Raw genomic sequence first — 54,719 nt, 5'->3', positions numbered from 1 at the left:
CACCGTGTCGCCGCGATCAACCTGCGCCGCCTGATCACCCTGGGACTGAGCACCACCAACAACACCTGGACCCTGGCCACCACCTGACCCCGCCCGGGGCAGGCGCCCCAATGGCACCCGCCCGCGATTCAGCCGACCCAGCATTCGGCGACAGCGCCAGCCGCAAGAGACCACTTCTTCAGCAGCCTCCTAGCGGAGGACCGTCACGAAGGGGCCCTTCGTGACCCTTCGTGACGCTCGCAAGCTCGCTCCTCAGGGCGGCGCGCTCGCAAGCTCGCTCCTCAGGGACCAGGGGTAGGGCTGTCCACAGCGCACACGTCCATCCACAGATCGGCAGAGCAGCGCCGCTTGTCGACCGCATCCACTCGACGAATCCATAGGCTCGACGGGCATGAGCACATCAGCGTCTCGTCGGCGTTCCGGTCTCGACCGGCTCGACACGCGCCCGCCCGCGCGCACCGTGGCGGGCGATGAAACCGTTGCGGGGGAATCTGATTCGGGCCACGTGCCGGCCGACCGCGGCGTGACCGAGGACAGCCCCTGGGGCGTGACTGCGGTACCGACGTGGCTCGAACCAGTCGGCGCACGTGACCGCGCAGCCACCCGGATGACCGTCGGTGATCACTTCGGTCTCCCCGACGAAGACGATGAGGACGAACCCCCGCGCCGGCGACTGCTCGTCGCGCCGCCCGCGGCGATCGCCCTGATCCTCGTCGGCGTCGCCGCCTGTGCAGTTGCCGGCTTCTCGCTGCTGCGCGGAGGGGGAGCGGAATCGGCGACGCCGGTCGCGTTCCCCGCCACCGCGGGACCGACCTCCGCCGTCGACACGACCGCCGAGGCACCCGCGCCATCCGAAGAGCTGGTGGTGAGCGTGGTGGGACTGGTGCACAAGCCCGGCCTGGTGCGACTGTCCGGCGCTGCCCGTGTCGCCGATGCGATCGCGCGGGCGGGCGGTGCGCGCAAGGGGGCAGACATGTTGTCGCTCAATCTCGCCCAACGACTCAACGACGGTGACCAGATCCTCGTCGGCTATGCCGGTGACGGGGGCCGGATGGCGATACGCAGTGCGGTCGTCGGTGCCGGTGGCGCGGCGAGCGTCCCGTCGAGCGGAGCGGGCGCGCCGTCGGGCGGCACCGGATCGAATGGCGCCCAATCGAACGGCACACAGTCGGCGAAGGTCGATCTCAACACCGCCACCGAGGCGCAACTCGACGAACTTCCCGGCGTCGGGCCGGTGACGGCCCAGGCCATCATCGCGTGGCGCGAGGCCAACGGAAGGTTCGGCTCTGTCGAGCAACTCGCCGAGGTGGACGGGATCGGCCCGACACGCCTCTCCCGGTTGCGCGACCTGGTCACCGTGTGAGGACACCCCGAGTGCCGGTGAGCATCCTGCCGCCTGGGGACTATCGGCTGGCGGTACCGGCGGCTGTCACGTGGACGGTCAGTCTGCTGATCCTCCTCGGCCCACCGCTGCCGGCGTGGGCACTGCCGGTCGTCGGTGGTGTCATCGTCGCAGCGGGCGCGATCGCGGTCAGATGTGGGTGGGTCGCGTGGGCGGCGGTGTCACTGGTGGTGGTGGCCGGCGGCATGGTGGCGGTGACCGCCGCCGCGCTCGCCGTGCGAGACGAGGTGCGGTCGTCGCACCCGCTGAGTTCCGTCGATGGGAAGGCGCGCGTCAGCGGGGTGATCCGCGACGATGCGGTGGCGTTGGGTCCGGCCGCCGCGTCCCGTGTGGCAGTCCGGGTGGACGTCGACGATGTCGCCGGGCACGCTGCTGCACCCGGCGCCGCCGAGTTGACGGGGGCATCCGACCATTGGGCGGAACTCGTTCCCGGGCAACGTTTCTCGGTGGTCGTCCGGGTGAGTCCGCCGCGGCGCGGTGAGTTGCTGGTCGCGCGGCTGTCCGCGGTGTCGCAACCCGACCTGCTCGGTCGACCACCGCCGCATCAGCGGATCGCCACCGTCGTCCGTGACCGGTTGCAGTATCTCTCGGCGCGAGGCCTCGGCCCCGACCCCGCGGGTTTGCTCCCTGGTCTGGTGATCGGCGACACGAGTGGGCTGAGTTCGGAGGTCCGCGAGGACTTCCGCGCAGCCGGACTGACACACCTGGTCGCGGTGTCGGGCAGCAATTTCGCCATCGTGTGCGGCGCGGCGGTGATGGCGGTCCGGATGCTGGGGGCGACACCACGGGTGACCGTGGTCGTCGGCATGGTGATGGTGGTGTGTTTCGTGATCCTGGTCCGACCGTCGCCGAGTGTGCTGAGAGCGGCGATGATGGGGATGATCGCCCTGCTGGCACTGTGGGGATCGAGACGCGCACAGGCGCTTCCGGCGCTCGGCGCCGCGACCGTCGTCGGACTGCTGTGGTGGCCGGAGTTGGCCACCGAACCCGGTTTCGCGCTGTCGGTGATCGCTACCGGCGGGTTGGTGCTGTGGTCGGCGGCCCTGCGGGATCGGCTTCGAGGGTGGCGGGTGCCGCCGGGTATCGCCGAGCTGGTCGCCATGGCGCTCACGGCCCAACTCGTCACCGCGCCCGTCGTCGCACTGTTGAGTGGGCGATTCACCGTGGTCGGTGTGTTGGCCAATGTGGCGGTGGCGCCGGTGGTCGGCCTGATCGGGATCGTCGGTACCGCGGCCGCGATCGTCGGGGCGCTGGGGCCGCCGGACGGGGTCGGCGCGATGTGCGCCGAACTCATGATCCGGGCGCTCGCCCCGGAGTTGTGGTGGATGCTGGGCTGCGCGCGTGTGCTCGGCGGGCAGTCATGGTCCACCGTGCCGGTGCCTTCTGGCGTGGCCGGTGCGGCGATGGTGGCCGCGGCGACTGTGTTCGTCTTGCTGGCGGTCACCGTGACCTCGCGTGCGGTCGGCGATGCCCGCGGCGCGGGTGGAGGACGTGTCGCATGGTTCTGGCACCATGGTCGCCGTGACTGATCGCCTGCATCTGCTGCTCGGGGACGACGACTTCCTGACCGGGCGGGTGATCTCCGCCGTCGCGGCGCAGCAATCGTCAGCGTCCGGGGAAGACGTACCGGTGACACGGGTCCGCGCGGGCGACGTGACCGAGCACGAACTGGCGGAGTTGCTGAGTCCTTCGCTGTTCGCCGAGGAGCGGATCGTCGTGGTGGAATCGGCGGCCGACGCGGGCAAGGAACCCGCCGCATTGGTCGCGCAGGCGGCAGGCGAACTGCCCGAGGGCATCACGTTGATGGTGATCCACTCCGGCGGCGGCCGCGCGAAGTCGATGGTCCCCGCATTGAAGAAGGCCGGCGCGACCGAACACGACTGCACGGCCCCGAAATGGCCGTCGGAGCGCATGGATTTCGTGCGCAAGGAGTTCCGCACACTCGGCGCACGGGTGAGCAACGACGTCGTGGAGCAGGTCGTCGAGGGTGTCGGGGCCGAGCTACGGGAACTGGCCGCGGCGTGCGCCCAGCTCATCGCCGACACCGACGGCAAGGTCACCGTCGACGCCGTCCGGCTCTATTACCAGGGCCGCCCAGAGATCACCGGGTTCGAGGTCGCCGACAAGGCGGTGACGGGCGATCGGCCGGGCGCGCTCGAGTCGCTGGCGTGGGCCGAGCACCACGGGGTGCCGCGGGTGTTGCTCGCGGACGCGCTGGCCGAGGCGGTGCATGCCATCGCCCGCGTGCGTGCGATCGGTTCGATGGACCAGTACGCGGCCGCCTCGGAACTGGGAATGCCCCCACGCCGCGTCAAGAAGGTGCAGGCGCAGGCCCGCGCATGGGACTCGGTCTCGATCGCCGCGGCAGTGCAGGTCGTCGCCCGTCTCAACGGTGACGTCAAGGGTCAGGCCGCCGATCCCGACTTCAGCCTGGAGAACGCCGTCGGGACGGTGGCCGACCTACGCCCGGCCCCCGGGCGCAACCGCGCGCACTGACCGCGAGTCCATGCCATACGCCGGAACCGGAGACGCGGTGATCGGCAGAAAGCATGACGCAACCCACCCCGGTGACCGCGTGGAAGTCACCGGGGTGGGTTGTGAAGGCTATGTGAGGTCGCGCTCGGGGAAGATCAGAGCTTGTTGACGGCGAGATCCATCGCCGACTTCTTGTTGGCGGCCTGGTTGGCGTGGATGACGCCCTTCGAGGCGGCCTTGTCGAGCTGACGACCGGCGGAACGGGAGAGCTCGGTGGCCTTGTCCTTGTCGCCGGCCGCGACGGCCTCGCGGAAGTTCCGGATGGCGGTACGCAGCGACGACTTCACCGACTGGTTGCGCTGACGGCGTTCTTCGTTGGTGCGGTTGCGCTTCATCTGCGACTTGATGTTGGCCACGCGTGTATCCCTCTTGCTCTGGTAGGTACTCGTTGTTCTGAGCAGGTCGGATATCGTGAATCGAACTGTTCACGTCGACGCTGCGACAGCGATCGACTTTACCAGCAGGCAACCACCCGGCCCAAATCGCTGCTGCGGGACATTAGGCTTGCCCCCATCATGTCAGTCGTCTTCATTCACATCGGCCTGCCCAAAACCGGAACGACCCATCTCCAGGACCGCCTGTGGCGGAACCGTGACCTGGCCTTACAGTCCTCGGGTCTGTTGTACCCGGGTAACCGGATGACCGATCACTTCCACGCCGCCACCCATCTCCAGCCCGAGCGCTACCTGGACTGGGTGAACCCGGACTTCGCCGATGCCTGGCCGAACCTCGTCGCACAGATGAAGGCGTGGCCGGGGAAGTCGCTGGTGTCGCACGAGCTGCTGGCCACCGCCAAGCCGGAGCACATCGCGACCCTCCTGTCCGATCTCTCCTTCGCCGACGAGATCCACGTCATCGCCACCGTGCGCGACCTCGCGCGGCAGTTGCCGTCGGTGTGGCAGGAGAACATCAAGAATCAGCGCCGCGCCGATTTCGCCGAGTTTCTGGCATCGGTGCGCGACCACGGTCCCGCGGTCCCCGGATTCGTGCCCCCGGTGGGCGGGGATGAGGAAGAACCCTTCTGGGAATTCCAGGACTACGTGCGGATCCTCTCCGACTGGGCCGATGCGGTCGGACCGAAGCGGGTGCACCTGGTGACGGTCTCGCCCACGCGCGACACGCCCGGGGAGTCGATCTGGGAGAGATTCCTGCGGGTGCTCGACGTCGATCCTGCGCCCCTCACGCTGGACGTCCCCACCACGAACTCGTCACTGCCGGCGGCCCAGGCCGAATACCTGCGTCGGCTCAATCATCACCTGCAGCCCTCCGACGTCCACTGGAGCAGGTACGACGGCGTGGTCAAGGGCCAGGTGATCCAGATACTCAAGCGTGCGAAGGGCGCGCCGCTCGGCCTCACCGCCGAACAGCGTGTCTGGGCCGCCGAGGCAGCAGACGACATGGTCGAGGCGATGCGCACGCGGGGCTACCAGGTCACCGGCGACCTCGCCGACCTCGCTGTCAGCACGACCGCCGGGGCTGACGCCGAACCCCCGACAGACGAACAGGTGCTCGACGTCGCAGTCGAGACGATGGCCGAGATGGTCAAACAGGCGCCGATTCGGGACAACCGTCCTCGGCTGCGTACCCGCGGCATGAACGTGGTCCGCCGCGTCCGTCGGCGGGTGCTGGGGTGGCGCCGATCGAAGTGACCGGCGGATCGCGGGCCTGACCGACCGCCATGCCGAATCCCCGATTTTGGGGCAACATGTCAAGTTATGAGTCCCGCGCCGACGACCTCCGCCAGCAAGCGAGCCGCCAGCAAGGCCAGCAAGTCGAAAGCGACGAGTGCCGCCAAGACGACCAAGTCGACATCGAGCCGCAAAACCGAACCGAAGGCCGCGGGCGGCAAGGGACGAACACGGGATCAGGCCAAACGGGCCAAGGCGGTTGTCCGTGAGCCCAAGGCGATCGACAACACGATCTTCGCCGGGTACTCGAAGGGGCCGTACGGCAAGGCCTTCGACGAGATGTTCGACGCCGACGGCGAGGTGCGTGCGCCCTATCGCGGCATCTACAAGGCGATGTCGGAATACGAGCGTGCCGACCTCGACGTCCGCGTGGACGCACTCGGCCGCGCATTCATCGATCAGGGCGTGACCTTCTCCCTCTCCGGCAAAGAGCGACCGTTTCCGCTCGACGTTGTGCCCCGGGTCATCTCGGCGAGCGAGTGGAGCAAACTCGAAGCCGGTATCACTCAACGGGTACAGGCGCTCGAACTGTTCCTCGACGACATCTACGGCGAGCAGGAGATCCTGCGCGACGGTGTGCTCCCGAAGCGACTTGTCCACTCCTGTGAGCACTTTCACCGGCAAGCCGCAAACATCCGCCCTCCCAACGGGGTTCGTATCCACGTAGCGGGCATCGACCTCATCCGGGACGAGAACGGCGACTTCCGCGTCCTCGAGGACAACCTGCGTTCGCCGTCTGGTGTGTCGTACGTGATGGAGAACCGCCGAACGATGGCGCGCGTCTTCCCCGACCTGTTCTCGTCGCACCGGGTCCGGGCGGTCGGCGACTATCCGAGTCACCTCCTCCGCGCATTGCGTGCGTCGGCGGCCTTCAACGAGGCAGACCCCAACATCGTCGTCTTGACGCCGGGTGTCGCCAACTCGGCGTACTTCGAGCACTCCCTGTTGGCCCGGTTGATGGGTGTCGAACTCGTCGAGGGCCGAGATCTCTTCTGCCGCGACAACATCGTGTACATGCGCACGACGGAGGGGGAGCAGCGCGTCGATGTGATCTACCGCCGCATCGATGACGACTTCCTCGATCCCATGCAGTTCCGGCCGGACTCGATGCTCGGCGTGGCCGGCCTCCTCAACGCCGCCCGGGCCGGCAACGTCGTCATCTCCAGCGCCGTCGGCAACGGCGTCGGAGACGACAAACTCATCTACACCTACGTACCGGACATCATCGAGTACTACCTCGGTGAGAAGCCGTCGTTGATGAACGTCGACACACTCCGGTGCTGGCTCGACGACGAACGTGAAGAAGTCCTCGACCGGATCGACGAACTCGTCGTCAAACCCGTTGAGGGGTCCGGTGGTTACGGCATCGTCTTCGGTCCCGACGCGACTAAGGCGGAACTGAACACGTTGGCGCGCAAGGTCCGCAACGACCCGCGCGGATGGATCGCCCAGCCCGTCGTCCAACTGTCGACGGTGCCGACCAAGATCGACGGTGAGGTCCGGCCGCGGCACGTCGACCTGCGGCCGTTCGCGGTCAACGACGGCGATTCGGTGTGGGTGCTGCCCGGTGGTCTGACCAGGGTCGCCCTGCCCGAAGGGTCGCTGGTGGTGAACTCGAGTCAGGGCGGCGGCTCGAAGGACACCTGGGTGCTCGCATCCGCGCGGTCGTCGGAGGACCGCGAACTGTCCGGCGCCAAGGTCGTCAACGCGAGCAGTGTCGCGGCGGCGCGGCCCGCGGAGAGCGCGCCCGACCCGCTGCACGCCCAGACCCAGCAACAGCAGCAGGGCTGCGACGAGCAAGGCGGTGAGAGTCGATGATGCTGGCCCGCAACGCCGAATCGCTCTACTGGATCGGCCGCTACGTGGAACGCGCCGACGACATGGCACGCATCCTCGACGTCGCCATCCACCAGCTGCTCGAGGACGCGACCGTCGACGTGGACCGGCAGGCGCGTCTGGTGATCCAGGTCCTGGGGCTCGAGCCGCCGAGCAGTGCCGAGCCGATCGACGTCTGGGCACTGACCGAGCGGGTCGCCTACGACAAGGATGCGATCGGATCCATCGTCGATCTGATCCGTTCGGCTCGCGAGAACGCGCGCGGTGCCCGCGAGGTCACGTCCAGCGAGATGTGGGAGTGCCTCAACACCACCTACAACGGGCTGAGCGACGCAGAGCGCCGGGCCCGACGCCTCGGCCCGCACGAGTTCCTCTCCTATGTGAAGAATCGCGCCGCGATGTTCTCCGGCCTCGCCGACGCCACCCTCAGCCACGACGACGGCTACCGGTATCTGGTGCTGGGTCGATCGGTGGAACGCGTCGACATGACCATCCGAATGCTGTTGTCACGGGCCGGGGATCGGGTGACCTCGCCGTCGTGGGTCAGCGTGCTGGTGTCCGCCGGCGCACACGACACGTTTCTCCGCACCTACCGCGGCCGCCTCGACGCGGAGAACATCGTGGAGTTCATGTTGGTGGACCGGTTGTTCCCGCGATCGGTGTTCCACGCGCTGCGGGTGGCCGAGCACAACCTGACCGAGCTGGAGAAGCGGCCCAGCCGTGTCGGTACCCAGGCGGCCGCGCTGCTGTTGCTCGGCCGGGCGCGCAGCTCGCTGGAATTCGCCGAACCCGGCAATCTCCTCGACGATCTGCAGGACCGTCTGCTCGACCTCCAGGACACCTGCCGGTCGATCAACGAGGCCGTGACCGCGGAGTATTTCCATGTGTCGCCGTATGTGTCGTGGGCCGATGCCCGGGTGAGCGATTCCGAGGACCACGTCATCGAGGAGAGTGAACTGTGAGCTGGCGTCTGCGCGTCGTCCATTCCACCGGGTTCGCCTACAAGAGTCCGGTGACGTCGTCGTACAACGAGGCCCGGCTCACCCCGCGCAGCGACAACCGGCAGAACGTCATCGTCAACCGGGTGGAGACGGTCCCGGCGACGAGGTCATACCGCTACACCGACTACTGGGGCACCGCGGTCACCGCCTTCGACCTGCACGCACCGCATGAGGAACTCGAGGTCTCCGGGATGTCGGTGGTGGAGACCGAGCGAGGCGGGCGGGTACCCCTCGACGAGCAGGTCGGATGGGACGAGGTGCGCAGCGCCTACGTCGACGACCGCTACGACGAGATGCTTTCCTACACCGACTACGTACCGAAGAACCGGCAGCTGGCCTCGACCGCGACACGGCTGGCCAAGGGGCTGGAGCCGGACTTCGCCGTCGAGGCGATCTGTCGGTTCGTGCACGAGGAGATGAAGTACGTGCCCGGCACCACCGGGGTCCACACCACCGCGGTGGACGCCTGGAACGAACGCAAAGGTGTCTGCCAGGACTACGCACATCTGTCGCTGCTGATGCTGCGCAGTCTCGGTATCCCCGCCCGCTACGTCTCCGGCTACCTGCATCCCAACTCGGACGCGAAGATCGACGAGACGGTCGAAGGCCAGAGCCACGCCTGGATCGAGGTGTGGACCGGAGGCTGGTGGGGCTACGACCCGACCAACGACACCAGGATCACCGAACAACACGTGTCGGTTGGCGTCGGGCGCGACTACTCGGACGTGTCGCCCCTCAAGGGTATCTACACCGGGGGTGGCGCAACGGATCTCGATGTGGTGGTGGAGATTACGCGGTTGGCGTGAGGTTCGGGCCACTCAACCGGCCCCCTTTCGCCGATCGAGTAGGCGGCGAGCCGCTAGGCGAGACGCCGTATCGAGATCACGGCCGAACGAGCAGGAAATCCATCACCGCCTCGGCGGTCAGTTCCGCGGTCGGCTTCCGATCGGGGTTCAGGTTGTGCCCGACCTTGTCGATCTCGACGATCCTCGTCGGGGCCGGGATCAGCTCGACCGCGTCGGCGAGTTCGGCCGTCGTGGCGAAGGGGTCGGTGCTGCCGTGCACGATCACGGTCGGAATGCGCACCGACGGGAGGTGTTCGGTACGTAGCCGGTCCGGCTTACCCGGCGGATGCAGCGGGTACGAGGTCAAAAGCAGCCCGTCGGCGAGCTCCGGGTCCTCGGCCACGGCCATCGATGCCTGTCGGCCGCCGTACGAGTGACCGCCGACGATGAGCGGACCGCCGCCGGCCTCGTCGCGGAAGGTGGCGCAGGCGGCGACGATGCCCGCACGATCGGCGGCAGCGGTCGACGGACTCGGCGGCCCCTTCGGCCGGCGACGACGATAAGGCAGGTCGATCCGGGCGACGACCACACCCTGAGCGCAGAGTGCCTCGGCCACCGACCGGAGGATCACCGCATGGCGGTTTCCGCCCGCTCCGTGGGCGAGGACCACCACCCCGCGCGGATCGGTGGTGGGTCGGGAGACCTCGGCAAGCACCGTCTCGTCCTCATGGGTGGTGGTCTCACATGACGTGTTCGCGGGCTCGGCAGCCATGGGTCAACCGTAGCGGCGAGCGTCGGCGACGACGTCGGGTCCGGACATGAGAAACTGGAAGGACCGACGCGGCCCGACCGGCCGCGTCACCATGCCGCACGCCCGAGGAGCAGTTCGATTCCCACCTTCGCCGACACCACCTTCACCGACCCCGCGCGGATCCGGAACTTCTGCATCATCGCCCACATCGACCACGGGAAGTCCACCCTGGCCGACCGGATGCTGCAGCTCACCGGCGTGGTCGAGGAGCGACAGATGCGCGCGCAGTACCTCGACCGGATGGACATCGAACGCGAACGCGGCATCACCATCAAGGCGCAGAACGTGCGGCTGCCCTGGCAGGTCACCGACGACGACGGCACCACCGACTACGTCATCCACCTCATCGACACCCCTGGCCACGTCGACTTCACCTATGAGGTCTCCCGGGCACTCGAGGCGTGCGAGGGTGCCGTGTTGCTGGTCGACGCCGCCCAAGGCATCGAGGCGCAGACTCTGGCGAACCTCTACCTGGCGATGGACAAGGACCTGACGATCATCCCGGTCCTCAACAAGATCGACCTGCCGGCGGCCGATCCGGATCGGTACGCCGCGGAGATCGCGCACATCATCGGCTGCGAACCCGAAGAGGTGCTGCGGGTGTCCGGCAAGACCGGTGAGGGCGTCGCCGAGCTGCTCGACGAGGTGATCAAGCTGGTTCCCGCGCCGGTGGGCGACCAGGACGCGCCGGCCCGGGCGATGATCTTCGACTCCGTCTACGACACCTACCGCGGGGTGGTCACCTATGTGCGTGTGGTGGACGGACGCGTCCTGCCGCGCGAGAAGGTGCTGATGATGTCCACCGGGGCGACGCACGAACTGCTGGAGGTCGGCATCGTGTCGCCCGAGCCGAAGTCGTCGAGAGGACTCGGCGTCGGCGAGGTCGGATACCTGATCACCGGCGTCAAAGATGTGCGTCAGTCGAAGGTCGGTGACACCGTCACGACCGCGAAGAACGGGGCCGCCGAGCCACTCACCGGCTACCGGGAGCCGCGTCCGATGGTCTATTCGGGTCTGTATCCGGTGGACGGCTCGGACTACCCGGTGCTGCGCGACGCGCTGGACAAACTCCAGCTCAACGATGCCGCGCTCACCTACGAGCCGGAGACGTCGGTCGCATTGGGATTCGGCTTCCGCTGCGGCTTCCTGGGGTTGCTGCACATGGAGATCACCCGCGAGCGCCTCGAGCGCGAGTTCAACCTCAACCTGATCTCCACTGCGCCGAACGTCGTCTACGAGGTCGTCATGGAGGACGGCACCGAGATCACCGTCACGAACCCGTCGGACTGGCCGGCCGGCAAGGCCCGAAGCATCCATGAGCCGATCGTCAAGATGACCATCATCGCGCCAAGCGAGTTCGTCGGCGCGATCATGGAGCTCTGCCAGAGTCGTCGCGGCGATCTCGGCGGAATGGACTACCTGTCCGAGACCCGCGTCGAACTGCGTTACACCTTGCCGATGGCCGAGATCATCTTCGACTTCTTCGACGCGCTCAAGTCCAAGACGCGCGGGTACGCCAGCCTCGACTACGAGGAAGCCGGCGAGCAGGAGGCCGATCTGGTCAAGGTCGACATCCTGCTGCAGGGCGAGGCTGTCGACGCGTTCAGTGCCATCGTCCACCGGGACGCCGCCTACACGTACGGCAACAAGATGGCGACCAAGCTCAAGGAGCTGATCCCGCGGCAGCAGTTCGAGGTTCCGGTCCAGGCCGCGATCGGCTCCAAGATCATTGCGCGCGAGAACATCCGCGCCATCCGCAAGGACGTGCTCGCCAAATGCTACGGCGGTGACATCAGCCGTAAGCGCAAACTGCTCGAGAAGCAGAAGGAAGGCAAGAAGCGGATGAAGACGATCGGACGTGTCGACGTCCCGCAGGAAGCATTCGTCGCCGCTCTCTCCACCGACGCCGTCGGAGACAAACCGAAGGGGAAGTAGTCCGTTGGACAATCGCGCCGCCGCCAATCCGGTGCTCGCGCAGAGCACCCTGCCGCATGGCCTACCGGACTTCGCGTCGATCGACGACGACGATTTCCTTCCCGCATTCACCGCGGCGATGGAAACGCATCTCGCAGAGGTGGAGTCGATCGCATCCGACTCCCGGCCGGCGACCTTCGCCAACACCGTGGAGGCGCTGGAGCTGTCGGGCCGCGACCTGGCCAGGGCGAGTGGGATCTTCTTCAACCTCGTCGGCCCGGACACGAATCCGAAGCGCAACGAGATCTCCCAGCAGTTGTCGACTATGCTGACCGACCACGCGAACACGATCTCGATGGATCAGCGACTGTTCGCGCGGATCGCGTCATTGCATGAGCACAAGGCTGAACTCGACCTGACCGAGGCGCAGGATCGACTGCTGACCAAGCGGTATCGCGATGCCGTGCGGTCGGGTGCCGGTCTGGCAGCCGACGATCAGGAGCAGATGCGCCAGATCTCGTCGCGGCTGGCGTACCTCACCACCACCTTCTCGCAGAAGATCCTCGACGACACCAACGCATCGGCCGTCTTCGTCGCCGATGTGGCGGAACTCGACGGACTGTCGCCCGGCGAGATCGCAGCCGCGCGCCGGGCTGCGGCAGACGCCGGCCACGACTCGGGCCACCTGATCGCGTTGGAGCTCCCCACGAGTCAGTCGGTGCTTACATCCCTGACCGATCGCGATGTGCGGCAACGGGTTTTCGACGCATCGACCGCCCGGTGTACTCGGGGAAACGAACACGACACCCGCGAACTGGTTCTCGAGATCGTGCGGCTGCGAGCCCGCCGCGCGCGGCTGCTGGGGTACACCGATCACGCCGAGTACGTGATCGCCGAAGAGACCGCCCCGAATCCGGCCGCGGTCGTCGAACTGTTGACGGACCTCGCCGCGTCGGCGCTGCGCGCCGGTGGACGTGAGTTGACCCGGTTGACCCGGCTGGCCGACGAGGAGATCGGTCCCGCCGACCTCACCTTCTGGCTCGAACGCGAACGACGGGCGTCGGCGGAGATCCCGCTCGACGACTTCGCCGACTATTGCGAGTTGGACAGAGTCCTCACCGACGGCGTCTTCCACGCGGCCGGCAAGCTGTACGGCCTGCGCTTCGTGGAGCGGTCCGACCTCGTCGGCTACCACCCGGATGTCCGTGTGTGGGACGTCATCAACGAGGCCGGCCGCAGTATCGGGTTGTTCCTCGGTGACTACTACGCGCGCCCGTCCAAGCGCGGTGGGGCCTGGATGAACAACATCGTCGATCAGTCTCTGGCGTTGTCGGCCCAGCCGGTCGTGGTGAACGTTCTCAACCTGACCAAACCCGATGACGGCGAGCCGTGCCTGCTCACCATGGATCAGCTCACCACGCTGTTCCACGAGTTCGGGCACGCCCTACACGGCCTGTTGTCGGCGGTCGACTATCCGTCGCAGTCGGGGACCTCGGTGCCGCGCGACTTCGTCGAGTTCCCCTCGCAGGTCAACGAGATGTGGGCGTTGCACCCGGATGTGTTGTCGCAGTACGCCCGTCACCATGAGACCGGCGAGCCGATCCCGCCGGCGCTGGCGGATGCCGCGCGGGCGGCGGCGACCACGGAGAGCGCACACGCGACCATCGAATACCTCGCAGCCGCGCTGCTCGACCTCGCCTGGCATCGCATCACGGCCGACGATGTCGTCGACGACGTCGAGCGGTTCGAGCGGGATGCGTTGGCAGCTGCCGGCTTCACTGGCGACCTCATCCCGCCGCGGTACCGCAGCGCCTATTTCAACCACATCTTCGGCGGCGGATACTCCGCCGGCTACTATTCCTACATCTGGTCGGAGGTCCTCGACGCCGAGACCGAGCAGTGGTTCCTCGCCGAGGGCGGACTGCTGCGAGCCAATGGTCGGCGTTTCGCCGAGGCGACACTCTCCCGCGGCGACAGCGTCGATCCACTTGTGGCACACCGGGAGTTGATCGGGAAGACGGCCGAGATCGGACCGTTGCTGACTAGGCGTGGATTGGCGGCGGCCCCTTCGTGACGCTCGCTCGTCCCTCGCTCGCTCCTCAGGGGTCGGGGTGACGCTCGCTCGTCCCCTTTCGTTGGTCGAGTAGTCGCGAGCCGCTAGGCGAGTGGCGTATCGAGACTTGGTGTGCGGGATCTCGATACGCTTCCTCGCTGCCGCTCGTCAGCTACTCGATCAGCGGTTGGGGTGTGGCTCGCTCGGCCCCTTTCGCTGGTCGAGTAGTCGCGAGCCGCTAGGCGAGTGGCGTATCGAGACCTGGTGTGGGGGATCTCGATACGCTTCCTCGCTGCCGCTCGTCAGCTACTCGATCAGCGGTTGGGGAGTTGCTCGTCAGCTACTCGATCAGCGGATGGAGGGCGGCTCAGTGGTGCGCCGGCTGGAACGTGCCGTGGCTGGCCGCCTCCTCGGCCCGGATCACATGCATGACCGCATTGATCAGCGCCAGGTGGGTGAACGCCTGCGGAAAGTTCCCGAGGTGCTGCCCGGTTTTCGCGTCGATCTCCTCCGCATACAGCTTCAGGGGGCTGGAGTACGACAACAGCCGCTCGCACAACGCCTTTGCGCGCGGCAGCTCGCCGATCTCCACCAGTGCGGACACGAGCCAGAACGAGCAGATCGTGAAGGTACCCTCCTCGCCGGACAGGCCATCGTCGGTCTCCTCCACCCGATACCGCAGAACGAGGCCGTTCTCGGTCAACTCGTCCGCGATGGCGAGGACGGTGTTGCGGACGCGGTAGTCGTCGGACGGTAGGAAACGTAGCAGCGGGATGAGCAGCGCGGAGGCGTCCAACGCCGGGTCGCCGTAGCGCTGGGTGAAGACACCGCGCTCGTCGACCCCGTACTCGAGGATGTCCGCCCGGATCTCGTTCGCGATCTCGGCCCACGTCTTCGCGTACGACTTCTCGCCATGCAACGCAGCGAGACGCGCGCCGCGATCGAGCGCCACCCAGCACATCACCTTCGACGACGTGAAGTGCTGCGGTTCGCCGCGGACCTCCCAGATGCCGCGATCGGGCTTGCGCCAGTTCTTGACGGCCTCCTCGACCTGTGCCTTGAGTACCGGCCACAGCGTCTCGGGCACCGCCTCGGTCGACTTGGTGTTGAGGTACACCGAGTCGAGCATCGTGCCCCAGATGTCATGCTGCGCCTGGTTGTACGCGCCGTTGCCGATACGAACCGGGCGTGCCCCGTCGTAGCCGGAGAGATGATGCAGTTCCTCTTCTTCGAGGGTGCGTTCGCCGCCGACCCCGTACATGACCTGCAGTGGATGGTGTTCGCCGTTCGTCGCGCCGGAGACGTCGGCGATGAAGGAGAAGAAGTCGTCGGCCTCGCGGTCGAGACCCAGCGTGTACAGCCCCCACAGGGCGAACGTCGAGTCACGCACCCAGGCGTAGCGATAGTCCCAGTTACGTTCGCCACCAGGCGTTTCCGGAAGAGAAGTGGTCGCCGCGGCGAGCAGCGCGCCGGTCGGGGAGTAGGTGAGACCCTTCAGCGTGAGGGCCGATCGCTGCAGGTGCGTCCGCCACGGGTGATCGGGGAACGTGCCGACGTTGATCCACTGGCGCCAGCATTCCGACGTCGACCACATCTTCTGCGCGGCCTCTTCGAAGTTCTGCGGCGCCGGTTGACGCGACCACGACAGCGCGACGAAGCGGTTGTCGCCCTCGACCAGTCGCGTCCGAGCCCGGGCTTCGCGCCCTTCCAGGCCGAGCCGCAGATCCGTCGTCAGCTTGAGCGTCGGACCGGGCGACGTGGTTCCGGTGCCTGTTGCGATCGCCTCGCCGTACGCGGGTCCCGAGTACTCCCAGACCGTGTTCCCGCGGTGATAGTCGAATGCCGGCTCACAACTCAGCGACAGCTCCACGGTGCCCGACACACACCGGACCGTCCGCAGCAGGATGTGCTCGGCGTCCCAGTCGGTGGGGGTGCGGCGATGTGTCGTGGATCGACGTTCGTTGTCGTGCCACGGCCCCATCACCAGGGCGTCGCGGACCACGATCCATCCGGTGTCGGTCTGCCACGTCGTCTCGACCATGAGGCTGCCCGGCAGGTACCGGCGGTCCACCGGGACGTTGACACCGTACGGCGCCAGCCGGAAATGGCCTGCGCTGCGGTCGAGGATGGCGCCGAACACACTCGGCGAATCGGGTCGGGGAACACACATCCACTCGATCGAACCGTTGCGGGCGATCAGACAGTTGGTCTCGGTGTCCGAGAGGAACGCGTAGTCGCCGATCGGGGGAAAGGTGTTGTGACTCGGGGTCGCAGGCGAGAAGGCCTTGGCCTCGGGGTCGACCGGGGCGTCGGAGTTGGTGCTGCTGTCGACCGAGGCGTCGCGCTCGGCGGAGTCGATCGGCAGTGCAGTGACGGCAGCGTCTTCCGGTGGAGTCATGGCTATATCATTGCGAGCAGCCCCGGGAGACGCCACTCGGCCGTCGCCCGGGACTCGACGTGACCGGTGGACGAACGAGATGAGGTGAACGTGACGTCGGTGCTCTCCTGGTGGGACAGTGTTGAGGAGTGGCTGACCGGCCTCTCCTTCGTCCCGCAACTGCTGGTGACGCTCGTGGTCGTGGTCCCGCTCGCCGTCGCGGTGGCCGCCGTTCTCAACGTGCTGGTTGACACCGTCTCCGCGGTGTTCGACCGCCGACGATTCGCCGACGACGACGGAAAGGGGCTGTAGTCGATGTTCCGTTCGCGCGTGACGTGGGCCCTGGTGGCGCTCATCGTGTTGGTGATCCTCGCGTGGCTGCTGACCCGATAGCCGGTGGCCGGACCGTGCAGTCGCGGGTGCGCCGCGACTAGGTGCGCGTGACGAAGGCCGCCGCGCCGAGCGGTTCCTGATCGGCTGCTGCGCTGCTGGTGGCGCCCAGCCAGTACTGGTGGCACACCGCCTCGACGACGTCACGATGGGCGCCGAGCGGACCCGCCACCGTGACAGGTTCCGCGTGCGAGTCCAGAGCCGCTTCGACACGTTCGGTCAGCAGGCCCGCGGACAGGAAGTACGGACTGACGACGATGCGCTGGGCGCCCGCGGAGCGTAGCCGCCGGATGGCGTTGCGGAGACGATGCTCGCGCGCGCCCAACTTCGTCGCGAACACCACCTCGACGGGGCGGTTGATCAGCATCGACAGCTCGATCGCCCGTCGCCGGACATGGGAGTCGGCCGCCCGATCCGACGACCCGACGGCCGTGAGGATCACGCCGACCCGATCTTCGGCGGGGTCGGCGACCCCGGCCTCGGCGATCCGTTCGGCCAGCGCAGCTGCCAAGGGGAAGGTGCCGATGACATCGGTCTGGGTCACTTCTCGATGTCCACTCGCATGCTCGGCAATGATCGCCGGCAGGTCCACCTTGCTGTGGTAGCCCGCCGCGAACAACAGGGGCACCACGACGCAGTCACCGACGATCTCGTCGAGCGCGGGACCGACCAAAGGCTCGTTCAGGTCGAGGTAGGCCAACCGGGTGTCAACACCGGGCAGTGCGGCACCCACTGCGTCGCGTAGGCGTGCGGCGGTCGCGGCGAACCGCGGGTCGCGGCTGCCGTGCGCCACGAGCAGGAGAGTGGGGAGCATCAACCTGTGTCAGACGAGTTCCGGCGTCGTCGACAGGTGTAGATGCGCGAGCGCATCGCCCACCAGTCCGGCGCCGAGGGTGTTGCCGCCCTGCGGATCGATCAGGAGGAAGCTACCCGATTCGCGGTTGACCTGATAGTCGTCGGCGGCGATCGGCTCGGCGGTCTGGATGGAGATGCGGCCGATCTGGTTGAGTTCCACGGTGTCCGGGGCGTCGATCAGCGACAGGTGCTGTTCATCGAAGAGCACCTCGAGGCTGCCGACGATCGCCTGCGTGGTGCGGGTGCCGTGCTTGAGCAGCAGGCGGGCACCGGGGCGCAGCGGCTTCTCCGCCAACCAGCAGACCGTCGCGCTGAACTGCTGCAGCGGCTCGGGGGCGTCGGCGACGGCGGCGATGAGGTCGCCGCGCGAGATGTCGACGTCGTCGTCGAGCAGCAGCGTGACACTGCGGCCGGTGTGTGCGGTGGCGAGTTGCCCGTCGGCGGTGTCGATCTGTCGGACGGTGCTGCGGGTGCCCGCGGGCAGGATCACGACCTCGTCGCCCACGGAGACCCGGCCGGCGGCGATCTGTCCGGCGTATCCGCGATAGTCGGGGAATTCCGGTGTGCGCGGGCGGATCACGTACTGCACCGGGAAGCGCAGTCCCACCGGACGGGGGTCGGCGACATTCGGCACCGTTTCGAGATGCTCGATGAGTGCCGGACCGTCGTAGTACGGGGTGGACTCGGACCGGGTGGCGATGTTGTCGCCGTGCAGGGCCGAGACCGGGATCGCGGTGACCTGCTCGGCCGACCAGCCCAGCGAACGGGTCAGCTCGGCGAACTCGGCCGAGATCTGCGCGAAGGCGGTGGCCGGATCGTCGACGAGGTCGATCTTGTTGACCGCCAGAACCAGCTGCGGCACACCGAGCAACGCCATCACTGCGGCATGGCGCCGGGTCTGTGCGACGACACCGTTGCGGGCGTCGACCAACAGGATGACCAACTGGGCGGTGGACGCACCGGACACCGTGTTGCGGGTGTACTGGACGTGGCCGGGGGTGTCGGCGAGCACGAAAGAGCGTGCCGGCGTGGCGAAGTAGCGGTAGGCGACGTCGATCGTGATGCCCTGTTCACGCTCGGCGCGCAGCCCGTCGACGAGCAACGAGAGGTCGGGACCCTCCAGGCCGCGGTCGACCGACGCCTTGGTGACGGCGTCGATCTGGTCGGCGAGAACCGATTTCGTGTCGTAGAGCAGGCGGCCGACGAGGGTGGACTTGCCGTCGTCGACGCTGCCCGCCGTCGCAATACGCAGGAGGTCGGGGGCGTGCTTCATCTCAGAAATATCCTTCGCGCTTGCGGTCTTCCATGGCGGCCTCGGAGACGCGGTCGTCGCCGCGGGTTGCGCCGCGTTCGGTGAGTCGGGAGGCGGCGACCTCGGCGAGCACGGCCTCGTTGTCGGCGGCATCGGAGAGCACGGCGCCGGTGGTCGAGCCGTCGCCGACGGTGCGGTAACGCACCACGCGCTTCTCGACGACCTCACCCTCGCGGGGTCCGCCCCACGGGCCCGTGGTCATCCACATGCCGTCGCGCGAGTAGACCTCACGCTCGTGGGCGTAATACAGCGGTGCCAGCAGGACCTGTTCGCGGGCGATGTAGCGCCAGATGTCCAACTCGGTCCAGTTGCTCAGCGGGAACACGCGCACGTGCTCGCCTGGTGCGTGGCGGCCGTTGTAGAGGTTCCAGAGTTCCGGGCGCTGACGCTTGGGGTCCCACTGCCCGAAGGCATTGCGCAGCGAGAAGATCCGCTCCTTGGCCCGCGAGCGCTCCTCGTCGCGTCGGCCGCCGCCGAACACCGCGTCGAAGCGGTTCTCGGTGATGGCGTCGAGGAGCGGGATGGTCTGCAGTGGGTTGCGGATGCCGTCCGGCCGTTCGGTGAGGCGGCCGTCCTCGATGTACTCCTCCACCGACGCGACGTGCAGGCGCAGGTTGTACCGCTCGACGATCTCGTCGCGGAACGTGATGATCTCCGGCAGGTTGTGTCCGGTGTCCACGTGCAGCAGCGAGAACGGCAGTGGCGCAGGCCAGAACGCCTTGATCGCCAGGTGCAGCAGCACGGTGGAGTCCTTGCCGCCGGAGAACAGGATCACCGGGCGTTCGAACTCGCCGGCGACCTCACGGAAGATGTGGATCGCCTCGGATTCGAGGGCGTCGAGGGTGGTGAAGTCGTCGGCGGAGTCGACCACTGCCCGCGCGGTGTCGGGAGTGGTGGTGGACGAGGTGTCGGCGATGGTCATGATGCGTGCAGCCCACATTCTGTCTTGGCGCGACCGGCCCAACGGCCACTGCGCGGATCGGATCCGGGTTCGGGTTTGGCAGTGCAGGGTGCGCAGCCGATCGACGGGTAGCCGTCGTCGACGAGCGGGTTGACCAGCACGCCGTTGGAGTCGATGTAGTCCTGCATGGTCTCGTCCGACCAGGCGGCGATCGGGTTGATCTTGACCAGCCCGAAGCCCTCGTCGAAGGAGATCAGCGGGGCGTTGGCGCGCGTCGGTGCCTCCACGCGGCGGATGCCGGTGATCCAGGCGTCGTAGCCGGCGAGCCCGTTCTTGAGCGGCACCACTTTGCGCAGCCGGCAGCATTCGCCTGGGTCGCGGGCGAACAGGTTGCGGCCCAACAGTTCATCCTGCTCGGCGACGGTGTGCTCGGGGGTCAGGTTCACCATCTCGACGCCGTACACCTGCTCGACCGCGTCACGCGTGCCGATGGTCTCGGCGAAGTGGTAGCCGGTGTCCAGGAACAGCACCTTGAGCTTGCTGCCGTGCAGCGCTTCGTCGTCGATGTTCTTGGCGGCCAGGTCGACCAGCGCGGCGTCCTGCATGTTGGACGCGACCACGAAGTTGTCGCCGAAGGTCTCGGCGGTCCAGCGCAGCAAGTCTGCGGGGGTGGCGTCGGGGCCGAGATCGGCCGCGCCCTTCTCGGCGATCGCGCGCAGCTCGTCTTCGCTGAACCGTCGGCCGGTTGCTGTCGTGTCGGTGGACGTACTCATCGCAGTGCCTCCTCGTCAGCCCGAACGGCCCACTGGGCGAACCGTTCTCCGTCGTGTCGCTGCTCCACGTACTGGCGGACCACTCGGTCGATGTAGTCGCCGAGTTCGGTGGAGAGCACCTTGTGTTGCCGCAGCTTGCGGCCGAATCCGGCGTCCTGGCCGAGGCTTCCGCCGAGGTGGACCTGGAATCCCTCGGTCTGTCCGCCGTTGCCGTCCTCGACGAGTTGGCCCTTGAAGCCGATGTCGGCGACCTGCGAACGGGCGCAGGAGTTGGGGCAGCCGTTGATGTTCACGGTGATCGGGGTGTCGAGGTCGGCATTGATGTCGGCGAGGCGCTCCTCGAGCTCCGGGACCAGGCGCTGCGAACGCTTGCGGGTCTCGGTGAAGGAGAGCTTGCAGAACTCGATGCCGCTGCACGCCATCAGGTTCCGGCGCCAGTTGGATGCCCGGGCACTGAGGCCGAGCTTCGCCAGGTCGGCGATGAGCTCGTCGACCTTGTCGTCGGCGACGTCGAGCACCACGAGCTTCTGGTACGGGGTGAAGCGGATGCGGTCGGACCCGACTCGTTCGGCTGCCTCGGCCACCTTGGTCAGGATGGTGCCGGAGACGCGGCCCGCCATCGCGGCGAAACCGACCGAGTTGAGGCCGTTCTTGAGCTTCTGCACGCCGACGTGGTCGCGCGGTGCGGTCAGCGGCTCGGGTGCCGGACCGTCGATCAGCTTGCGGCCGAGGTATTCGTCCTCGAGGACCTGGCGGAACTTCTCGATGCCCCAGTCCTTGATGAGGAACTTCAGGCGTGCCTTGGTGCGCAGTCGGCGGTAGCCGTAGTCGCGGAAGATGGAGACCACGCCCTCCCACACGTCGGGCACCTCGTCGAGCGGAATCCAGGCGCCCACCCGCTGCGCCAGCATCGGGTTGGTGGACAGCCCGCCGCCGACCCAGAGGTCCAGGCCCGGGCCGTGTTCGGGATGGTTCACGCCGATGAAGGCGACGTCGTTGGTCTCATGCGAGACGTCCTGCAGGCCGGAGATGGCGGTCTTGAACTTGCGCGGCAGGTTCGAGTACTGCGGGTCACCGATGTAGCGGCGGACGATCTCGTCAATCGCCGGGGTGGGGTCGAGCACCTCGTCGACGGCCTCACCGGCGAGCGGGGAACCCAGGATGATGCGCGGGCAGTCGCCGCACGCCTCGGTGGTGTAGAGCCCGACGCTCTCCAGCCGCTCCCAGATGGTGGGGACGTCCTCGATGCGAATCCAGTGGTACTGGACGTTCTCGCGGTCGGACAGGTCGGCGGTGTCGCGGGCGAACTCGGTGGACAGTTCGCCGAGGGTGCGCAGCTGGGCGACGTTGAGTGCGCCCGCGTCGCAGCGCACTCGCATCATGAAGTGGCTGTCCTCGAGGATGTCGATGTTCTCGTCACCGGTCCAGGTGCCGTCGTAGCCTTCGGCGCGCTGGGTGTATAGGCCCCACCAGCGCATCCGACCGCGCAGGTCCTGCTTGTCGATCGACTCGAAGCCCTGCTTGGCGTAGATGTTCTCGATGCGGGCCCGGACGTTGAGCGGGTTGTCGTCCTTCTTGACCTGCTCGTTGGGATTCAGCGGCTCGCGGTAACCGAGCTTCCACTGGCCCTCGGCGCGGCGCTTGGCCGGGCGCTTCTTCCGGGCGGGCCGCTCACCGTTGGGGGCCGGCGTCGGGGGTGTGTCACGAGTGGTCACGGACACATCGTCGGTGGTGGACGTCATGGAGTCTCCTGGGCTGACGCGCGCACACGCCAGCGGTCACGAAAAGGTGGGCTGGAAACGTGTCGGCATTCCCGCTGCGCGGGAACTTCTCAGGGCCGTGTCGTCCTGGCGGGACGACTGGAGCACGTGGCTACAGGCGACAGAATGCGCTGCACACGCGCTTGAGATCGATGTGGCGTCGAGCTGCGAGCCACACCCCTGGAGAAGTCACGCCGTTCATAGTGCCACGATCACCCTTGCGTCGTCTACTTGGGGTTTTTTTCCCTCACCGTGAGGCAAAGCCCCAACCGGCGGCCTGCTGCGAGGTCCGGACATAGGTGTCAAGGCGTAGGGGCCGGGGTCTATTCCGCGGTCGGCACCGATTCGGCAGCGCCGCGGGCGGCGCGCATGATGGACATATGAAGGTCGAAAGCGAGCGGGCCGTCGACGACGTCGTCGCGGCCGCCTGTGGCGACGTCGAACCGGCGACGCCGCTCGGCCTGTACCTCCACGTTCCGTTCTGCGCGACGCGATGCGGGTACTGCGATTTCAACACCTACACCGCGGGCGAGCTGGGTAGCTCGTCGTCGCCGGAGTCGTGGCAGCAGGCCGTCGACATCGAGCTGGCGAGCGCGGCGCGGCTGCTGAACCCGGACCGGCCGGTGTCGACGATCTTCGTCGGAGGTGGGACACCCTCGCTGCTCGGGGCCGCGGGCCTTGGGCGGCTGCTCGACGCGGTCCGCGCGCATTTCACGGTGACCGACGACGCCGAGATCACCACCGAATCGAATCCCGAGTCGACCTCGCCGGAGTTCTTCGGCGGTCTTCGCGCCGCGGGATACAACCGGATCTCGCTGGGCATGCAGTCCGCATCGGCGCACGTGCTCGCGACCCTCGACCGGACGCACACCCCGGGACGCGCGGTCGCTGCCGCCCACGAAGCCGCCGCGGCGGGATTCGAGCACGTGAATCTCGATCTGATCTACGGGACGCCGGGGGAGAGCGACGCCGATCTGCACGCGAGTGTCGACGCCGTGCTGTCCGCCCCCGTCGACCACGTCTCCGCCTACGCGCTCATCGTCGAGGACGGCACCGCGCTGGCGCGTCGGATTCGCCGCGGGGAACTTCCGGCGCCGGACGACGACGTTCTCGCCGATCGCTATCAGATCCTCGACGACCGGCTGTGCGCGGACGGCTTCGACTGGTACGAGGTGTCGAACTGGGCGCGCGACGACTCCGGATGGTGTCGGCACAATCTCGCGTACTGGCACAGTCACGACTGGTGGGGTATCGGACCGGGAGCCCACTCGCACGTCAACGGTGTGCGCTGGTGGAATCACAAGCATCCCGCCCGATACGCGCAGACGCTCGAAGCGGGGGCGCTGCCCGTCGGCGGACATGAGGTGCTCACCGACGAGGACCGGCACGTCGAATCCGTGATGCTGACCGCCCGGTGTCGTGACGGGTTGCCGGTGGAGAAACTCACTGCGGAGGAATACCGTCGCGCCGCCGCATTCATCGACGAGGGCCTGCTCCGGCACGTCGGTTCGGTCGGCGCCCGGCTCGTGCTGACCGACGCCGGGCGGTTGCTCGCCGACCGCGTCGTACGGGAGATCCTGGTCGCGGGGTGATGGCCCTTCGTGACGGTCCTCCGCAGGCTCCGGACCTCCTCAGGGGTCGGTGGGGTGACGGACTTCCGCAGAGGGGAGCGTCCAGCCGGTACTGCGGGTGGTACGTCGGTGGACGCCCGGCGCGGTCGGCGCGCGCCCCGGGGACGGGAGGCGCTCGGTGTCGACCTGGTCGGCGACCGAGTCCGCCTGCGGGTCGAGGTCGAGCGCATCGAGATCCAGCATCCGAGCGTGGATGATGTGGCGATTGCGCAGTGCGGATCGCACCGCTCGATGCAGGCCGTCCTCCAGATACAGGGCGCCTTGCCATCGGACGACATGGGAGAAGAGATCGCCGTAGAACGTCGAGTCCTCGCTGAGCAGCTTGTCGAGCGCCAGAACGGTCGTCACCGTCGTCAGTTCGTCGAGTCGGAACTGCCGAGGCGGGATCTTGGCCCATGCACTCGCGGACAGACCGTGGTCGGGATAGGGCCTCCCCTCCCGCACCCCCTTGAAGATCATCGAGCACTTCCTGAGTCCTGCGTGCGCACAACCGGCCGGACACGCCGCATCCGGCGGCGATCGCGCAGCGGTTCGTAAGATGTACGTCACCCACTGTATGGCAGAGTCCACGTTCGGGAGGTGTCTCGCATGTCGACCACGGACGATCGCCGTTTCGAGATCTTGCGTGCGATCGTGACCGATTTCGTCTCCACGCAGGAGCCCATCGGGTCGAAGGCGCTCGTCGAGCGCCACCAGCTCGGCGTCTCCAGTGCGACGGTCCGCAACGACATGGCGGTCCTCGAGGCCGAGGGCTACATCGCGCAGCCGCACACGAGCTCCGGGCGGGTGCCGACCGACAAGGGCTACCGGATGTTCGTCGACCGGATCAGCGAGGTCAAACCGCTGTCGGCGGCCGAACGCCGGGCGATCCTGTCGGTCCTCGACTCCGGCGTCGACCTCGACGACGTGCTGCGGCGGTCGGTCAAACTGCTCGCCCAGCTCACCCGACAGGTCGCGGTGATCCAGTACCCGGTGCTCTCGACCGCCACCGTGCGCCACCTCGAGGTGGTGTCCCTGTCGCCGTCGCGGCTGCTGCTGGTGGTGATCACCGACACCGGCCGGGTCGAGCAGCGCATGGTCGCCCTCGCCGACGACATCGACGAGGACGACTACATCCGCCTCCGCGACATGTTCTCCGCGGCTCTGCACGGCAAGCGTCTGGAGGAGGCCTCGGCGGCGGTCGCCGAACTGGCCAACGACGCCCCGGTCGACATCCGCGATGCGGCGATCGCGGTGGCCACCATCCTGGTGGAGACCCTGGTCGAGCGCGGTGACGATCGTCTCGTTCTCGGCGGCACCTCGAATCTGGCTCGTTCGGCAGCCGACTTCGCGCCCGTCGTGGGCGGCATGGACACCGTGCTCGACGCCCTCGAAGAGCAGGTCGTGGTGCTGAAACTGCTCGCGACCAGTCAGCGGATGGGGCGGGTGACCGTCCAGATCGGCGAGGAGACGCAGACCGAGAACCTGCGTGGCACCTCGGTGGTGTCGACAGGGTACGGTGCTTCGGGCACGGTGTTCGGCGGTGTCGGCGTGGTCGGGCCCACCCGCATGGACTACCCGGGAACAATCGCGTCGGTCGCAGCCGTTGCCAAGTATGTCGGCGAGGTGTTGTCCGATCGCTGAAGCGTGCTCCGGCCCCCGGGGCGGCTCCGCAGCGACGCCATCGACGCCACAGCCCGTGTGACCAAGTGTGAGACGACAGGACCGAGACGACCGTGGCACGTGACTACTACGGAATCCTTGGTGTGGCCAAGGGGGCCAGCGACCAGGAGATCAAGCGCGCATATCGCAAGAAAGCGCGCGAGCTGCACCCCGATGTCAACCCGGGCGAAGAAGAACGCTTCAAGGAGGTCAGCACCGCCTACGAGGTGCTGACCGACCCGGAGAAGCGCCGCATCGTCGACGCCGGTGGCGACCCGCTCGCGGGTCCCGGCGCGGGCGGGTTCTCCGGCGGCGGCTTCGCCGGTGGTGGCCTCGGCGACGTGTTCGAAGCCTTCTTCGGTTCCGGCGGCGGAGGGTTCGGCGGCGGATTCGGTTCCGGCCGCGGCCCGCGCAGCCGAGTGCAGCCGGGTGAACCGGCCCTCGTCGCGGTCGAGCTCGACCTCGAGGAATGCGCGGCGGGGATCAACAAGGAGATCACCGTCGACACCGCCATCCTCTGCGACCTGTGCAAGGGGTCGGGCACCCACGGCGATTCGAAACCGACGAGCTGCGACACCTGCAAGGGGCAGGGCGAGATCCAGGCCGTGCAGCGCTCCTTCCTCGGCCAGGTCATGACCGTCCGCGAATGCCCCACCTGTCACGGCGTGGGCGAAGTGATTCCCGACCCGTGCCGCAAGTGTGGCGGCGACGGACGAGTCCGGTCGCGCCGCACGATGACCGTCAAGATCCCGGCAGGCATCGAGAGCGGAATGCGCGTCCGACTGTCCGGTCAAGGTGAGATCGGCCCCGGCGGCGGGCCGGCCGGCGACCTCTACGTCGAGGTCACCGAGCGGCAGCACGAGGTCTTCGTCCGCGACAAGGATGATCTGCACTGCACCATCCGGGTTCCGATCGCCGACGCCGCCCTCGGCAACGAGATCGACGTGGACACCATCCTCGACGGCACCGCGCGCGTCACCATCGCGCCGGGAACGCAGCCCGGACACGTCGTGAAGGTCAGGGGACAGGGCATGCCGCACCTCAACACCGGTGTCCGCGGAACGTTGCACGCCCACCTCGAGGTCGTGGTCCCGAGCAAGCTCGACGCAGCGCAGACCGACGCGTTGACCCGGTTCCGTGAGGCGTCGGCCGAACAGCCGGAGATCGTGACATCCGCGACCGGCGCTGCGTCCGGGGGATTGTTCTCGCGCCTGCGCAACGCGTTCGCCGGGCGCTGAGGTCCCCGGGGCGAGCGCGTGAGTCCACCGCTGTTCTGGGTCGATGAGGTACCGCGCGCTGGTTCTGAGATCACCATCAAGGGGTCCGAGGGCCGCCACGCGGTCACCGTCACCCGGCTCGCCGTCGGTGAGGAACTGACCGTCGGTGACGGCCGCGGTTCCACCGCGCAGTGCGAGATCGTCGCGGTCACCGGCAAGGACGCGCTGATCGTCCGGGCCCACGAGTACACCTACCGCGAACCGCCGCGACCGCGGGTGACCGTGGTGCAGGCGCTGCCGAAGTCCGAGCGGTCGGAACTCGCCGTCGACCTGGCCACCGAGGCCGGTGCCGACGAGATCGTGCCGTGGCAGGCGGCGCGCTGCGTCGCCCGCTGGACGGGCAAGGCGGAGAAGGGTCGCGACAAGTGGCGTGTCGCCGCGTCGGCCGCCGCCAAGCAGAGCCGACGACCGTGGGTTCCCGAGATCGGGCCGTTGGCATCGACCACCGATGTACGCAGCCGCTGTGCCGAGACCATTGCCCGCGGCGGCGTCGTCGCGGTGCTGCACGAACACGGAGCGGTGGGACTTCGTGAGCTCGCCGTCGCCGACGCCCCCGAGGTCGTCGTTGTTGTCGGCCCCGAAGGTGGCCTCGACGACTCCGAGATCTCGGATCTCACCGCACTCGGCGCGTCGCCGGTGCTCCTGGGGCCGGAGGTCCTGCGGACGTCGACGGCCGCCGCCGTCGCGCTCGGCGCGCTCGGCGTGCTGACGGACCGGTGGGCAACCCGGTGAAGCGGTGTGCGGTCCACCGCGAGAAAGTCGAATACGGCAGTGCGCCATCGCAATTCGGTCACGTCTATCTACCGTCTGACGGGGTCGCGGCCGGTGTGACGGTGCGGCCGGTGGTGCTGATCCACGGCGGCTACTGGACCACCGAGTTCGGGCTGACGATCGAGACAGCCGTTGCCCGGTTGTTCGCCGAGCGTCGCGCCCTGGTGTGGAACGTGGAGTACCGGCGCGTCGGGGAGGACGGCGGCGGTTGGCCCGGGACCGGGCGCGACGTCGTCGCCGCTCTGCGGGCACTCGACGGTCCGGTCCGTGACGCCGTGCCCGACGAGGTCGCCGCGCAAGTCGACTGGTCGTCGGTCGCCGTCGTCGGACATTCGGCCGGTGGCCAACTGGCCGTGTGGTCAGTCGCGCAACTCGGCGCCCGGACCGACACGTGCCAGATCGATCAGGTCATTGCGCAGTCCGCGGCACTCGATCTCGAACGTGCAGGGCAGCGGCCGTCGGTACGCGGACTGATGGGTCGACCCCTCGACGAGATCCCACACCGCTATCGGGAGGCATCCCCGATCCGTCAACCACCCTTCGACGCGCACGTCGTGGCATTGCACGCCGAGCTCGACACGGCGATCCCCGTCGAGGTGAGCCGGCACTACGTGCAGACCGTGTCGGCCGCCGGCCAATCCGCGGAGCTCGTGGTGGTGCCAGGAGAAGGGCACGACGCGTTCGTCGACCCGCTCAGCGCGTCGACGCGTCAGACGATCCGCCTGCTCGGCATCTGAGCGTGGCGACGGGGTGGACCACCGGAATAATGCCTGCTGATGCGCCGTTCAATCGCGTTAGACTGGCAGCACCTCGGCGACACGAACGCGCCGCGAACCCCCTGAGGAGTGATTTCATACGTGAGTGACGACAACCCCGACGTGAGCACGCCGACGAGCAGAACTCCAGCGGGCAGATCTGTCACCTCCAATGTGGAAATCTCTCCCGAGGTGGTGTTCGGCCTGCTCGGGACCAGCGACGTCAATCTCCGCACCCTCGAACAGTTGTTGCCCGCTGACATCCACGTCCGCGGCAACCAGGTGACATTGACCGGCCCGTCGGCCGACGTCGCCGCCTCCGAACGCGTCATCGCCGAGCTCGTCGACCTCGTGGGCCGCGGCACGCCGCTGACCCCCGACCTCGTCCGCCACAGTGTGTCCATGCTGTCCGAGGGGTCGACTGAATCGCCGGCCGACGTGCTGTCGCTCGACATCATCTCGCGCCGCGGCAAGACCATCCGGCCCAAGACCCTGAACCAGAAGCGATATGTCGACGCCATCGACAACAACACGATCGTCTTCGGTCTCGGGCCCGCGGGTACGGGCAAGACCTACCTCGGGATGGCCAAGGCCGTGCAGGCTTTGCAGTCCAAGTCGGTGAACCGCATCATCCTGACCCGCCCGGCGGTGGAGGCGGGGGAGCGGCTCGGCTTCCTGCCCGGCACCCTGAGCGAGAAGATCGATCCCTACCTGCGGCCGCTGTACGACGCGCTGCACGACATGATGGACCCCGAGGCGATCCCGAAGCTGATGGCCGCGGGGGTGATCGAGGTGGCGCCGCTGGCGTATATGCGTGGCCGCGCCCAGCCGCTGTCGACCAGGGTGCTGACCCCGAGCGGGTTCCGCCCGATCGGCGACCTGAAGGTCGGAGATCAGGTCATCGGCTCCAACGGCGAGCCCACCGAGGTGGAGGGCGTGTTCCCGCAGGGCTTCAAGGACATCGTGCGGGTCACCGCACAGGACGGTGCCTCCACGCTGTGCACCACCGACCACCTGTGGTCGGTGTACACCCGCAGCGACCGACGTCGCGGCAAGGGGCCCCGGGTGCTCGCCGCCAAGGAGATGATCGGAAATCTCCGCGCTGCCCACTACCACCGCTACGAACTGCCGATGCTGGCCGCACCGGTGGAATTTCCCGCCCAACCCGTGCCGTCTGACCCCTACGCCGTGGGCCGGACGCTCGGCGACGGTTCCATGGCCGACATGACGACGCCCTCGTCCACGAAGTTCGTGCCCGCCGAGTACATGCAGAACTCCGCCGACGTCCGACTGGCCGTGCTGCAAGGACTGCTCGACACCGACGGCGGGCCCGTCGGCCAGTCGGGACGCACCTGCCGCGTCCAGTACACGACGGTGTCCGACCGCCTGCGAGACGACGTCATCTTCCTCGTGCGCTCTCTCGGGGGCGTGGTGTACTCACGCACCCGGAAAGCGGCCGGTCGCGCTCCGGGCAAGGCGCGTGGACGTGAGGTGCCCTACCGCCATGATGCGCACGTGCTCGACATCCGGCTGCCGGCCGGCCTGGCGCCGTTCCGGCTCGGCCGCAAGGTCGAGAAGTACGCCGCGGGTGAATGCAAAGAGCCCAAGCGATACATCGAGAGCATCGATGAGGTGGGCACCGAAGAGGCGGTCTGCATCAAGGTGGCGGCCGAGGACTCGCTGTATGTGACGGAGGACTTCCTGCTCACGCACAACACGCTCAACGACGCCTTCATCATCCTCGACGAGGCGCAGAACACCACCGGTGAGCAGATGAAGATGTTCCTCACCCGCCTCGGATTCGGCTCCAAGGTCGTCGTCACCGGTGACACCACCCAGGTGGACCTGCCGGGCGGGGCGCAGAGCGGCCTGATGGCGGCGACGCGGATTCTCGACGGGATCGACGACATCCACTTCTCGACGCTGACCAGTCAGGATGTGGTGCGGCACCGCCTCGTCGCCGACATCGTCGACGCCTACGGGCGTGCCGAAGAGACCGATCGGACGGGCGGCCGACTCCGCGACGCCGACCGACTGCCCGGCAACCGGGCGTCGCGCCGCTCCGCAAGCCATGGGCGCCGCTCATGAGCATCGAACTGGCCAACGAATCCGGCGTCGAGGTGCCCGCCGAGATGATCATCTCGGCGGCTCGTTTCGCGGTCGCGGAGATGGATGTGCACCCGGCCGCAGAGTTGTCGATCCTGTGCGTGGACCAGGAAACGATGGCGGACATGCACATGCAGTGGATGGACCTGCCTGGCCCGACCGACGTGATGAGCTTTCCGATGGACGAGCTCGCGCCGGGCGGCCGGCCGGACGCTGCGGAACCCGGACCCGCGATTCTCGGTGACATCGTGCTCTGCCCGGAATTCGCGGCGCAGCAGGCGAAATCGGCTCGGCGGTCCTTTGAGCACGAGTTGTCGATGCTCACCGTCCACGGGGTCCTGCACCTGCTCGGTTACGACCACGCCGACGCCGACGAGGAGAAGGAGATGTTCGGCCTGCAGAACCGGATCCTCGAGGACTTCTACGACGAGCGTCATCGACAGGCACAACAGCAGCGACAGTCCGACCGCGACACCCGCCTGCTGACCAACATCGGCTTCACCGACACGGAGCGCCCGAACGCCTCCGCCGAGGACGGCTGACGTGGCCGACGACGTCTGGTTCGTCGTTGCCGCGCTCGTTCTCATCCTGCTCGGCGGCATCTTCGCCGCCATGGACGCCGCGCTGTCCACGGTATCCATGGCCCGCGTCGAGGACCTGATGAAGGAACAGCGCGCCGGTGCGAAGCGGCTGGCCACGGTCCTGGAGAGTCGCGGCACCTACGTCGGTCTCGCCGTCCTGCTGCGCGTCACCTGTGAGACCGCGTCAGTGGCTCTCGTCGCCCTCGCCCTCGCCGACTTCCTCGGCACCGGATGGGGATTGTTCGCGGCGATCGTCGGGATGGCGGTCGTGTCCTATGTGGCGATCGGCGTCGGCCCGCGCACGTTGGGACGCCAGCACGCCTACACGATCTCGTTGGCGTCCGCTGTCGTCCTCCAGACGATCGGCTTGCTGCTCAAACCCGTGACCCGCCTGCTCATCCTGATCGGTAACGCGGTGACGCCCGGCAAGGGATTCCGCAACGGTCCGTTCGCCACCGAAGTGGAACTGCGCGAAGTCGTCGACCTCGCCGAGGCGAGTGGTGTGGTGGCGGCCGGTGAACGCAGGATGATCCAGTCGGTGTTCGATCTGGGTGACACCAGCGCCCGCGAGGTGATGGTCCCGCGGCCGGAGATGATCTGGATCGAGCAGGACAAGTCGGCCTCGCAGGCGATGAATCTCGCGGTGCGGTCCGGGCATTCACGTATCCCGGTGATCGGGGAGAACCCCGACGACATCGTCGGTGTGGTGTACCTGAAAGACCTCATCGCCGGGGGAGGCGCGGCGATGGGTTCCCGTGTCCACGAGGTGATGCGCGAAGCGGAGTTCATCCCGGACTCCAAGCCGCTGGACAAGGTCCTCGCGGACATGCAGCGCACTCGTAACCACATGGCGCTGCTCGTCGACGAGTACGGCGGTATCGCCGGACTCGTCACCATCGAGGACGTTCTCGAGGAGATCGTCGGCGAGATCACCGACGAATACGACACCGACGAGGTGGCGCCGATCGAGGAGCTCGACGACGGCTCCTATCGTGTGTCGGCGCGGCTGCCGGTCGAAGATCTCGGTGATCTGTTCGACGACATCGACATCGACGACGACGAGGTGGAGACCGTCGGCGGCCTGCTCGGACTCGAACTCGGACGCGTGCCGCTCCCCGGGGCGAGGATCGAGTCGCACGGGCTGCGGCTGGTCGCCGAGGGCGGACCCGACCGACGCGGTCGCCAGCGCATCATCACCGTCGTGGTGAACCGGGTCGACGACCCGGAGGATGACGACGCCCAGCCGGTTCGAGACCGTGGCGAGAGCGACATGCCCGACGACGATGCAGGCGATGTCAACGGCCATGCGGAATACTCCATGTCCGGACGCGGGCAGCGGCACGACGCCCGCGGCACGGACCGGGACCACTCCAACGGCAGCAAGGACCGATCGTGACCACCTCTCAGAGCGGACCCGTCGAACTGTCCGACGAAGACCAGAAGCTCGTCGTCCTCGCGCGCGGTGCGCTCGCCCGTGCCGAGACCACGAACGCGGCAGCGGTCCGCGACGGTGACGGTCGCACCTACGCCGGGGCACCCGTCGCGACCCGGTCGCTCGAGTTGTCCGGTCTTCAGGTCGCCATCGCGAGCGCGTTGTCGTCGGGGGCCCGCGCGTTCGAGGCGGCGGTGCTCGTCAACGGGTCCGCCGATGACCCCGGGATCGAGACCCTGGCCGAGGTCAGCGCCGACGCATACACGGTCGTGACCGACCTGTCGGGCGCGCCGACCGAGCGGGTGGGTACCGCCTGATGGCCGAATTCCGGTCGGGTTTCGTCTGTTTCGTCGGCCGGCCGAACACCGGCAAGTCGACGCTCACCAACGCGCTCGTCGGCGAGAAGATCGCCATCACCTCCAACCGCCCGCAGACCACCCGCCATACGATCCGTGGCATCGTCAACCGCGACGACGCGCAGCTGATCCTGGTCGACACCCCTGGTCTGCACCGCCCGCGGACCCTGCTCGGCCAACGGCTCAACGACCTGGTCCGTGACACGTACTCCGAGGTCGACGTCATCGGGGTCTGCGTCCCAGCCGATGAGGCGATCGGTCCCGGTGACCGCTGGATCGTGTCGCAGGTGCGGCAGATGGCCCCACGTACCACGGTGCTCGGTGTGGTCACCAAGATCGATCGGGTGACCCCGGACAGGGTCGCTGCCCAGCTCGTGGCACTCGCCGAGTTACTCGGACCGGACTCCGAGGTCGTACCGGTCTCGGCGAAGTCGGGCAAGCAACTCGATGTGCTGACCGATGTGTTGGTGAGCCTGATGGAGCCGGGGCCGGCGTTCTACCCGGACGGCGAACTCACCGACGAACCCGAGGAAGTCCTGATGGCGGAGTTCATCCGCGAGGCCGCCCTCGAAGGTGTTCGCGACGAACTCCCGCATTCACTGGCCGTGGTGATCGAGGAGATCATCCCACGTGACGGCGACGGCAACAGCGACGGTGGGGCCCCGTCGATGGTCGACGTCCACGCTCTGCTGTACGTCGAACGGGACAGCCAGAAAGGCATCATCATCGGCCACCGCGGCGCCAGACTGAAGGAAGTCGGCACCGTGGCACGCGCCCAGATCGAGAAACTGCTGGGGACGAAGGTCTATCTCGATCTGCACGTCAAGGTCGCCAAGGATTGGCAGCGTGACCCCAAACAGTTGGGACGCATGGGTTTCTGATCGTATGACGCCAGGCTCGCTCGGGTGACCACCCGGACGTCGGACGAGGAGGGGACGGAACGGATGGGGCGCCACGAGAGTCACGAGGGCACCGAGCAGGACGCGAACCGGCGCGAGGCGCCGACCCCCGTTGCCCACGACGCAGAGGCGGGCACCACGATCGCCGGGGTTCTTCGGTCCCCACGATTCTGGTTGGCGCCGCTGATCCTGGTCGTCGTCATCATGTCGCTGATGGCGGCCTTGTACATGGGTGCCGTCGCCGACCCGCAGAAGAACCTGCACGACTTCCCGATCGCCCTGGTCAACGAGGACCGCGGGGGAGAGGTCGACAATCCCGACGGCGGCACCACCACGCAGAACTTCGGCAACGAGGTCGCCGACGGTGTCGTCTCGGCCGCAGCGGAGAACGGGATCGCGGTTGCGCGCACCGACCGGGTCACGGCACTCGACGACCTCAACTCCGGTAAGACATACGGTGTCGTCGTCATCGGTCCGAACTTCACCAATCGTGCGGTGAGCCTGGGTCGAGCTGCGGTGCTGGAGGCCAAACCGGCTCCGATGGCCATCGACGTGTACATCAACCGCGGCTCCGGGACGTTCGCGTCCGCGGTCACCACCACCTTTGCCGACGAACTGTCCGAACAGGTCAACGCGCAAGTCGGCGAGCGCCTGGTGGCGACCGTCCGGCAGACCCTGACCGAGGCCGACGTCGCGTTCTCCGGCGCCGCGCAACTGGCCCTGTCGAACCCGGTCGATGTCCGGATCATCGAACCGACGCAGCTTCCCGCCGGCTCCGGGAACGGCTTGTCCGCGTTTTACTACACCCTGCTGCTCATCCTCGCCGGCTTCACCGGCGCGATGATGGTCAGCGTCGTCGTCGACGCAATCCTGGGGCAGACCCCGATCGAGTACGGGCCGTTCTATCAGCTTCGGCAGCGGTTGGCGATCTCGCGGTGGGCCACCCTCGCGACGAAGTGGACGATCATGGTGTTCGTCGCGGTCATTCAGTCGGCGCTCTACATCGCGGTGTGCGCCGCGGTCGGCACGTCGCTGCCGAATGCGTTCTCGCTCTGGATGTTCTCTGTGCTGGCGATCTCTGCCGTCGGCATCTCCGCGAGTTCGATGATGGCGGTGTTCGGCAATCCCGGCCTCATCCTCAACCTGATCTTCTTCGTGATCCTCGGGCTGCCGTCCTCGGGAGGTACCGTTCCGCTCGAGGCGAGTCCACGGTTGTTCGCCTGGATCGCCGCGGTGGAGCCGATGCACCTGGTGTATCTGGGCAGCCGCGCGATCCTCTACTTCGACGCCGACTTCGGTGCCGGACTCGGCCGATCGGTGATCCAGTGCGCGGTCGGACTGCTCGTCGGGATCGCGCTCGGCCTGGGTGGGACGAAGCTCTACGACCACAAGGGTTGGCACCGGTTCCCCGGCGGGATGACCCTTCCGCCGCGACTGGCGCGCTTCGTCGACGGCGGCGGTCCGGCGACGATCACCACGCCGTCGCCGGCGCATGTCGCTGCGGTGACACCCGACCGAGGCTCGGACGAGAAATAGACGCAGGTCTGGGGTCACCCTCGCGGCGCATGTCGTGCCGACCGTTGTCGGTGGGCGGTGGAAGAATGAGCCGGTGAGGTTCTATCGGGATGAGGCCGTCGTGCTTCGCCAGCACAAGCTGGGGGAGGCCGACCGCATCATCACGTTGCTCACCCAAGAACACGGCCTGGTGCGTGCGGTGGCCAAGGGGGTGCGCCGCACCCGCTCCAAGTTCGGGGCCCGGCTCGAACCCTTCGCACATGTCGACATCCACCTGTATCCCGGACGCAGCCTCGATGTGGTGACACAGGTGCATACCCTGCATGCGTTCGCCGACGCGCTGGTCGCCGACTACGGCCGCTACACCACGGCATGCGCGGTGCTGGAGACCGCGGAGCGTCTGGCCGGCGAGGAGCGCGCACCCGCCGCGCAACTGCACCGGCTCACCGTCGGCGCCCTGGACGCGTTGGCCGCGCATCGCCGCCCCAACCAACTCATCCTGGACGCCTACCTGTTGCGGGCCATGCACTGCGCGGGCTGGATGCCGGCCCTCGACGTCTGTGCGCGGTGTGCGCAGCCCGGTCCGCATCGGGCTTTCCACGTGGCCGCCGGCGGTGCGGTGTGCATCCATTGCCGCCCGCCCGGTGCCGCGACTCCGTCGCCGGGCGTGCTCGATCTGATGGACGCGCTCTTCCGCGGCCAGTGGGAGCACACCGCCGACGTCGGCTCGTCGCTGCAACGCCAGGCCAGCGGACTGACCGCGGCGCACCTGCAGTGGCATCTCGAACGGCAGTTGCGAACCCTGCCCCTCATCGAACGCGAAGCACCCCATAGGCTGGTGGACACCGCGTGAGAGGAGACGGGCGATGGCGTTACGACCCGGTTCGCGATCCGGGAAGGCCCGATCGGGCCTGACCCGATCATCGGACACCGAGGTCCGGCCGCCAGACCCGCACCCCAGTGGGGCGACGCCACCCAAACTGCCCGCCGAGCTGATCCCTCGACATGTCGCTCTGGTGATGGACGGCAACGGGAGATGGGCCCAGGACCGCGGATTGCCCCGCACCGAGGGACACAAACGCGGCGAGGCCGTGCTCATGGACACGGTGTGCGGCTGCATCGAACTCGGAGTGTCATGGCTCTCGGCATACGCGTTCTCCACCGAGAACTGGTCGCGCAGCCCCGACGAGGTCCGCTTCCTGATGGGCTTCAACCGCGACGTCATCCGCCGACGCCGTGACGAGATGAACGAGATGGGTGTTCGCGTGCGGTGGGCAGGTCGGCGACCACGCCTGTGGCGCAGCGTCATTCGGGAACTCGAGGTCGCCGAGGAGATGACTCGCGACAACACCGTCATGACCCTGACGATGTGCGTCAATTATGGTGGCCGCGCCGAGATCGCCGACGCCGCCAAGGAGATAGCCCGCCGGGCTGCGGCGGGTGAGATCGATCCGGAACGCATCACCGAGGCGTCGTTCGCCAAGTATCTCGACGAGCCGGATATGCCGGACGTCGACCTGTTCCTTCGTCCGTCTGGTGAACAACGCACCTCCAACTTCCTGCTGTGGCAGTCGGCGTATGCGGAGATGGTGTACCAGGAGAAGCTGTTTCCCGATTTCGACCGACGCGACCTCTGGGCGGCATGTCTCGAGTACGCCAAGCGTGATCGCCGGTTCGGTGGGGTGATGCCGACATGACCGAGCCGTCGGCGGGCGGGTCCGTCTGGCCGGCCCGGCTGGCTGCGCTGCTCGCGGAGTTCGGCGAGGTCTCCGATGTCGACGCGGATTCGGTTGTCGTGCGGGTCGGTTCCACCCGCGCGTCGATCCGTGCCCTGGATCTCGCGGCCGGGCTGGACGTCCTGACGGTGACCCAGTTGGTGGCCGTGGATCTGCCGAACACCGATGTTCTGCGCGACGACGTTGAATCCTGCGACGCCCAGCTGAGTTTCGGCGCGCTACGTCGTTCCGATCCGACCGGCGTCACGACAGATGTGTTGCAGTACTACACCTTCCCGGCCGGTTCGCTCGACGACATCCCGCTGCTCACCGTCCTGCACATGGTGTTGTCGGCGGGAGCGGATGCGGCGCAGCAGTTGTCGGGGACGTGACCTCGCCCTTCGTGACGGTCCTCCGCTAGCGCTCCGGACCTCCTCAGGGAACGAGGCGTGGCGACGGTGCGCTGCGCTCACCCCGCGGTCCCTGAGTAGCGAGCTTGCGAGTGTATCGAAGGGTCACGAAGGGCGGCGACTCACCGATCGGCGTGGCACGCACCGCATTCACCGAAGACCTCCACGGTGTGGTTGATGTCGGTGAAGCCGTGTTGGGCTGCGACCTTGGCCGCCCACTTCTCGACGGGTTCGGCCTGAACCTCGACGGTGGTGCCACATCGCCGGCACACCAGGTGGTGGTGATGGCCGGAGGAGCAGTGTCGGTACCGCGTCTCGCCCGTCCCGTCCCACAGCACGTCGATCTGGCCTGCCTGACTGAGTGCCTGCAGGTTGCGGTACACCGTGGTCAGTCCGATCGATTCTCCGCGCGCCTTGAGTTGCTCGTGGAGTTCCTGAGCGGAGACGAAGTCGTCGCCTGCCGCGAGTGCGTCGGCGATGGCGGCTCGCTGTCTCGTCGAACGGACGCCGGTGACGGGTCGATCGGTACGGGCGGTCATCGGCGTCGTCCTTCGGTGCGCCGGTCGGTCGGGGCCGCCCCGGACGGGGATTCCATCGAGTGCGTGAGCGCGTCGGTGACGATGTGCGCGAGGTGGTCGTCGACGAGTTCGTAGACGATCTCCCTGCCGTTGCGCTGCCCACGAACGACTCCGGCGTCCTTGAGCACCCGAAGGTGCTGACTGATGAGCGGCTGGCTCAGCGACAACGCCCCGACCACCTCATGGACGCATTGCGGCCGTTCCCGTAGGAGCAGCACGATGGCGATACGGGTCGGCGAGGCCAGCGCGCGCAGCAGATCGCTGGCGGCCTCCCACTCGACCGGCCCCGCTACTGGTGGTTCGGCGCCGGCTGCGCAGTCTCGTTCTGGTGCACCCATCTCGCCCATTCTAAAGGAAGTGGTTTTCAATTGGTCCTGGAGCGGATTCCGACTATGGACACCGGTGTGGCTACCCTGTAAGGGCTGCCGTTCGACCTCGTGCCGATCCGGCGGCATCACCGTGAGAACACCGACTCGTTGGAGAACAGTTAACCGTGGCCGCCCAGTCCAACCGCGTTGAAGCCGTCGTCAACCTCGCCAAGCGTCGAGGTCTGGTCTACCCCTGCGGCGAGATCTACGGCGGAACGCGCTCCGCGTGGGACTACGGGCCGCTCGGCGTCGAGATCAAGGACAACATCAAACGCCAGTGGTGGCGCACGATGGTGACCGGTCGCGAGGACGTGGTGGGTCTGGACTCGTCGGTCATCCTGCCCCGCCAGGTGTGGGAGGCCTCCGGCCACGTCGAGGTGTTCACCGATCCGCTGGTCGAATCGCTGCACACCCACAAGCGCTACCGCGCCGATCATCTGCTCGAGGCCTACGAGATCAAGCACGGCCACCCACCGGCCAACGGTCTGGCCGACATCAACGATCCCGACACCGGCCAGCCGGGCAAGTGGACCGAGCCGCGCGCGTTCAGCGGCCTGCTCAAGACGTTCCTCGGCCCGGTCGACGACGAAGAGGGCCTGCACTACCTGCGTCCGGAGACCGCGCAGGGCATCTTCGTGAACTTCAAGAACGTGATGACCACGGCGCGTAAGAAGCCCCCGTTCGGCATCGCGCAGATCGGCAAGAGTTTCCGCAACGAGATCACACCGGGCAACTTCATCTTCCGTACCCGTGAATTCGAGCAGATGGAGATGGAGTTCTTCGTCAAGCCGGGCGAGGACGAGGACTGGCATCAGTACTGGATCGACCACCGGTTCAACTGGTACGTCGACCTCGGGATCGACCCGGAGAACCTGCGCCTGTTCGAGCACCCGAAGGACAAGCTGTCGCACTACTCCAAGCGCACCGTCGACGTGGAGTACAAGTTCGGCTTCTCGGGCAACCCGTGGGGTGAGCTGGAGGGTGTCGCCAACCGGACCGACTTCGACCTGTCGACCCACAGCAAGCACTCGGGTGAGGATCTGTCGTTCTACGACCAGGCGTCGGGGGAGCGGTACACGCCGTTCGTCATCGAACCCGCAGCAGGCCTCACGCGTTCGCTGATGGCCTTCCTGTGTGACGCGTACACCGAGGAAGAGGTGCCGAACGCCAAGGGCGGCACCGACACCCGGACCGTGCTCAAGCTCGATCGTCGTCTGGCGCCGGTCAAGGTCGCGGTGCTGCCGTTGTCCCGTAACGAGAAGCTGTCGCCCAAGGCGAAGGATCTCGCCGCCGAGTTGCGCAAGCACTGGAATGTCGAGTTCGACGACGCGCAGGGCATCGGCAAGCGCTATCGCCGCCAGGACGAGATCGGTACGCCGTTCTGTGTGACGGTGGACTTCGACACCCTCGACGACCAGGCGGTCACCGTGCGTGAGCGCGACACGATGAGTCAGGAACGGGTGGCACTCGACAAGGTGGTCGAGTATCTCGGTGGCAAGTTGCTGGGGTCCTGACCCTTCGTGACCCTTCGATACGCTCGCAAGCTCGCTACTCAGGGCGGCGCGCTCGCAAGCTCGCTCCTCAGGGATCGGGGTGACGGGCTGGTGTCACAAACGGATCCCTGAGGAGACCCGGAGCCTGCGGAGGGTCGTCACGAAGGGTTGCGCCGGTGCTACCTGCGGATATCTGTCATAGTTGTGAGTGGAGTTGTCGTCGGCCCGGGCACGGGGTCCGGTGTGCCGTGCGGCGAGGAGAGCGAGTGAAACGGTGACCGTCAGCGGCAAGGTCGTGCATTACGACGCAAATCGGGGATTCGGATTTCTCGCGCCGGAGTCGGGTGGCGCCGACGTCTTCCTGCACATCAACGACATCGACATCGACGAGAACGCGTTGAAACCGGGCGCGAAGGTCGAGTTCGATGTCGAGGAGACCGAGCGCGGCAGCAAGGCGGTCAACGTGGCTGTCACCGAGGCGGCACCTGCCGAGGAGGCACCGAGCGGCCGCCCGCACCGCCGCGACAATCATGACCATGGCCGGTCCCACGGCGGTGACCGTCCCCGCCGGTCGCGGGGTTCGGGTTCACTGGACTCGTCGGCGTTCATCGAGGAGATCACCGAACTGCTCCTCGACTCGTCCGACGACCTGACCGCCGGACAGATCATCGCGATCCGCCAGCGCATCACCGATTTCGCGGTGGCCCGAGGCTGGGTGCTTGACTAGCGCCACCGGCGTGTCCGCCATTCCGCTGACGGCTCAGTACGGCGACGAGGCCGTCGAGCGGATCGTGCCGGAGGCCCCGAAGGTGGCCAGCCTGCCCGGCACCCGGACCGACCATCGCAGCGACTACGCGCGTGACCGGGCCCGTGTGCTGCATTCGGCGGCGTTGCGTCGTCTCGCCGACAAGACACAGGTCGTCGGCCCGCGTGAAGGCGACACCCCACGCACCCGGCTCACGCACTCGCTGGAGGTCGGCCAGATCGGTCGCGGCATCGCGATCGGGTTGGGCTGTGAACCGGACCTCGTCGAGCTCGCCGGGTTGGCGCACGACATCGGGCACCCGCCGTACGGGCACAACGGTGAGCGCGCATTGAACGAGGTCGCGGCCGATATCGGTGGATTCGAGGGCAATGCGCAGAACCTGCGGATCCTCACCCGTCTCGAACCCAAGCTGCTCGACGCCCGTGGGCGGAGCGCGGGACTGAACCTCACGCGTGCCTCCCTCGACGCCACCCTCAAGTACCCGTGGACGCGTCGACTGCCCGCGGTGAAGTTCGGTGCATACGACGACGACGCGTCGGCGCTCGCCTGGATCCGGCGGGACGCCCCGCCGGGACGACAGTGCATCGAGGCACAGGTGATGGACTGGTCCGACGACGTCGCCTACTCGGTCCACGACCTCGAGGACGGTGTGATCGCGAACCGGATCGACCTGCGATCGCTGGGCGATGCGACCGATCAGCGCGGCCTCGCCGACATCGGTGTCAAGGAGTTCGATGGCCTCGAGGCCAACGCACTTATCGACGCCGCGCAGCGACTGTCGCGGATGGACATCGTCGCAGCAGCCGGCGGTCACGACGGCAGCCTCGACAGCGCCGTGACGCTGAAGCGGCTGACCAGTGAACTGATCGGCCGGTTCGCGTCGGCTGCGATCACTGGCACCCGAGCGGTGGTGGGGGATCGGTCGGTGGCGCGGTACGACGCGGATCTGAATGTGTCACCGCTGGTGGCGGCCGAGGTCGCGATCCTCAAGACGCTGGCGTTGCGCTACATCTTCTCCAACGAACGTCACCGGGCGATCCAGCAACGACAGCGCGAACGCATCCATCGCGTCGCGGTCTGGTTGACCGCTGCGGCGCCCGGAGGGCTGGACCCGATCTTCGTCCCGTTCTGGCAGGAGGCCGCCGACGACGGTGCGCGACTGCGCGTCATCGTCGATCAGATCGCGTCGATGACCGAGGGACGGCTGGAGCGCACCGACCGCCAGAACTCGGGTGCGCAGGCACACCTCGGTTGAGCACGGCCATGGGTGCGGCGTAGGGGCGGGCACTCACTACACTGGTCGGCGTGCCAGGCCGAATCCCCGATCGCGACATCACGGCGATCCGTGAGCAGACGCGCATCGAGGAGATCGTCGGCGACTACGTGGCACTGCGACGGGCCGGAGCCGACAGCCTCAAGGGGCTGTGCCCGTTCCACGACGAGAAGACCCCGTCGTTCCACGTCCGGCCCAACCACGGACATTTCCACTGCTTCGGCTGCGGTGAGGGCGGCGATGTCTACAGCTTCCTGCAGAAACAGGAGCATGTCAGCTTCGTCGAAGCCGTGCAGCAACTCGCCGACCGGATCGGCTATCAGATCCACTACGAGGGTGGCGGTACGGCCATCGTCCGCGATCGCGGTACCCGCGCTCGCCTGGTCGCCGCCAACGCCGCCGCGCAGAAGTTCTACGCCCAACAGTTGCAGTCGCCCGAAGCCCAACCGGCCCGCGACTACCTGACCGAGCGGAACTTCGACGCCACGGCGGCAGCCACCTTCGGCTGCGGCTACGCACCCGCGGGGTGGGACGTGATGACCAAAACCCTGCTGTCGCAGGGATTCGAGTTCAGTGAACTCGAGGCGGCCGGATTGTCCAAGCAAGGACGCAAAGGTCCGATCGACCGATTCCATCGGCGGCTGCTGTGGCCGATCCGCAACCTCGGCAACGACATTATCGGTTTCGGCGCGCGCAAACTGTTCGACGACGACAACCTCGGCAAGTACATGAACACGCCGGAGACGATGCTGTACAAGAAGTCTCAGGTCCTGTTCGGACTCGACCACGCGAAGAAGAACATCGCCAAGGGTCACCAGGTGGTGGTGGTCGAGGGATACACCGACGTGATGGCCATGCACCTGGCCGGGGTGACCACGGCGGTCGCATCGTGTGGCACGGCGTTCGGCGAGGATCATCTGGCGCTGCTGCGGCGGCTGATGATGGACGACTCGTACTTCCGCGGCGAGGTCATCTACACCTTCGACGGTGACGACGCCGGAAAAGCGGCCGCCCTCAAGGCTTTCGAGGGTGAGCAGAGTATCGCGGGCCAGACGTTCGTCGCGATCGCCCCGGACGGGATGGATCCGTGTGAATTGCGTCAGGGTCGCGGCGACGGTGCGGTCCGCGACCTCGTCGCCCGACGCGTCCCGATGTTCGAGTTCGCCATCAAGGCATTGCTCGGGGGCCACGATCTCGACACCGCCGAGGGGCGGGTGCATGCGTTGCGGGACACCGTGCCCGTGGTCGGCCGGATCAAGGATGTCGCCCTGCGCGACGAGTACGCCCGACAGCTCGCCGGCTGGGTCGGCTGGGAAGACGTCGCGCAGGTGCTCGGCCGGGTCCGGGAGGAAGGTGCGCGGTTCGCCCGCGCCACGGGCGGTGCACCTCCGGTCAACGGCTCCCGTCCCGACCGGGTGACCTCGATCCGCCGCCAGCGGCCCGAAGCGGCGTCCGCGCCACCCACGGCCCGGCCGCTGCCGGGTGACCCCAGACTGTGGCCGCAGCGTGAGGCGCTCAAGGCGGCACTGCAGTATCCGGCGATCGCCGGCACGGTCTTCGACTCGCTGCCCGTCCAATGCTTCACGGACCCGGCGTATGCCTCCATTCGCACCGCGATGTCGGCCGTCGGTGGCACCTCCAGCGGCATGGGCGGGGCCGAATGGGTGGACGCCGTGCACCATGCCGTCGACGACGCCGTCATCGGTCCGCTCGTGACCGAACTCGCGGTCGAATCGATGCCGGTCGGCGAGAACAACATCTCGCGCTACATCACCAGCGTGCTCGCCCGACTCCAGGAGGTGTGGGTGGGCGCGCAGATCGCCGACATCAAGTCCCGTCTGCGGCGCATGGCGCCCGGCGAGGACCCCGACGCCTACAACGCGGTGTTCGGGGACCTCGTGGCATTGGAGGCCTACCGCCGCAGTCTGCTCGAGCAGGCGGTGGACCCGGATGTGGGTGTCGGGTGACTGCGTCGCATCACTAACCCGGATTTCTCCGTTGATCGAGTAGCCGGCGAGCTGACGCCACCAGCCCGCCGGTCGAGTAGCCCGAGCCGCCTTTTCCGTTGATCGAGTAGCCGACGAGCCGCTAGGCGAGTCGGTGTATCGAGATCCTTTCTGGCGCAAGTGGTCTCGATACAGCCCTCGCCTAGCGGCTCGGGCCTACTCGACCGGCGGTTGGGGGGCTCGCCGGCGGTGGGGGCTTACTCGACCGGCGGTGGGGACTCGACCGGCGGTGGGGGCTTACTCGACTGGCGGTGGGGCTCGACCGTGGGTGACCCAATCAGCTCCGGGAGATGCTCGTCGACAACCACGACCCCAGCCAGTCGATGGCATCGTGCCCGGCGGCATCGACGACGAACGACTGGTAGCGGACGTGACTCTCCGACCGGTAGAAGCTCCCCGCGCTGATCGCGTCGGTGATCAGGGTGGCGGGGTCGGCGATCGCGTACTTGGTGACGATCCGGGTCACGGCCACCGCGGAACTCCGGAAGTCCTCCGAGACCGCCTCGACGCCGTTGCCCGACTGTGCTTTCGCGGTCACGATGCCGCGGGATACCGCGACGAGTTCGCGACCGAGACGTCGCAGCTCGGCGCGCGGTTCCGCGGTGATGGGCACCGACTTGGCGCCCGCACGTCGGCCGACCTCCGCCGCGGCGACCCAGGTCAGCTCCTGGATGCGGCCGACGACGTCGGCGACGCGTTCGATGTCGATGTGGGCGAGGCCGGCCGCCACCAGGGCCATCGCCTTGGTGAACCCGGTCTCGTCCGGAATCAGCGCGAGCGTCGCCGACACCTCGGTGAAGTCGACCGACGCGGCGAGGGTGACGAGTGGACGCAGATCGCTGTTCAGCGCGGTCGCTGTCTCGTGAGCGGCGGCGAGGTCACCGTCTGCGATGAGGGTGGGGAGTCGTCCCAGTCCGTCCGCGATGCCGGTCAGGTCGAGGGAGGCGAGCGTGGTGGCTGCTCCCGCAGCGCGACGCACCGCGGCCGCAGCCTGGTCCGGTGACTTGCCGAGTACCGAACCCAGCTGACCCAGGAACGGGTTGTGCTTCTTGTCGATCGAGCAGTACAGGTCGGCGGGCGCGCAGATCGAGGACACCCGGCCGGCCAGGCTGCCCATCCCGTCCGGTCTGGGGTCGGCGATACCGATGCCGTCGGCCCGCGGGCCGACGATGGTCGCGCCGTGGGTGCCTGCGCGCGGGTCGGCGAGCAGCGCGACCGCCAGCACCCTGTCCGGGCTCACCGGACCTAGCCGGTTCCCGATGGCCGACGCGAGATCGCCCGCAGCGTCGGCGCCCTGGCTGTAGCCCGTGATCGTGACCTTCACAGCCGGGTGATTTTCAATGACGTCGCGAAGGACCTGCGCCGCATTGTCGAGCGCAGACGCCTTGCTGGCGCCGTAACTCTCACCGTTGTCGAAGGCGCGGGCGATGTAGGGCAGGAAGTAGATCTGGGCCGCGTCCCCGTGGTCGCGGCGGATCCGGTCGGCGATCGGGCGCAGGGCACCGGTGGCACGGTGCGGATCGGCTGATTCGTCGGTCTCCCACGTTCCGGGGATGAACAGGTTGAAGGTCGTGACGGAACTGCTCGGCGACGGCTCCGCGAGGGCGACGCCGGGCGCAGCGATCAGCGACACTGCCGCAGCTCCGACAGTGAGAAGACTCATCGATCGGGCGACCGTGGGCCCTGGCAGGCGGTCGTGGTCGGCCGGGCGTGAGGAGGGCAGCGTTCGAACTGCAGGGAACAATCGCATCGGTGTGTCCGCACGGGTTGTGTGTGGGAGATGGATCGGGTCGCCGATCCGGCAGCTGCGACATGGGCGACGGTCGATGTGATGATGTCGAACAGTACCGCGCGGACGTTCGGATTCGCGCGACATTCACCCCTTCATGCGACACCCTGCGTGTCCGGATGGTGAACGGTTGTGAACAAGTCTGGCGGACAGACGAATTGATGTTCCTGCCGTCTACTGCTGGGACTGGTGGTGCCGATGTTTCCCGGTGATCATCGTCATCCTCGATGCTGAAGAGTCTTGTGCCGCGGTGGGATTCGCGGGGCGCCGTTCGTTAGCGGAACGAAGAAGCTGTCGCTGCAACCGGTCTCGCGTTCGGACGTGTGGAGAGTTGCCTGCGGAGTGGTCGAGGACTACCCGCGGGGATCGGGGAGTGGGGCGGGCGGGGCTCGAACCCGCGACCTACGGATTATGAGTCCGCGGCTCTAACCGACTGAGCTACCGCCCCCGGCCGGGCACTGCGCGCGCCCGACGCTGCACATTACCGCACGTCTCCCGCCGTCGGTCGAACGCCGCGGTCATCCCGCGGCCGACGCTAGACTGCAGAGAAATCAGCACGTGAGGGCACGAGTCGACGAACGAGGAGCGCATGACGGGGGCCGACGAGGCGAGTGTGGACAGCGACCTCCCCGAGAGCCTTGTCGATGTCGCGGGACGTCGGATCCGCGACGCCATCCTGTCCGGCAGTCTCACGCCCGGCCAGAAGATCGTCGAAGAGACGCTGTGCGCAGACCTGGGGATCAGTCGCGCACCCGTGCGCGAGGCCCTGCGGTTGTTGGCCCAGCAGGGGCTGGTCGAACACCAGCCGCGGCGGGGGACGCGCGTGGCCGAATGGTCGCCGCGCGACATCGTGCAGTTGTTCGAGCTGCGGCAGGTGCTCGAACGGTTCGCCGTCGAGTCGGCTCTGCCGCTCGCGGACCCGAAGCGGCAGCTCGAGCCCGTCCGCGCGGCCGTCGAGGAGATGAAGCGAGCGACGGATGAGCTCTCCAAGGACGACGCGCATCGGCGCTTCCATACGGCAGTCGTCGGCCTGGCCGGGAACCGTCAACTCGACATCGCGCTCGAGCCGATCCTGCTCAAACTGCAGCTCCCGATGGCGGTCAACCTACGCGCGGAGACCGCAGATCACCACGGACCGGACGACGGGGTGAAGCGTCATCTCGCGATCCTGGAAGCGTTGGAGACCAACGATCCGATCGCCGCGGTGTCGGCCCTTCGTGACCACAAGCATCTGCAGTACCTCGATCTGGCGGCTCCGCCGGTCAACGATCTGGCGGCTCCGCCGGTCAACGGCACGGATACCGCCGGCGCGCGCTAACACAACCGACACACAACGGATCCGCAGGCGCCACAATTCTGTCGACAATCGACGGTATGGCAGATGCGCATCCGCCCGCCGGACCGGTCCTCGGTCCCTCGGTCGCGGAGATCCTCGACGACCATGTGAGCGGCAGCGGGTCACCGATACGAACGGCGCGTACCGTCGCCGACGCGATCGAGGCCCGCGGCGACGACGGGACCTGGCTGTCGACGGTCGGGAGAAGTGAGTTGCTCGCGGCGGCCGCGGAACTCGAGCGTCGCCCCGGCGCGCGGGCGCTGCCGCTGTACGGCGTGCCGTTCGGTGTCAAGGACAGCATCGATGTCGCCGGCGCTCCGACCACCCTGTCCTGTCCGGACTTCGCCTACGTCGCGGACACCACCGCGCCGGCGGTGCAACGACTCCTCGACGCCGGCGCCCTTTATGTGGGCAAGACGAACCTCGACCAGTTCGCCACCGGCCTCAACGGGACGCGTACGCCGTACACCGTGCCGAGAAGCGTGTACGGCGGCGACATGATCTCGGGTGGGTCGAGTTCGGGCTCCGCCCTCGCGGTTGCCCTCGGCGAGGTGCCGTTCGCGGTCGCGACGGACACCGCCGGATCGGGCCGGGTGCCCGCCGCGCTCAACGGCATCGTCGGCTACAAGCCGTCTCGGGGACTGATCAGTACCACCGGACTGGTACCGGCGTGCAAATCCCTCGACTGCATCACGATGATGTCCGGCCGCATCGACGACGTCGACCGGGTGATGGCGGTGATGGCCGGTCCCGACGACGCCGATCCGTGGTCGCGCCCCCACGGGCCGGGAGTCACCGGCGCTCCGATACGGGTCGGGTTGCCGCCAGAGACCGAACTCGAGTTCTTCGGTGACGATGCGATGCGGGCAGCCCATCACGCGTTTCGGAACCGACTCGCACACCAGGGATTCGCCGTCGACATCGAGATCGTCGAGGTGTCGCTGGAGCCGTTCCTCGCGGCCGGCGAACTCCTCTACGCCGGTCCGTGGGTGGCCGAACGCCTGGTGGTGTTCGCGGACTTCCTCGCCGCACATCCGGACTCCATCCACCCGGTCGTCCGTGACATCCTGCGCAGCGGCGAAAAGTACACGGCCGTCGACGCGTTCGCGGCGATGCAGACCCTCCAGGAGCTGCGTGCCGTCGTCGGCCGGATCTGGCGGGACATCGATGTGCTGGCCCTACCGACGATCGGCCGCACCTTCACGGTCGAAGAGGTTCTCGACCAACCGATCGAGGCGAACACCATGCTCGGTCACTACACGCACTTCGGCAACCTCCTCGACCTGCTCGGAGTCGCGATCCCGCAGGGCCACACCGCCGACGGCCGTCCCCACAGCGCCATGTTGCTCGGCAACGCGCTCTCCGACGACACGGTGCTGCATCTCGCAGCAGCCCTTCTCGACGAGCCCCGCACAAGCGCGGCCCAACACGACACCCACAGCACAGAAAGGCTCGCCCCGTGGCCGACATCGTGACAATCGCCGCCGAACCGGCCCCCTTCGACCTCGAGCCGTCCCGCGCGGCCCTGGTTCTCATCGACATGCAGCGTGACTTCCTGCTGCCCGGCGGCTTCGGGGAAACCCTCGGCAACGACGTGAGCCAACTGCAGAAGGTGGTGCCCCCGCTCGCGGAACTCCTCGACGCGGCACGCGCCGCGGGGATGTTGGTCATCCACACGCGCGAAGGCCACAAGCCCGACCTGTCGGATTGCCCACCCGCAAAGCTCAATCGCGGGGAACCGTCGAAACGGATCGGCGACCCGGGGGCGTTCGGGCGCATCCTGATCCGCGGCGAGTACGGCCACGACATCATCGACGAACTCGCACCCGCGGCGGGTGAGGTCGTGATCGACAAGCCCGGCAAAGGGGCGTTCTACGCAACGGATCTGCACACCGTGCTCGACGAACACGGCATCACCCAGTTGCTCGTCACCGGTGTCACCACCGAGGTCTGTGTGCACACCACCACTCGTGAGGCCAACGACCGCGGATTCGACTGTGTTGTCGTATCCGACTGCGTCGGTTCGTATTTCCCGGAGTTCCAACGGGTGGGTCTGGAGATGATCGCCGCGCAGGGCGGAATCTTCGGCTGGACCGCGCCGAGTGCTGCGCTGATCGCCGCCCTCACCGACCACACGGCAGCGTCGCCGTCGACCGCAGTGTCCTGAGCCAGTCACTTCACCTGTTGCCGAGAGGATTCGACGCGCATGAGCACGACCACCGATCCCGCCCCGCCCACCGGACCGTCATCACCGCCGGCCCCGCTGACCATTCCGTGGTGGACCCGCGGAGACACCAACGCCTTCTTCGGGCTCGGTTTCAACATCCTCGTCAACGTGCTGACGCTGACCGGTCTGATGATCGCCGTGGTGCAGGTCCCGGCCGGAGCAGTCCTGGGCACGGTCCTACCGGCGCTCGGCGTCGCGCTGATCCTGGGCAACCTGTACTACACATTCCTCGCGCGGCGACTGGCCAAACGGGAGAACCGAACCGACGTGACCGCCCTGCCCTACGGGCCGAGCGTGCCGCACATGTTCATCGTCGTCTTCGTCGTCATGCTCCCGGTCTTCCTGGCCAGTGGCGACGCGATGCAGGCGTGGGAGGCCGGCCTGGCCTGGGCGTTCATGATCGGCGTGATCGTCATGATCGGTGCCTTCATCGGCCCGTATGTCCGCAAGCTGACCCCGCGCGCGGCGATGCTGGGAACGCTCGCGGGCATCTCCATCACCTTCATCTCCATGCGTCCGGCCGCACAGATGTGGGAGGTCGCGTGGATCGGTCTACCGGTACTGGCGATCATCCTGATCGGATTCTTCACCGACGTGAAGCTGCCGGGGAACATTCCCGTCGGACTCGCCGCACTGCTCGTCGGCACCGCGATCGGCTGGATCGGTGGCTACATGTCGGTGCCCGACCTCGAACAGGCGGTCTCCGACATCGCGATCGGAATTCCCGACCAACGTTTCGACATGCTGTTCTCCGGACTCGGTGACCTGGCGCCACTGCTCGGTACGGCCATCCCGCTCGGCGTCTACAACTTCACCGAGGCGATGAGCAACGTCGAGAGCGCCGCGGCCGCCGGGGACAACTACAACCTGCGCAGTGTGCTGCTGGCCGACGGTGCCGGTGCGTGCGTCGGTGCGGCGTTCGGTTCGCCGTTCCCGCCCGCCGTGTACATCGGACACCCGGGGTGGAAGGACGCAGGCGGCCGCGCGAGCTACTCGCTGGCGAGTGGGGCGGTCATCGGCGTGCTCTGCTTCGTCGGACTCTTCGGCGTCCTCGAGGCCCTGCTGCCGGTTCCGGCGATCGTGCCCATCCTGCTCTACATCGGCCTGCTGATCGGCGCACAGGCGTTCCAGGCGGTGCCCCGTATCCACGCCATCGCCGTGGTCGCCGCCATCCTGCCCAACCTGGCGGAGTGGGGTAGAGGCATGATCGACAACGCGCTGAGTGCGGCCGGCACCACCGCCGAGGAAGTCGGCGCCGAGGCCCTCGGCAACGCCGGCCTCGTGTACGAGGGACTGAAGACGTTGGGTGAGGGCGCGGTCCTCGTGGGACTCGTCCTGGGCACCATCGTCACGTTCATCCTGGACAAGAAGTTCCACTTCGCCGCCATCGCCTGCGGGGTCGGTGCGGTCATGTCGTTCATCGGGCTGATCCACGCGCCGGAGGTGAGTTGGGCCGCCAGCCCGGAGGTGTCGCTGGGCTACGTGCTCTTCGGCGTCGTGTGCATCGCCTACTGGTTCCTGCCGAACGCCCGCACCCCGCGCACCGTCGACGAAGCGGACGTCGTGGCGGGACACTGAGTTACAGATCGACGCAGGTAGGACGCACCGGAGAACACTCGCGCAGGCGTTTTGTTCTCCGGTGCGTCCATGCGCTAGAGTCATCATTCGGTTCGAGAGCATTCCCCCATAGCTCAATTGGCAGAGCATTCGACTGTTAATCGAACGGTTACTGGTTCGAGTCCAGTTGGGGGAGCCAAACGTCAGCGCCCGTCACCGCAGGTGACGGGCGTTTGTCGTATCCGTTGTCGGACCATCGGTCTACCGTGTGTGACATGGCTCTCTCCACCTCGGAACGCGAAGAGTTCTTGTCGCAACCGCACATCGCGGCGCTGGCGGTCGAGGCGGCGCCCGACCGTGCGCCGCTCGTCGTGCCGATCTGGTACCAGTACGAACCCGGCGGCCGGCCCTGGTTTCTCACCGGCACCACGTCGCGCAAGATCGAACTGATCCGGGCCGCGGGTCGATGCACACTGATGGTCGAGACCCTCGAGCCGACGATCCGCTACGTCGCCGTGTCGGGGGAGGTCGTTGACTACGCCGAGGGCACTCGCGAGCACCTCACCGAAATGGCGGCCCGATACCTTCCCGCGGACAAGGTCGCCGCCTACGTCGACTTCGCCGTCGAGGACCACGGAGACCAGACGAAAGTCGTACTGCGGCCACAGCAATGGGTGTCGTCCGATCTGGGCAGCATCTGAGCCACACTCCGACCACACCGCACCGGGTCAGACCTCGGCGGCCTCCCGATGGCGTGCGAGGTCCTTTCGGAGATCTGCGACCTCGGCACGCAGCAACTGGAGTTCGGCGGAGGTGGCCGCCGAGTTCGCCTCGTCGTCGTCGGCGACACGCTGGACGATCCAGGACGCGATGGTCGCGGTGACGACACCGATCACACTGATCCCGCCCAGCATCAGAAACCCGGCGATGACGCGACCGGTGAGGGTGATGGGGTAGTAGTCGCCGTAGCCGACCGTGGTGACGGTGGTCATCGACCACCACACCGCGTCGCCGAACGAGGTGATGGTGGCGTCCGGTAGTTGCCCCTCGGTCTCGTAGATGGCCAGGGACGCCACATAGATGAGCAACATCGCACTGGCCGCGGTGTAGAGCACCACCCGACCGCGGATCGCGCTGCCGAGCGCCTTCTGCAGCACGCCGACGAGGATGAGCAGTCTCAGGAGTCGTAGTGGCCGCAGCATCGGCAAGACCACGATGGCCAGATCGGCGAGGTGGCGGATGAACCACGATCCGCGGTGTGGCGCCACCGAGAGGCGGACGACGTAGTCGATGGCGAAGCAGAGCCACGAGGCGTAGATGACGACATCCAGAATCGTGTCGACGGTGTCGCTCGGATCGGCGAGGACCTGCACCGAGTACGCGGCGAGGAACAGCAGTGCCATCGCGACGAGCGGCCATTCGGTGCGGCTTTCCCACCAGGCGAGGCGCTCGCCGCCGTCACGTCGGTCGACGGCCGAATCGTCGCGGCGATTCGCGTCGGTGTCGGCGGAATACATCTCGAGTGCACCTTTCAGCTCGTGGGGCACCGCGACGTCATCTGGCCGCGGCGGGTCGGAGACCTCTCAAACGGCCGGCGCCGCCCAGGGCGGGGCAGGTCGTCGGGGGTGACCTGCCCCGCCCTGGGCGGCGCACATGACGAGAGTACCCGACACTCGTCGGAACGCTCAGCCGACGCTCCGGCGACGGCGATCGCCTGGCTGTTCGGCCGGGGGCGCGACCGGCGCGTCACTCGTCGTCGGCGGTGTCCTCCCAGATCCCGGTCGACTCGAGGTGTCGGGTCAGGCGTGCCGCGCCGTCGAGGAACTGACGCCGGGTCTGCTCGACGACCTGCTCGCGGTCGCCGGTCCGGTAGGCCTCGATCAGCTTCGCGTGTGAATCCACGGCGACCTCGCCCCAGTCGGGGTCGGTCGCATACAGCTGTGCGGGTGTGTAGCGCGTGGCGCTCAGCAGGAACCACGCCAGCTTGCCGCCCGAGGCGATGTGGTTGTGCACGCGGTGGAATTCGAACTCCGCCCCGGCCACCTGACTGCTGTCCCCGGCGCCGAGGGCGCTGCGCAACTGCTGGTTGTGCCACTCGAGATCGGCGATCTGCTCGGGGGTGATGGCGGCAGCGGTACGAAGCGCGAGCTTGACCGCGATCTCACCCTGCAGCCAGAACAGATCCTCGACATCGGTGCGGCTGAGCTCGGCGACGATGTACCCGCGATGGGGCGCGAGATTGACCATCCCTTCGCCGCGCAGCGTGAGCAACGCCTCGCGGACCGGTGTCACACTCACGCCGAGACGTTCGGCGGTCTCGTCCATCCGCACGTATTCGCCCGGCCGGATCGCCGCGGTCATGATCTGACCGCGCAGATGCGCAGCGACCTCTTCGGACAGCTGGGGCCTGCGCCGCAGACGAGGGGACGCCTTCGTCCGCGGCGCGCCCTCAGAGCCCGAAGGTCTTGCCGATGATGTCGCGCTGGATCTCATTTGTGCCACCGTAGACCGTCGAGATGATCGCACCACGCATCAATCGCTCTGCGTCGAATTCGGTTGCGTAGCCGTAACCACCCATCATCTGCATCGCGTCGATCGTCATTCGCTTCGAGGTCTCGGTGGCCTTGAGCTTCGCCATCGACGCCTCCCGCGGCAACAGCTTGGTGGGATTGTCGTCGGCTTCCTTGGCGACGGCGTAGACGAGTTGACGTGTGCACTCGATCTCGGTCGCGAGATCGGCCATCCGGTGGCGCATGGCCTGGAACGTCCCGATCGGCCGCCCGAACTGCTTTCGCTCGGTGATGAACGCCAGCGTGTCGGCGAACGAGCGCTCGGCCACCCCGAGCTGCATCGCCGCGAGGATGAGCCGTTCGGTGTTGAGCCCGGCCATCAGCTGGTTCCAGCCGTTGCCGACCTGTCCGACGACGGCCGAGTCGGGCACCTCACAGTTGGTGAAGTACAGGTCGTTGACCTCCCGGCCGCCGAGCGTGTCGATGCCCTTGATCTCGAGCCCGGGCGTGCCTGCCGGGATGTGGAAATGGGTCAGTCCCTCGTGCTTCTTGTCCGTCTTCTCGGTGCGCGCGATCAGCAGGATGGACTTGGCGAAGTGCGCATTGGAGCACCATGTCTTCTGCCCGTTGATCACCCACCCGCCGTCGACCTTCTCGGCGCGGCAACTGAGGTTCGCGACGTCGGAGCCGGCCTCGGGCTCCGACATCGAGATCGACAGCGAGTCGCCCTCGACGACGCCGGCGAGAACGTCCTTCTTGAGCTGGTCGTCGGCGAACTTCTCGTAGGCTGCCGCGGTGATCAGGGTCGGACCGATACCCCCGATGGGGGCGTTGCCGCGCATCGCCTCCTGGAGCAGGATGCACATCTCGACGTTTCCGGCGCCCGCGCCGCCGAACTCCTCGGGCACGACGATGCCGGCCCAGCCCAGCTGCGCCATCTTGACGTAGAGCTCCTGCGAGTGCAGCTCGGCGCCGTTGTCGGTGAGCGCGTCGCGCTGTTCGCGAGTGCCGGCCTCGCGCTGACAGAAGTCGGCAATCGCCTTGGCGAAGGCGGTCTGCTCGTCGGTGAAGGACACCATCGTGGGATCGGACCTCTCGTGATCAGGAGTGAGTCTGAGCTCTTGTCGGCATCGAAAGTATCACATCACATATATTTGATAAGGAATGGCGTGAGCTGAGCCACAACGCACGATCGCTACATTGGTCGCATGGTGCGTCCTGAAAGCTGGACTGGACTAGCGGGTGGGAGTCCCGTCCCGGTAGGTACCGGAACGCCGGGTAGCAGGCCCCGGTTCGTCGTCGAGAGGTGGCGGGCTGAGCGGGGTGTCGAGAGC

General features: G+C 67.4%; 48 protein-coding genes and 2 tRNA genes. 34 read left to right on the top strand and 16 right to left on the bottom strand.

The genetic code is table 11. The features are described 5' to 3' along the window. Positions 1-391: 391 nt before the first annotated feature. Genes VZC37_RS24135 through holA form a run of 3 tightly spaced genes read left to right on the top strand, consistent with a single transcriptional unit; the run spans position 392 to position 3,898 of the window. Positions 392-1,363, top strand: a complete 972-nt coding sequence (locus VZC37_RS24135) for a ComEA family DNA-binding protein (RefSeq protein WP_330436563.1) — start codon at positions 392-394, stop codon at positions 1,361-1,363. An 11-nt stretch (positions 1,364-1,374) separates the two neighbouring features. After that, complete coding sequence (locus VZC37_RS24130; protein WP_330436562.1) at positions 1,375-2,931, top strand: ComEC/Rec2 family competence protein; 1,557 nt, start codon at positions 1,375-1,377, stop codon at positions 2,929-2,931. Continuing rightward, on the top strand, positions 2,915-3,898 hold the full coding sequence (holA, locus tag VZC37_RS24125) for a DNA polymerase III subunit delta (protein ID WP_330436560.1): 984 nt from the start codon (positions 2,915-2,917) through the stop codon (positions 3,896-3,898). The genes VZC37_RS24130 and holA overlap by 17 nt, the downstream gene beginning before the upstream one ends. A gap of 134 nt (positions 3,899-4,032) precedes the next feature. Here holA and rpsT read toward each other — a convergent pair whose 3' ends face one another. Then, positions 4,033-4,293: a 30S ribosomal protein S20 gene (rpsT, locus tag VZC37_RS24120; RefSeq protein WP_330436558.1), complete on the bottom strand. Its 261-nt coding sequence runs from the start codon at positions 4,291-4,293 to the stop codon at positions 4,033-4,035. A gap of 159 nt (positions 4,294-4,452) precedes the next feature. Between rpsT and VZC37_RS24115 the strand changes: the two genes are divergently transcribed. The 4 genes from VZC37_RS24115 to VZC37_RS24100 all read left to right on the top strand — a co-directional run bounded on the left by VZC37_RS24115 (position 4,453) and on the right by VZC37_RS24100 (position 9,268). Further along, the gene (locus VZC37_RS24115) at positions 4,453-5,586 is read left to right on the top strand and encodes a sulfotransferase family protein (protein ID WP_330436556.1); all 1,134 of its coding nucleotides are present in this window, start codon (positions 4,453-4,455) and stop codon (positions 5,584-5,586) included. Positions 5,587-5,652: 66 nt separating this feature from the next. Next, positions 5,653-7,443, top strand: a complete 1,791-nt coding sequence (locus tag VZC37_RS24110; RefSeq protein WP_330436554.1) for a circularly permuted type 2 ATP-grasp protein — start codon at positions 5,653-5,655, stop codon at positions 7,441-7,443. Continuing rightward, complete coding sequence (locus VZC37_RS24105) at positions 7,440-8,423, top strand: alpha-E domain-containing protein (protein ID WP_330436553.1); 984 nt, start codon at positions 7,440-7,442, stop codon at positions 8,421-8,423. The genes VZC37_RS24110 and VZC37_RS24105 overlap by 4 nt, the downstream gene beginning before the upstream one ends. After that, positions 8,420-9,268, top strand: a complete 849-nt coding sequence (locus VZC37_RS24100) for a transglutaminase family protein (protein ID WP_330436551.1) — start codon at positions 8,420-8,422, stop codon at positions 9,266-9,268. The genes VZC37_RS24105 and VZC37_RS24100 overlap by 4 nt, the downstream gene beginning before the upstream one ends. A gap of 76 nt (positions 9,269-9,344) precedes the next feature. Here VZC37_RS24100 and VZC37_RS24095 read toward each other — a convergent pair whose 3' ends face one another. Beyond that, the gene (locus VZC37_RS24095; RefSeq protein ID WP_330436549.1) at positions 9,345-10,019 is read right to left on the bottom strand and encodes an alpha/beta hydrolase family protein; all 675 of its coding nucleotides are present in this window, start codon (positions 10,017-10,019) and stop codon (positions 9,345-9,347) included. A 54-nt stretch (positions 10,020-10,073) separates the two neighbouring features. Here VZC37_RS24095 and lepA point away from each other — a divergent pair, with 54 nt between their 5' ends. Further along, the gene (gene lepA, locus VZC37_RS24090) at positions 10,074-11,993 is read left to right on the top strand and encodes a translation elongation factor 4 (protein ID WP_431309490.1); all 1,920 of its coding nucleotides are present in this window, start codon (positions 10,074-10,076) and stop codon (positions 11,991-11,993) included. 4 nt (positions 11,994-11,997) lie between these two features. Beyond that, on the top strand, positions 11,998-14,046 hold the full coding sequence (locus VZC37_RS24085) for a M3 family metallopeptidase (protein WP_330436547.1): 2,049 nt from the start codon (positions 11,998-12,000) through the stop codon (positions 14,044-14,046). 346 nt (positions 14,047-14,392) lie between these two features. Here the strand turns inward: VZC37_RS24085 and VZC37_RS24080 are convergent, their stop codons facing one another. Beyond that, positions 14,393-16,423 carry a glycoside hydrolase family 15 protein gene (locus tag VZC37_RS24080; protein WP_330436545.1) on the bottom strand — a complete coding sequence of 677 codons (2,031 nt, stop codon included), beginning with the start codon at positions 16,421-16,423 and terminating at the stop codon, positions 14,393-14,395. A gap of 90 nt (positions 16,424-16,513) precedes the next feature. Between VZC37_RS24080 and VZC37_RS24075 the strand changes: the two genes are divergently transcribed. Further along, a complete protein-coding gene (locus VZC37_RS24075; RefSeq protein WP_330436570.1) occupies positions 16,514-16,714 on the top strand; it encodes a hypothetical protein in 201 nt (66 codons plus the stop codon). Positions 16,715-16,832: 118 nt separating this feature from the next. On the opposite strand, the gene VZC37_RS24070 is transcribed toward VZC37_RS24075, so the two are convergent. The 5 genes from VZC37_RS24070 to VZC37_RS24050 are packed head-to-tail and all read right to left on the bottom strand — an operon-like array spanning position 16,833 to position 22,375. Beyond that, positions 16,833-17,606, bottom strand: a complete 774-nt coding sequence (locus tag VZC37_RS24070) for a sirohydrochlorin chelatase (protein ID WP_330436543.1) — start codon at positions 17,604-17,606, stop codon at positions 16,833-16,835. A 9-nt stretch (positions 17,607-17,615) separates the two neighbouring features. Beyond that, positions 17,616-18,920: a sulfate adenylyltransferase subunit 1 gene (locus VZC37_RS24065; protein WP_330436541.1), complete on the bottom strand. Its 1,305-nt coding sequence runs from the start codon at positions 18,918-18,920 to the stop codon at positions 17,616-17,618. A 1-nt stretch (position 18,921) separates the two neighbouring features. Beyond that, positions 18,922-19,899 carry a sulfate adenylyltransferase subunit CysD gene (gene cysD / locus VZC37_RS24060; RefSeq protein ID WP_431309489.1) on the bottom strand — a complete coding sequence of 326 codons (978 nt, stop codon included), beginning with the start codon at positions 19,897-19,899 and terminating at the stop codon, positions 18,922-18,924. Next, entirely contained in the window at positions 19,878-20,633 is a 756-nt protein-coding gene (locus VZC37_RS24055) for a phosphoadenylyl-sulfate reductase (RefSeq protein WP_330436538.1), read from the bottom strand. Before VZC37_RS24055 ends, cysD begins: the two co-directional genes overlap by 22 nt. Beyond that, the gene (locus VZC37_RS24050) at positions 20,630-22,375 is read right to left on the bottom strand and encodes a nitrite/sulfite reductase (RefSeq protein WP_330436537.1); all 1,746 of its coding nucleotides are present in this window, start codon (positions 22,373-22,375) and stop codon (positions 20,630-20,632) included. Before VZC37_RS24050 ends, VZC37_RS24055 begins: the two co-directional genes overlap by 4 nt. A 398-nt stretch (positions 22,376-22,773) precedes the next feature. Between VZC37_RS24050 and hemW the strand changes: the two genes are divergently transcribed. Beyond that, on the top strand, positions 22,774-23,985 hold the full coding sequence (gene hemW, locus VZC37_RS24045; RefSeq protein ID WP_330436535.1) for a radical SAM family heme chaperone HemW: 1,212 nt from the start codon (positions 22,774-22,776) through the stop codon (positions 23,983-23,985). A 39-nt stretch (positions 23,986-24,024) separates the two neighbouring features. On the opposite strand, the gene VZC37_RS24040 is transcribed toward hemW, so the two are convergent. Further along, a complete protein-coding gene (locus VZC37_RS24040) occupies positions 24,025-24,483 on the bottom strand; it encodes a type II toxin-antitoxin system VapB family antitoxin (RefSeq protein WP_330436534.1) in 459 nt (152 codons plus the stop codon). A 129-nt stretch (positions 24,484-24,612) separates the two neighbouring features. On the opposite strand from VZC37_RS24040, the gene hrcA reads away from it, so the two are divergent. The 13 genes from hrcA to VZC37_RS23975 all read left to right on the top strand — a co-directional run bounded on the left by hrcA (position 24,613) and on the right by VZC37_RS23975 (position 37,464). Then, positions 24,613-25,647, top strand: a complete 1,035-nt coding sequence (gene hrcA, locus VZC37_RS24035; protein WP_330436533.1) for a heat-inducible transcriptional repressor HrcA — start codon at positions 24,613-24,615, stop codon at positions 25,645-25,647. A 92-nt stretch (positions 25,648-25,739) separates the two neighbouring features. Continuing rightward, positions 25,740-26,903: a molecular chaperone DnaJ gene (dnaJ, locus tag VZC37_RS24030; RefSeq protein WP_330436531.1), complete on the top strand. Its 1,164-nt coding sequence runs from the start codon at positions 25,740-25,742 to the stop codon at positions 26,901-26,903. Between the two features lie 18 nt (positions 26,904-26,921). Next, on the top strand, positions 26,922-27,674 hold the full coding sequence (locus VZC37_RS24025; RefSeq protein ID WP_330436530.1) for a 16S rRNA (uracil(1498)-N(3))-methyltransferase: 753 nt from the start codon (positions 26,922-26,924) through the stop codon (positions 27,672-27,674). Next, the gene (locus VZC37_RS24020) at positions 27,659-28,450 is read left to right on the top strand and encodes an alpha/beta hydrolase family protein (protein WP_330436527.1); all 792 of its coding nucleotides are present in this window, start codon (positions 27,659-27,661) and stop codon (positions 28,448-28,450) included. The genes VZC37_RS24025 and VZC37_RS24020 overlap by 16 nt, the downstream gene beginning before the upstream one ends. A gap of 120 nt (positions 28,451-28,570) precedes the next feature. Then, the gene (locus VZC37_RS24015) at positions 28,571-30,556 is read left to right on the top strand and encodes a PhoH family protein (RefSeq protein WP_330436526.1); all 1,986 of its coding nucleotides are present in this window, start codon (positions 28,571-28,573) and stop codon (positions 30,554-30,556) included. Next, on the top strand, positions 30,553-31,116 hold the full coding sequence (gene ybeY / locus VZC37_RS24010; protein WP_330436522.1) for an rRNA maturation RNase YbeY: 564 nt from the start codon (positions 30,553-30,555) through the stop codon (positions 31,114-31,116). Before VZC37_RS24015 ends, ybeY begins: the two co-directional genes overlap by 4 nt. 1 nt (position 31,117) lies before the next feature. After that, on the top strand, positions 31,118-32,551 hold the full coding sequence (locus VZC37_RS24005) for a hemolysin family protein (protein ID WP_330436520.1): 1,434 nt from the start codon (positions 31,118-31,120) through the stop codon (positions 32,549-32,551). Further along, the gene (locus VZC37_RS24000) at positions 32,548-32,904 is read left to right on the top strand and encodes a cytidine deaminase (RefSeq protein WP_330436518.1); all 357 of its coding nucleotides are present in this window, start codon (positions 32,548-32,550) and stop codon (positions 32,902-32,904) included. The genes VZC37_RS24005 and VZC37_RS24000 overlap by 4 nt, the downstream gene beginning before the upstream one ends. Further along, positions 32,904-33,824, top strand: coding sequence for a GTPase Era (gene era / locus VZC37_RS23995; protein ID WP_330436516.1), 921 nt, complete (start codon positions 32,904-32,906; stop codon positions 33,822-33,824). The genes VZC37_RS24000 and era overlap by 1 nt, the downstream gene beginning before the upstream one ends. 63 nt (positions 33,825-33,887) lie before the next feature. Continuing rightward, on the top strand, positions 33,888-35,378 hold the full coding sequence (locus VZC37_RS23990; RefSeq protein WP_330436568.1) for a YhgE/Pip domain-containing protein: 1,491 nt from the start codon (positions 33,888-33,890) through the stop codon (positions 35,376-35,378). 73 nt (positions 35,379-35,451) lie between these two features. Then, entirely contained in the window at positions 35,452-36,210 is a 759-nt protein-coding gene (gene recO, locus VZC37_RS23985; protein ID WP_330436514.1) for a DNA repair protein RecO, read from the top strand. Between the two features lie 13 nt (positions 36,211-36,223). Further along, complete coding sequence (locus tag VZC37_RS23980) at positions 36,224-37,054, top strand: isoprenyl transferase (RefSeq protein WP_330436511.1); 831 nt, start codon at positions 36,224-36,226, stop codon at positions 37,052-37,054. Next, positions 37,051-37,464, top strand: a complete 414-nt coding sequence (locus VZC37_RS23975) for a hypothetical protein (RefSeq protein WP_330436510.1) — start codon at positions 37,051-37,053, stop codon at positions 37,462-37,464. Before VZC37_RS23980 ends, VZC37_RS23975 begins: the two co-directional genes overlap by 4 nt. 140 nt (positions 37,465-37,604) lie before the next feature. Here the strand turns inward: VZC37_RS23975 and VZC37_RS23970 are convergent, their stop codons facing one another. After that, a complete protein-coding gene (locus tag VZC37_RS23970; RefSeq protein WP_330436508.1) occupies positions 37,605-38,021 on the bottom strand; it encodes a Fur family transcriptional regulator in 417 nt (138 codons plus the stop codon). Next, a complete protein-coding gene (locus VZC37_RS23965) occupies positions 38,018-38,407 on the bottom strand; it encodes an ArsR/SmtB family transcription factor (protein WP_431309488.1) in 390 nt (129 codons plus the stop codon). The genes VZC37_RS23970 and VZC37_RS23965 overlap by 4 nt, the downstream gene beginning before the upstream one ends. A 146-nt stretch (positions 38,408-38,553) precedes the next feature. On the opposite strand from VZC37_RS23965, the gene VZC37_RS23960 reads away from it, so the two are divergent. The 4 genes from VZC37_RS23960 to dnaG all read left to right on the top strand — a co-directional run bounded on the left by VZC37_RS23960 (position 38,554) and on the right by dnaG (position 43,927). Beyond that, complete coding sequence (locus tag VZC37_RS23960) at positions 38,554-39,942, top strand: glycine--tRNA ligase (RefSeq protein WP_330436505.1); 1,389 nt, start codon at positions 38,554-38,556, stop codon at positions 39,940-39,942. 253 nt (positions 39,943-40,195) lie between these two features. Then, the gene (locus VZC37_RS23955; protein ID WP_330436503.1) at positions 40,196-40,648 is read left to right on the top strand and encodes a cold-shock protein; all 453 of its coding nucleotides are present in this window, start codon (positions 40,196-40,198) and stop codon (positions 40,646-40,648) included. Further along, positions 40,641-41,942, top strand: coding sequence for a deoxyguanosinetriphosphate triphosphohydrolase (locus tag VZC37_RS23950; protein WP_330436501.1), 1,302 nt, complete (start codon positions 40,641-40,643; stop codon positions 41,940-41,942). Before VZC37_RS23955 ends, VZC37_RS23950 begins: the two co-directional genes overlap by 8 nt. Before the next feature lie 50 nt (positions 41,943-41,992). Next, on the top strand, positions 41,993-43,927 hold the full coding sequence (gene dnaG, locus VZC37_RS23945) for a DNA primase (RefSeq protein WP_330436500.1): 1,935 nt from the start codon (positions 41,993-41,995) through the stop codon (positions 43,925-43,927). A 316-nt stretch (positions 43,928-44,243) separates the two neighbouring features. Here dnaG and VZC37_RS23940 read toward each other — a convergent pair whose 3' ends face one another. Both VZC37_RS23940 and VZC37_RS23935 read right to left on the bottom strand, forming a co-directional pair. Then, on the bottom strand, positions 44,244-45,629 hold the full coding sequence (locus VZC37_RS23940) for a cutinase family protein (protein WP_330436499.1): 1,386 nt from the start codon (positions 45,627-45,629) through the stop codon (positions 44,244-44,246). A gap of 500 nt (positions 45,630-46,129) precedes the next feature. After that, a tRNA-Ile gene (locus VZC37_RS23935) sits at positions 46,130-46,203 on the bottom strand. Positions 46,204-46,344: 141 nt separating this feature from the next. Here VZC37_RS23935 and VZC37_RS23930 point away from each other — a divergent pair. From VZC37_RS23930 to VZC37_RS23905, 6 genes are all read left to right on the top strand, one after another. Continuing rightward, a complete protein-coding gene (locus VZC37_RS23930; protein WP_330436498.1) occupies positions 46,345-47,073 on the top strand; it encodes a GntR family transcriptional regulator in 729 nt (242 codons plus the stop codon). A 56-nt stretch (positions 47,074-47,129) separates the two neighbouring features. Then, entirely contained in the window at positions 47,130-48,566 is a 1,437-nt protein-coding gene (locus VZC37_RS23925; protein WP_330436497.1) for an allophanate hydrolase, read from the top strand. Next, positions 48,551-49,258, top strand: coding sequence for a cysteine hydrolase family protein (locus VZC37_RS23920; protein ID WP_330436496.1), 708 nt, complete (start codon positions 48,551-48,553; stop codon positions 49,256-49,258). Before VZC37_RS23925 ends, VZC37_RS23920 begins: the two co-directional genes overlap by 16 nt. Positions 49,259-49,297: 39 nt before the next feature. Continuing rightward, positions 49,298-50,896 (top strand): SulP family inorganic anion transporter, encoded by a 1,599-nt coding sequence (locus VZC37_RS23915; protein WP_330436495.1) that lies wholly within the window; start codon positions 49,298-49,300, stop codon positions 50,894-50,896. Between the two features lie 102 nt (positions 50,897-50,998). Then, positions 50,999-51,074, top strand: a tRNA-Asn gene (locus VZC37_RS23910). A gap of 76 nt (positions 51,075-51,150) precedes the next feature. After that, positions 51,151-51,576: a pyridoxamine 5'-phosphate oxidase family protein gene (locus tag VZC37_RS23905; RefSeq protein WP_330436494.1), complete on the top strand. Its 426-nt coding sequence runs from the start codon at positions 51,151-51,153 to the stop codon at positions 51,574-51,576. A 27-nt stretch (positions 51,577-51,603) separates the two neighbouring features. On the opposite strand, the gene VZC37_RS23900 is transcribed toward VZC37_RS23905, so the two are convergent. The 3 genes from VZC37_RS23900 to VZC37_RS23890 all read right to left on the bottom strand — a co-directional run bounded on the left by VZC37_RS23900 (position 51,604) and on the right by VZC37_RS23890 (position 54,464). Next, on the bottom strand, positions 51,604-52,278 hold the full coding sequence (locus VZC37_RS23900) for a potassium channel family protein (RefSeq protein ID WP_330436566.1): 675 nt from the start codon (positions 52,276-52,278) through the stop codon (positions 51,604-51,606). A gap of 343 nt (positions 52,279-52,621) precedes the next feature. Further along, positions 52,622-53,368 carry a GntR family transcriptional regulator gene (locus VZC37_RS23895; RefSeq protein ID WP_330436493.1) on the bottom strand — a complete coding sequence of 249 codons (747 nt, stop codon included), beginning with the start codon at positions 53,366-53,368 and terminating at the stop codon, positions 52,622-52,624. Continuing rightward, complete coding sequence (locus tag VZC37_RS23890; protein WP_330436492.1) at positions 53,325-54,464, bottom strand: acyl-CoA dehydrogenase family protein; 1,140 nt, start codon at positions 54,462-54,464, stop codon at positions 53,325-53,327. Before VZC37_RS23890 ends, VZC37_RS23895 begins: the two co-directional genes overlap by 44 nt. Positions 54,465-54,719 lie beyond the last annotated feature (255 nt).

Source organism: Gordonia sesuvii (assembly GCF_036350415.1).
GTDB classification, from domain to species: domain Bacteria; phylum Actinomycetota; class Actinomycetes; order Mycobacteriales; family Mycobacteriaceae; genus Gordonia; species Gordonia sesuvii.
Note: the sequence above shows the minus strand (reverse complement) of the source record. Positions and strands in the feature narration are given on the sequence as shown.

What these genes read in the sequence shown, in the direction of transcription:
- VZC37_RS23975 (WP_330436510.1), top strand. Translation starts at nt 37,051, where the DNA reads ATGACCGAGCCGTCGGCGGGCGGGTCCGTCTGGCCGGCCCGGCTGGCT.
- VZC37_RS23900 (WP_330436566.1), bottom strand. Translation starts at nt 52,278, where the DNA reads ATGGCACTGCTGTTCCTCGCCGCGTACTCGGTGCAGGTCCTCGCCGAT.
- VZC37_RS24055 (WP_330436538.1), bottom strand. Translation starts at nt 20,633, where the DNA reads ATGAGTACGTCCACCGACACGACAGCAACCGGCCGACGGTTCAGCGAA.
- VZC37_RS23890 (WP_330436492.1), bottom strand. Translation starts at nt 54,464, where the DNA reads ATGGTGTCCTTCACCGACGAGCAGACCGCCTTCGCCAAGGCGATTGCC.
- VZC37_RS23905 (WP_330436494.1), top strand. Translation starts at nt 51,151, where the DNA reads ATGGCTCTCTCCACCTCGGAACGCGAAGAGTTCTTGTCGCAACCGCAC.
- VZC37_RS23925 (WP_330436497.1), top strand. Translation starts at nt 47,130, where the DNA reads ATGGCAGATGCGCATCCGCCCGCCGGACCGGTCCTCGGTCCCTCGGTC.
- VZC37_RS23915 (WP_330436495.1), top strand. Translation starts at nt 49,298, where the DNA reads ATGAGCACGACCACCGATCCCGCCCCGCCCACCGGACCGTCATCACCG.
- VZC37_RS24095 (WP_330436549.1), bottom strand. Translation starts at nt 10,019, where the DNA reads ATGGCTGCCGAGCCCGCGAACACGTCATGTGAGACCACCACCCATGAG.
- ybeY (WP_330436522.1), top strand. Translation starts at nt 30,553, where the DNA reads ATGAGCATCGAACTGGCCAACGAATCCGGCGTCGAGGTGCCCGCCGAG.
- hrcA (WP_330436533.1), top strand. Translation starts at nt 24,613, where the DNA reads ATGTCGACCACGGACGATCGCCGTTTCGAGATCTTGCGTGCGATCGTG.
- holA (WP_330436560.1), top strand. Translation starts at nt 2,915, where the DNA reads ATGGTCGCCGTGACTGATCGCCTGCATCTGCTGCTCGGGGACGACGAC.
- VZC37_RS24080 (WP_330436545.1), bottom strand. Translation starts at nt 16,423, where the DNA reads ATGACTCCACCGGAAGACGCTGCCGTCACTGCACTGCCGATCGACTCC.
- VZC37_RS23970 (WP_330436508.1), bottom strand. Translation starts at nt 38,021, where the DNA reads ATGACCGCCCGTACCGATCGACCCGTCACCGGCGTCCGTTCGACGAGA.
- hemW (WP_330436535.1), top strand. Translation starts at nt 22,774, where the DNA reads ATGAAGGTCGAAAGCGAGCGGGCCGTCGACGACGTCGTCGCGGCCGCC.
- VZC37_RS23980 (WP_330436511.1), top strand. Translation starts at nt 36,224, where the DNA reads ATGGCGTTACGACCCGGTTCGCGATCCGGGAAGGCCCGATCGGGCCTG.
- VZC37_RS24050 (WP_330436537.1), bottom strand. Translation starts at nt 22,375, where the DNA reads ATGACGTCCACCACCGACGATGTGTCCGTGACCACTCGTGACACACCC.
- VZC37_RS23965 (WP_431309488.1), bottom strand. Translation starts at nt 38,407, where the DNA reads ATGGGCGAGATGGGTGCACCAGAACGAGACTGCGCAGCCGGCGCCGAA.
- VZC37_RS24040 (WP_330436534.1), bottom strand. Translation starts at nt 24,483, where the DNA reads ATGATCTTCAAGGGGGTGCGGGAGGGGAGGCCCTATCCCGACCACGGT.
- era (WP_330436516.1), top strand. Translation starts at nt 32,904, where the DNA reads ATGGCCGAATTCCGGTCGGGTTTCGTCTGTTTCGTCGGCCGGCCGAAC.
- VZC37_RS24065 (WP_330436541.1), bottom strand. Translation starts at nt 18,920, where the DNA reads ATGAAGCACGCCCCCGACCTCCTGCGTATTGCGACGGCGGGCAGCGTC.
- cysD (WP_431309489.1), bottom strand. Translation starts at nt 19,899, where the DNA reads ATGTGGGCTGCACGCATCATGACCATCGCCGACACCTCGTCCACCACC.
- VZC37_RS23990 (WP_330436568.1), top strand. Translation starts at nt 33,888, where the DNA reads ATGGGGCGCCACGAGAGTCACGAGGGCACCGAGCAGGACGCGAACCGG.
- VZC37_RS23940 (WP_330436499.1), bottom strand. Translation starts at nt 45,629, where the DNA reads ATGAGTCTTCTCACTGTCGGAGCTGCGGCAGTGTCGCTGATCGCTGCG.
- VZC37_RS23895 (WP_330436493.1), bottom strand. Translation starts at nt 53,368, where the DNA reads ATGAGATCCAGCGCGACATCATCGGCAAGACCTTCGGGCTCTGAGGGC.
- VZC37_RS24135 (WP_330436563.1), top strand. Translation starts at nt 392, where the DNA reads ATGAGCACATCAGCGTCTCGTCGGCGTTCCGGTCTCGACCGGCTCGAC.
- VZC37_RS24105 (WP_330436553.1), top strand. Translation starts at nt 7,440, where the DNA reads ATGATGCTGGCCCGCAACGCCGAATCGCTCTACTGGATCGGCCGCTAC.
- VZC37_RS24115 (WP_330436556.1), top strand. Translation starts at nt 4,453, where the DNA reads ATGTCAGTCGTCTTCATTCACATCGGCCTGCCCAAAACCGGAACGACC.
- VZC37_RS24110 (WP_330436554.1), top strand. Translation starts at nt 5,653, where the DNA reads ATGAGTCCCGCGCCGACGACCTCCGCCAGCAAGCGAGCCGCCAGCAAG.
- VZC37_RS24070 (WP_330436543.1), bottom strand. Translation starts at nt 17,606, where the DNA reads ATGCTCCCCACTCTCCTGCTCGTGGCGCACGGCAGCCGCGACCCGCGG.
- VZC37_RS23930 (WP_330436498.1), top strand. Translation starts at nt 46,345, where the DNA reads ATGACGGGGGCCGACGAGGCGAGTGTGGACAGCGACCTCCCCGAGAGC.